The sequence below is a fragment of the Kitasatospora sp. NPDC023120 genome (assembly GCF_055560835.1).
The window spans coordinates 57,672-114,288 of sequence record NZ_JBVHHY010000017.1 but is presented as its reverse complement, the minus strand read 5'-3'; the positions used below and the strand labels follow the sequence as shown (position 1 = coordinate 114,288).

Genomic DNA, 56,617 nt, shown 5'->3' with positions numbered 1-56,617 from the left:
GGCCATGGATTGGAGGCCCGGGTGAGCGATCTTCCGCGCAAGGCAGTGACCCGCACGGCACGGCTCGCCGCCCTACCGCTGGGGATAGCCGGCCGCGCCACGCTCGGCCTGGGCAAGCGCATCGGCGGCCGCTCCGCCGAGGTGGTCACCGCCGAGCTCCAACAGGCCACCGCCGACCAGCTGTTCAAGGTCCTCGGCGAGCTCAAGGGCGGGGCGATGAAGTTCGGGCAGGTGCTGTCCGTCTTCGAGGCCGCGCTGCCCGAGGAGGTCGCCGGTCCGTACCGGGCGGCGCTCACCAAGCTGCAGGACGCCGCTCCCCCGATGCCCGCCGCCAAGGTGCACACCGCGCTCGCCCAGCGGCTCGGGAACGACTGGCGCGAGCTGTTCCTGGAGTTCGACGACCGGCCCGCGGCCGCCGCCTCGATCGGCCAGGTGCACAAGGCGGTCTGGCACGACGGCCGGCAGGTCGCGGTGAAGGTGCAGTACCCGGGCGCGGGCGACGCGCTGCTCGCGGACCTTTCCCAGCTGAGCCGGGTGGCCTGGCTGCTCGGCCCGCTGATCCCCGGGCTGGACGTCAAGCCGCTGATCGCCGAGCTGCGAGAGCGGGTCTCGGAGGAGCTGGACTACGAGCTGGAGTCGCAGGCGCAGCGCCGGCACGCCGAGGAGTTCGCGGGGGACCCGGACATCGTGGTGCCGGGCGTGGTGGCGCAGGCCGACCAGGTGCTGGTCACCGAGTGGATGGACGGCACCCCGCTGGCCGAGGTGATCGCGCGCGGCACCCAGGAGGAGCGCGACCGCGCCGGGCAGCTGCTGGCCCGGTTCCTGTTCGCCGGCCCGTCCCGGACCGGTCTGCTGCACGCGGATCCGCACCCGGGCAACTTCCGGCTGCTGAAGGACGACGGCCCGGTGTCCGGCTGGCGGCTGGGCGTGCTGGACTTCGGCACCGTCGACCGGCTGCCGGGCGGGCTGCCCGCGCCGATCGGGGCCTCGCTGCGGATGGCGCTGGACGGGGACGCGGCGGGCGTGCTGGAGATGCTGCGCGAGGAGGGCTTCGTGAAGCCCTCGATCCGGCTGGACCCGGACGCGGTGCTGGACTACCTGCTGCCGATCATCGAGCCGGCCGCGGTGGAGAACTTCCACTTCACCCGGGCCTGGATGCGCTCGCAGGCGGCCCGGATCGCCGATCCGCGCTCGCCCGCCTACAACCTGGGCAAGCAGCTGAACCTGCCGCCCGCGTACCTGCTGATCCACCGGGTGACTCTGAGCACCATCGGCGTGCTCTGCCAGCTGGGCGCCCAGGCGCCGTTCCGGGCGGAGATGCTGGAGTGGCTCCCGGAGTTCTCCGACGGGTCGCGGCGGGCCCGGCGTTCGGAGCGGCCGGCGGCCCGCAAGGGCGCCGGCTCCACCCGGACCGCGAAGAGCTGACCGAAGGCTCCGGCCCCGCCGGACCGACGACCGCAGGCCGCTCCCCACCAGGGGGAGCGGCCTGCGGCACGACGGGGGTCAAGCGGGAGGGCCCGAGGGCCCGGCACCGGCGCTACATCAGCGCCACGGCGAGGGCCTTGCGGGCCCGCAGCGAGGCCCGCTCGGCCCGCTGCTTGAGCTTGCGGGCCCGGACGACCCGGCTGACGAGCCGTTGGTTCTCGGCCTCGTGGAGCCTGTCTTGCATATGGGCCCGGGCCAGGGATTCGTGGAGGAGTTGCATTTCGAGGATCCTGTTCTGGGTCTGACGTTCGGTGGTCTGCTCGGCGCGGGCGGTGGGATCGACGGCGGCGGGGGTCATGTCGTGGTCCTGCTCGTGGTGCGTGCTCGGAAATGGGCTGCGGGCTGCGGCGTCGGCCTTGGCGGCGGCGATCCGCACGGAACGGCGGAGGGCGCTGTCCAGCGGGGGCTGCTCTCCCCGGCGGACGACCCTGGCCTGGTCGGCGGGGTTCACGCCATGACCTCGGTCTTGCGCGGGCGGCCACGCGGCCGCTTGCGGGCCACGACGACGCCCTGGACGAACAGCTCGCCACCCCAGACGCCCCACGGCTCGCGCCGCTCAAGGGCGCCGGCGAGGCAGGCGTCCTTCACCGGGCAGGTGCCGCAGAGGGACTTCGCGTACTCGACGTCGGCGGGCGTCTCGGCGAAGAAGACCTCGGGGTCGAAGGCGCGGCAGGGGATGGGGAGACCGAGAGCCTCGGCCTGCTCGATCGAGCTGATCTGCATGGAAGGAACCTCCGGGGGGTCGGCCTGGTCGGCCTTGGTGATCTGGCTTGTCGGCGGTACGGACGGGGTGGGCGGTGTGATGACCGTGGACACTGTGGGCGTCTTCCTCGTCTTCTCAGTGGTTCCGGCCCAGTGGACTGGTGGTGCTGGGCCGGAGGCCCCGGAGGGCCTGGGTGGTCTTGCGTACCGGACAAAACAGAAGGGCCGCGGATCCCGGTGGTGACGGGTTCCGCGGCCCTGGAGTGGCCGACCTGAGGCTGGCTCAGGTTCGTTCTCTCCAGGGTTCAGGCCCGCGGAAGGCCCGCATCCGGAAGGCCTCGGCGCCCTTGAAGGCGGCCATGGCCTGGTTGATCAGCTGCTCGTTCTGCTTCTGGGCGTTTCCGGCACCGATGACCTGCGCATAGCCGCCATGCATGGCGGCGGCTACGGCCGCCTTCGGTGCCTGGGTCGGTCGCTCATCGCGCAGGGAGCGCGACGTGTCGACCGACGCCCAGTCACGGGACAGACCGGTCTCGACAACGGTGCCTTCGATGCTCCTGCCGGCCGTGAGGCACAGCTCAGTGTGTCCAAGACCACTGACAACGGGGGCGACGGAGACACCGGTGGTGTCGAGACCCAGACCGGTTCCACCGAGCTCGGCGAGCGCCCGCAGACGGGCGGCACGCAGGGAGGCAGCGACAACGGTCTGGCCAGTCATTTTGGTGATCATGATGTTTCCCACTGTCTTCGCCTCCTCTCGGCGTCTCGCGGAGCCAGGTTCCCCCGGCTCCGAATGTTCGGATGTCTGTCTCGGTAAAGCTGTGGGCGCAGGGGAATCGGCACAGGTGTCACCCCGTGCGACCGCGTCCCCTTGACCGCTCCGGCAGGCTATTGCGCTCCCGGTATGCCGCGCAAACTATTTTTCGCGGCGAGTTCCACGGCGTGTTCCACGGCCGGTGTCGAAGTCCCCGAGCAGTCCCCTGGACCGCGCCCGCGCCGGCTCACGCCGGATCGACCGAACCGTCGTCCTCGACGCCGTCCGGATCCTCCTCGGGCTCCTCCCCCGCACACAACGAGAGCACGGCGGCCCCGTACTTGTCCAGCTTCATCGCACCGACCCCGGAGATCGCGGCCAGTTCGCCGCGCCCGGTGGGCACGTCCTCGGCGATCGCCATCAGCGTCGCGTCGGTGAAGACCACGTAGGCCGGGGCGCCCTGCTTCCTGGCCTGCCCGGCGCGCCACTCGCGCAGCCGCTCGTAGAGCGCCTCGTCCATCGTGGACGGGCAGCTCTCGCAGCGGCGCAGCTTGCGCTCGACGGCGTCGGTGAGCGCCCGGTCGCAGACCCGGCACTTGACCGGGCCGCGGACCCTCCGGGCGGCGGAGCGCTCGCCGGGCTCGATGCCCCCGCGCCCGCCGCGCGCACCGGTCCGCGCGCCGGGGGCGGCGGAGCCCGGGCGCAGCCCGTCGAGGAAGCGGCTGGGCTTGCGGCCGGCGCGCCCGCCCGGGGAGCGGGAGAGCGCCCAGGAGAGGGAGAGGTGCTTGCGGGCGCGGGTGACGCCGACGTAGAGCAGCCGGCGCTCCTCCTCGACCTGCTCGTCGGTCTTGGCGTAGATGATCGGCAGGGTGCCCTCGGTGAGGCCGACGAGGAAGACGGCGTCCCACTCGAGGCCCTTGGCGGCGTGCAGGGAGGCGAGGGTGACGCCTTCGACGGCGGGGGCGTGCTGGGCGGCGGCGCGGGCGTCGAGTTCGGCGACGTAGGCGGCGAGGTCGCTGCCCTGCCCCTCGGCGGCGCGGGTGCGCTCGAACTCCTCGGCCAGCCGGACGAGCGCGGCGAGGGACTCCCAGCGGTCGCGGACGGCGCCGGAGCCGGCCGGGGGCTCGGCGGTGAAGCCCCGGGTGGCGAGGACGGCGCGGACCTGGCCGGCGAGGTCGGGGGCGCCGTCGGTGAGCGGGTCGGAGGCGGCGCGGGCGGCGCCGCGCAGCAGGACGCCGGCGTCGCGGACCTCGGGGCGCTCGAAGAACCGCTCGGCGCCCTTGAGCTGGTAGGGGACGCCGAGGTCGGCGAGGGCCTGTTCGTAGACCTCGGACTGGCCGTTGGTGCGGAAGAGGACGGCGATCTCGCTGGCGCGCACGCCGGCGGCGAGGAGGTCCTTGATCCGGCGGGCGGTGGTCTCGGCCTCGGTCGGCTCGTCCTCGTACTCGGTGTAGACGGGCTCGGGGCCGGCCTCGCGCTGGGAGACGAGTTCGAGGCGGTGGCGGGCGGCCTCGCCGCGGGCCTGGGCGAGCAGTCCGTTGGCGAGGTGGACGACCTGGGGGGTGGAGCGGTAGTCGCGGACGAGCTTGACGACCGTCGCCTCGGGGTGGCGGCTGCGGAAGTTCAGCAGGTAGTCGGGGGTGGCGCCGGTGAAGGAGTAGATGGTCTGGCTGGCGTCGCCGACGACGCACAGGCTGGCGCCGCCGCCGGGGCCGGTCCACTGGTCGAGTAGCCGCTGCTGGAGCGGGGAGACGTCCTGGTACTCGTCGACGGTGAAGTGCCGGTACTGGGAGCGGACCTGGTCGGCGATGTCCGGGCGGTCCTCCAGGATGGCGGCGGTGAGCAGCAGGACGTCCTCGAAGTCCATGCTGCCGCGGCGGCTCTTGGCCTCTTCGTAGACGCGGTAGACCTGCGCCGTCTCGGCCGGGTCGCGGGGGGCCTCGCGGCCGGACTTGGCGACGGCGGCCGGGTAGTCCTCGGGGGAGATCTGGGTGACCTTGGCCCATTCGATCTCGGCGGTGAGGTCGCGCAGCTCGGTGCGCTGGACGCGCAGGCCGCAGCGGCCGGCGGCCTCGGCGACGAGCTGGACCTTGCGTTCGAGGAGCTGCGGGACGGGCCCGCCGACGGCGCGCGGCCAGAAGTACTGGAGCTGGCGCAGGGCGGCGGCGTGGAAGGTGCGGGCCTGGACGCCGTCGGCGCCGAGCTGGCGCAGTCGGCCGCGCATCTCGCCGGCGGCGCGGGCGGTGAAGGTGACGGCGAGGACCTGCTGCGGGTGGTAGACGCCGCTGCGCACGCCGTAGGCGATCCGGTGGGTGATGGCGCGGGTCTTGCCCGTGCCGGCGCCGGCGAGGACGCAGACGGGGCCCTGCAGGGCGGTGGCGACGGCGCGCTGCTCGGGGTCGAGCCCGGCGAGCACGGCGTCGGGGCCCGTGGCGGCGCCGGGATCGGCCCAGGGGGAGCCGTGGGGGCCGTCGTACGGGCTGCCGCTCAAGAGGTCTTCCTGCATGCGTTCCATCCTCTCAGCCCGGTGGGACAACCGGGGTCGGGTTGTCCACAGGCCCGGTGCGATCGCAGGATGATCGCTCCGCAGCACGGCGACGGAGGGCCGGAATGCCCGCCGTCCGGTGGACGTTCCCTCCGGAGACCGTACGCACCTCTCTTTCGAAGGAGCCCCCTCGATGTCCGGCACCGTGACGATGTACAGCACGACCTGGTGTGGGTACTGCAACCGACTCAAGAGCCAGCTGGACCGTGAAGGCATCGGCTACACCGAGATCAACATCGAGGAGGACCCGGCGTCGGCGTCCTTCGTCGAGTCCGTGAACAACGGCAACCAGACGGTGCCGACGGTGCTGGTGACGCCGGTGAACGGCGGCGAGCGGGTCGTCATGACCAACCCGAGCCTGCTGCAGGTCAAGAAGGCCCTGGCCTCCTGAGCCGACCGGTCCGCCCGGCCGGCGCGCGTCACGTCGCGTCGGCCCGGGCGGGGTCGAAGGGCGCGGCGGGCGCGGGCAGGGTGGTGCGCGCGCCGAGGTCGCCGACGCCGTAGACGAGCCGGCTGCGGTCGGCCGAGTAACGGGTCTCGATGACCCGCACGGGCCCGCGCCGGTCGTAGGTGACGCGGGTCTGCACCATGAGCGGCACGCCGGGGCCGCCCTGGAACCACTGGGCCTCCTCGGGGCCGGGCATCCGGGCGACGAGGTGGTCGACGGCGCCGATCTCGACGCGCCCGAGGGAGGCGAGCACGGCCTCGTCCCCGCCCTCGACGGGGTCGGGTTCCATCAGCGGGGTGCCGGCGGCGAGTCCGGCCCGGTAGTGGCTCTCCTCGATGGAGTACGGTTCGCGGTCGAGCAGCCGCAGCTGGCGGCGGACCACGATGGCCTCGCCGGGGCGCAGTCCGAGCCGTTCGGCGATGTCGACGCGGGCCCGGACGATCATCATCTCGAAGTCGGTGCCGAGTTCGCGCCCGGCTTCGGCGGCCTCGCCGAGGTAGACGGCGGAGGGCGCGGCCAGGCAGTCGCGCGGCGCGGGGGCCAGGGTGGGTCCGTAGGCGCGGTGGTCCAGGACGGGGTGTTCGCGCAGGTAGGTGCCCTTGCCCTGGAGGCGGACCAGGCGGCCCTCGTTGACCAGGACGTCGACGGCGAGGCGGACGGTGTTGCGGGCGACACCGTACTGGCGCTCCAGTTCGCTCTCGACCGGCAGGGCGGCGTCGGCGGTGAACTCGCCCTCGGCGATCCGACGGCGCAGGTCGGCGGCGAGGCGCTGGTATTTGGGGGATTGGGCGGTGCCCCGGGGGATTGTCACCCTGGTGAATGTAGCGATTGCGGTGACACGGTTTCAGCCGTTTCCGGCAATGTCGTCCGTGCGGGTTGACGACGGGGCTCGGGAGGTGCCTTCCGGTAGCAGAACTAGCCCGTCCGGACACGAACAGCAGGTCGTGAAGAATTCCGGAAGGGATTGGAAGGGAAAAAGGGGGCGCGCAGCATCAGCCACGCGCCCCCTTTCTATGGAAGCCTCCGTGTGTTCCGCAGAACCCTCCCCGCGTTCCGCGGAAGCCCCCGTACAGAATTACCAGCGCGCCGCCGAGGGCAGCGGCTCGCCGTACCAGAGCTCGACCAGGTGCCGCGCGATCGAGATGCCGGACGGCGGCAGGATCTCGCCCGCCTCCATCCCGGCCCGCAGCTCCTCGCGGGAGAACCAGCGCGCCTCGGCCAGCTCCTCGCCGTCCACGGTGATCTCGGTGCCGCCCGGCAGTGCCTTGCCCTCGAAGCCGAGCATCAGGCTGGACGGGAACGGCCACGGCTGGCTGGCGACGTAGCGCACCTCGCCGACCCGTACGCCCGCCTCCTCGTGCACCTCGCGGGCCACCGCCTGCTCGATGGACTCCCCCGGCTCGACGAAGCCGGCCAGGGTCGACCAGCGGCCCTCCGGCCACAGCGCCTGACGGCCCAGCAGGCAGCGGTCCTGCTCGTCGGTGATCACCATGATCACCGCCGGGTCGGTGCGCGGGTAGTGCTCGGCCGCGCAGGAGGTGCAGCGCCGCACGTGCCCGGCGCCGGCCTTCTCGGTCGGGTGCCCGCAGCGCGAGCAGAAGCTGTGCAGCCGGTGCCAGTGCTCCAGCGCGACGGCGTGCACCAGGAGCCCGGCGTCGCGGTCGGAGAGCATCGCGCCGACCTCGCGCAGCCCGGCCGGGCGGGCGTCGCCGTCCAGGCGCCCGGGCAGGCTCTCGCCGGCCAGCGCGAAGTACGAGACGCCGTCCTCGTCGGTGCCGAGGAAGTACCGGTCGCCGGTCTGCGGCGCCTCGAAGGAGGGCAGCAGCACGAGTTCGGTGCCCTGCGCGGTGTCGACCACGAACGCCTCGCCGCCGGCGATCGGCAGCACCCGGGTGGCCGGGTGGCTCCAGGCGGCCGCCAGCCAGGGCTCGTCGAACCGGTGCTCGGCCGCCCGGTCCACCCCGGCCCGGGCCAGTGCCAGGTGCAGCGGGCGGTCGGTCTCAGGCACGGTGCTCACAGGTTCCATCCCCACGTGGTGAATCATCCGGATGAGTGATCTGACTGGCCATGGTGTGCCCGGATCGGGTCACGCGCCGGGCCGGAAGTTCTCGGCCAGGTCGCCCCACAGGTACGCGGCAGTCTCCACGCCCTTGGCCAGCAGGTCGAGTTCGACCTTCTCGTTGACCGAGTGCCAGCCGTCCGAGGGCACCGAGATGCCGAGGAACAGCACCGGCGCGCCCAGCACGTCCTGGAGGTCGGCGGCGGGGCCGGAGCCGCCCTCGCGGGTGAACAGGATCCGCTGCTCGAACGCCCGCCCCATCGAGCGGACCACGGACTGCAGCGCCGGGTGGTCCAGCGGGGTCAGGCAGGGCCGGGTCGCGCCCGGGAAGACCAGCTCGTACCGGACGCCCTCGGGCACCCGCTCGGCCACCCAGGTCCGCACCGCCTCCTGGACCTTCTCCACCTCCTGCCCGGCGACCAGCCGGAAGGACAGCTTGAGGTGCGCCGACGTGGGGACGATGGTCTTGCCGCCGGGGCCGGTGTAGCCGCCCCAGATGCCGTTGACCTCGGCGGTCGGGCGGGCCCAGATCCGCTCCAGGGTGGAGTAGCCGGCCTCGCCCCGGGTGCCGTACGACTTGGCGACCTTCAGCCACTGCTCCTCGTCGAAGGGCAGCTCGGCGAACAGCTCGCGCTCGCGCTCGGTCAGCTCGATCACGCCGTCGTAGAAGCCCGGGATCGCCACCCTGCGGTCGGCGTCGTGCAGGGCGGCGGCCAGCTCGGCCGCGACCTGGGCCGGGTTGGGGACGGCGCCGCCGAAGGAGCCGGAGTGGATGTCGGTGTCCGGACCGTACAGGTCGATCTGGGCGTCGGCGAGGCCGCGCATGCCGGTGCAGACGGTCGGCGTGGACGCGGACCACATGCCGGTGTCGGAGATGACGACCACGTCGGCGGCCAGCCGCTCGGCCTCGCGGCGGACCAGGGCGGCGAAGTTCGGCGAGCCGGACTCCTCCTCGCCCTCGATCAGCAGCTTGAGGTTGACGGCCGGCGCGGTGCGGCCGGTGGTGGCCAGGTGGGCCCGCACACCCAGGGTGTGGAAGAACACCTGGCCCTTGTCGTCGGCGGCGCCGCGCGCGTACAGCCGGTCGCCGACCACGGTCGGGGTGAACGGCTCGGTGTCCCAGCCGTCCGCCTTCGCGGCGGGCTGCACGTCGTGGTGTCCGTAGACCAGGACGGTCGGCGCGGACGGGTCCTCGGAGGGCCACTCGGCGAACACCGCCGGCAGGCCGTCGCTCTCCCACACCTCGGCGACCGGGAAGCCGGTGCCGGCCAGCTTGGCGGCCAGCCACTCGGCGGAGCGCCGCACGTCGCCGGCGCGGTCCGGGTCCGCCGAGACCGAGGGGATGGCCAGCCACTCGGAGAGGTCCGCGAGGAAGGCGGCCTGGTGCTGGTCGATGTAGGAGCGGACGGCGCTGTCCGGGGTTCTCGTCATACCGACGACTGTAGTTCGCCCGTGCGGGTGCCCGCCCCGGCCGTCCGGCTGCCGGGCCCTCCCGGGGCTGTAACCTCCGTCACCCCCGCCGCGGCGGGTGCGCGGACGGGGGTGACGGGGCGAGGTCGCGGGCTCAGCCCGAGCGGCGCAGCATCGTGATCCGCGAGCGGGTCAGCACTGCCGCGAGGGCGGCCGCGAGCAGCGGCAGCACCACCACGGTGGCGGCGATGGTGGGCCAGGGGAAGACCACGAGCGCCTTGTCGGCGATCTCCTCGGGGCTCATCCCGGGGTAGCTGCTCGCCGCGCCCTCGACCTTGCGCAGCGCCACACCGGGCACGATCCCGCTGACCACGCCGAGCAGGGCGCCCATGGCGGCGATCACGCCGCACTGGAAGCCCGACAGCGAGCGCCGGATGCGGGGCTCGGCGCCGACCGCCGCGAGGGTGGTGAGGTCGCGCTGGGAGTCGGCGGCGGCCAGGCCGGTGGCGATGCCGGCCGCGCCGAGGGCGACCAGCCCGGCGAAGGCGGTCAGGCCGAGGGTGACGAGGCCGGCCTCGGACCGGTAGCCGCGCTCGATGTTGAGCAGGCTGCGGTCGGTGATCTTGGCCAGGGCGCCGTCGGCCTTCTGCTGGGCGCCGTCGGAGGGCACGGTGGCGGGCAGCCAGACCGAGCCGGCCGCCGAGGTGGTGAACCCGAGCCGGGCGGCGGTGGCCGGGCTGAACACGACCTGCCCGGGGGCGGGCAGCGCGGCGTCCGCGAGGACCGCGTCGACGGCGATCTCGTGGCGGACGGGCTTGCGGGCGGCGGCGCCGCTCGCGCCGTGGTCGACCGGCTCGCTGTACTGCAGGGCGACCTTGCCGTCCTTCAGCCACCGGGCGTCGAAGACCACGGCCTTGCCTGCGGCGAGGGCCTGCCCGGCGGCCGGATCGGTGACCCCGTAGAGGTTGTGCAGCAGGGCGGCGTCGCCGGCCGTCAGGGGGCCGTACGGGCTGCCGCGGCGGGTGCTGATCTGGCAGCGCTTGTCGGTCGACACGATCTGCTCGGCCTCGCCGGGGCCGAACTCGCGGTCGCCGTCGAGGACGGGGCAGCGGATCTCCTTGGGCAGCTCGACGCTGATGTAGCCGCACGGCCCGCCGTCGGAGCAGTTGCCCTTGTAGTGCACGTTCTGGACGTCGGCGCGCGGCCCCAGGTCGGGGATGGAGCGTTCGACGGCCTCGCGCATCTGCGGCAGCAGCCTGTCGTCGGCACCGGAGAGCCAGCCGCTGCCGAGCAGGACGGCACCTGAGGGGCCGTGGGCGAGGTACTCGCGCCGGTACTGCTCCTCGAAGCTGGCGGTGTACACGCTGACGGCGACGGAGCCGGCCACGGCGGCCATGACGGCGGCGACGGCGGGCGCGGTGCGGCCGCGGTGGCGCACCGAGTCGCGCAGGGCGAGCCGAGGGCCGAGAGAGAGCCAGCGGCCGAGCCGGCCGAAGAGGCCGACCAGGTAGGGCGTGAGGGCGACCATGCCGAGCTCGGCGACGGCGGAGCCGCCGAGGACGGCGAGGCTGCGGTTGCCGCTGGTGGCGCCGAACAGGGCGAGGGCGGCGCCGCCGCCGAGCATCACCAGTCCGAGCACGGCGAGCTTGCGGCTCGGGGGCTTGAGCGAGTCGCGGCCGGTGAGCGCGGAGACGACGTCCTGGCGGGAGGCCTGGACGGCGGGGACGACGGCGGCGAGCAGACCGGTGACCAGGCCGACCAGCAGGATGCCGAGCAGGTCGCCCGGCTGGAGGGCGAAGTGTCCGAAGCGCTTGCCGGCCCGCTCCTCGGCCTGGGTGCGCAGCAGGGCGACCAGGCCGACGCCGAGGCCGAGGCCGATCGCGGCGCCGGTGACGCCGAGGACGATGCCCCCGCCGAGGACGACGGCGCGGACGTTGGCCCGGTCACCGCCGGCGGCGGCGAGCAGGCCCAGCTGCCGCCGGGAGCGCCGGGCCCCGACGGCGAAGGCGGGGCCCGCGAGGAGGACGATCTCCAGCAGGGCCATGCCGACGACGGTGGCGAGGATGACGACGCTGGTCCTGTTGAAATAGGAGGTCTCCATGCCCGAGTGCCGGTCCTGCTCGGCGTAGTAGGGCACGTCGGCGCGGGCCGGGGGGTCGATCAGGACGGCGCGCGAGGTGACGTTGAAGCCGTACTCGTTGAGTTCGGTGACCTTGTGCCAGTCGAGTCCGGCACCGTCCGGGAGCTTGACCAGCCAGCGGGTGGGCTCGCCGGTGCCGGCGGACGGGCCGCGGGTGGCGCCGGGGGTCTGGGCGAGCCGGTCGATCACGGCGCCGGGCGGCGCGACGAGCTCGGTGGCGCCGAGGTCGCCGGGGTACTCGTAGACGCCGGTGATGGTGAACGGGGTGGCCTCCAGGCCGCGGACGGCGGTCCGGTCGCCGAGCTTGAGGCCGGAGCGCTTGAGGAAGTCCGGGGTGACGGCTGCCTCGCGCTCGTTCGCGGGGGCGCGGCCCTGGACCCTGTTCAACCGCCCGTTCCAGACCGGGTCGTTCAGGTCGGCCTCGGTGACGCGGGTGGCGAGCAGGCCCTCGGTGCTGCTCGCCGCGGTGTACGGGCCCTGGCGTTCGGGCACCAGGGCGGCCCCGGCAGGGAGCAGCTGCCGGGCCAGTTCGGTGGGTGCGGTGTCGAGGGCGCGTTGCTGCGCGGGGGTGTGCCGCGGGGCGGCGCCGTCCTGCGCGGCGTCCTCGGGGCTCTTGACGGTGAACCCCTGCTCCGGGTCGGGCGCCTGCAGGACGGAGGAGCCGCGCTCGATCATCTCCAGCTCGGCGGCGGACTGGCCCATGACGCGTACGGCGTGTTCGGCGGGCGAGAGTTCGGCGCTGCGGAAGACCACGTCGGCACCGGTGACGCCGAGGACGGGCAGGGCGACCATCGCGACGACGAGGGCGCTGCGGCCCTTGGCGCGCAGGGCGTCACGGCGGGCGATGCGCAGGGCGACCCGCCAGGCGCTGAGCTTCACTCGTCCACCTTCATGCTGTTGGTGGCGGCGCTGACGAGCAGGCTGGCGGCGTCCTGGCTGGCGGACTCGTCGACCATGCGGCCGTCGCGCAGGAAGACCACACGGTCGGCCCAGGCGGCGTGCCGGGCCTCGTGGGTGACCATCATGGCGGCGGCGCCGGCGTCGCAGCGGGCGCGCAGGACGGCGAGGACGGCCTCGCCGGTGGTGGAGTCGAGGGCGCCGGTGGGTTCGTCGGCGAGGACCAGGCGGCGGTCGCCGATCAGGGCGCGGGCGATGGCGACGCGCTGCTGCTGGCCGCCGGACATGTCGTCGGGGAAGCGGTCGGCGAGTTCGGGGATGCCGAGCTCCTCCAGGGCGGCGAGGGCCTCGCGGCGGGCGGCGCGGGCGGACAGCCCGTCGAGTTCGCGCGGCAGCGAGATGTTCTCGGCGGCGGTGAGGGCCGGTATCAGGTTGTAGTCCTGGAAGACGTAGCCCACCGAGCGGCGGCGGACCTGGGCGAGCTTCTTGCGGTTGAGCTCGCCGAGGACGACGCCCTCGACCAGGACCCGGCCGCTGCTCGGGGTGTCGAGGCCGCCGGCCAGGGTGAGCAGGGTCGACTTGCCGGAGCCGGAGGGGCCCATGACGGCGACGAACTCGCCGGGGTGGACTTTGAGGTCGACGCCGCGCAGCGCCTGGACCTCCGCCGCGCCGTGGCCGTGGACGCGGGTGACGTCCTCCAGGTGCAGCACCGGTGCCTGCCGGGGCTCTTGGGTGTGGGACACGATTCCCCCCTTGTGCTGGGTGTGGGTCCGGGTCGGAGCCCGGGCCGGTGGTTCGGGTGCCGGTGCCTCAGGCGCGCAGCCGGCGGCCGCGCTTGGCGGGCGCGGGTGCGGCGCCGCCGTCGCGGGCGGCCTCGGCGGTGCGGGCCTGCAGGAGCTCGGCCTGCTGGGCGAGCCGGGTCTCGCAGTGGTCGAGCCAGCGGATCTCGGCTTCGGTCTGGAAGATCAGCTGGTCGAGGACGAGCAGCCAGGCGAGGTCGTTGCTCGCGGAGGGCACGACGCCCGGTCTGCCCTCCCCGGCGAGGGCGCGGCCCTTGAGCCGGGTGTAGTCCTGGAGCGCCTTGATGCTGTGCCGGCGCTGGCCCTGGACGACGGCGGAGACGTCCACCCCCGGGACGGTGACCGCCATGGCGAGCTTGATCGCCAGCTCGTCGCGCGGGGGGTTGGTCCGGGGCACCGGGGTGTCGAACCAGGTCCGCAGTTCGGCCCGGCCGGCATCGGTGACGGCGTAGAACTGGTGGCCCTCGTCGTCCTCCCCCGCGGCCTCGACCAGGCCGTCGCGCTCCAGCCGGGACAGTGTGGTGTAGACCTGCCCGACATTGAGCGGCCAGGTGGCGCCGGTGCGCGCCTCGAATTCGGTGCGCAGCTGGTAGCCGTAGCGCGGGCCCTGGTCGAGCAGGGCGAGCAGACCGTGACGGATGGACATACTCAGTATGTATACCCGGTATGCCCTACCGCCTCAAGCCGCCCCCTCGAGCCGCCCCTCCCCCGGTCTCCGTCGGGGGATCCGAGGCGACCGGGTACCGTCGTGCGGTGTGAGCCAGTTGCGCATCGCCACCTTCAACCTGTTGCACGGTCAGCCCCTCGCCGCGGACGGCGCGCCGCGGCCCTATCCGGCCGACGCCGGGGAACCGCTGGCCGCGGCGGTGGCCGCCCTGGACGCCGACGTGCTGGCGCTGCAGGAGGTGGACCGGCACCAGCCGCGCTCCGGCGGCACCGACCAGGCGGCGGTCGCGGCCGCGGCGATGGGCGCCGAGGACTGGCGCTTCGCCGCCGCCCTGCACGGCCGGCCGGCACCGGTGGCGGGCTGGCTGCCCGAGCCGTCCGGCCCCGACGGCCTGCGGGTGTACGGGCCGGGCGAGGTGGGCGACGGCGCCTCCCCCTCGTACGGGACGGCGCTGCTGACCCGGCTGCCGGTGCGGCACTGGCGGGCCCGGCGCTTCGCCCCGGCGCCGTTCGGGCTGCCGCTGCGGGTGGCCGGCCGGCGCGGGCTGACGCCGGTGCCGGACGAGCCGCGGGCCGCGCTGGCGGCGGTGCTGGAGGGCGAGCGGGGGCCGTTCACCGTGGTGGCGGCGCACCTGTCCTTCGTGCCGGGCTGGAACATGGCGCAGCTGGCCGGCATCCGGCGGTGGATCGCCGACCTGCCGCAGCCGTACCTGGTGCTGGGCGACTTCAACCTCGTCGGCGCGGTGCCGCGCACGGTGCTCGGCGGGGCGACGGCGCTGGAGCGCACCGCGCCGCGGGTGCGGGTGCGGGAGCTTCGGGCGGCCCGGCGGGCCCGGCCGCAGCTGCCCGAGCCGCGCCGGCGCCGGGTGCGCGAGCCACGGCCCCGGCTGCAGGACTGGTACGACCTGGCGCGCACGCCGACCTACCCCTCGCACCGTCCGGCGGTGCAGTTCGACCACGTGCTGGCGGTCGGGGTGCCGCGCGCGGCGGTCGGCCCGGCGGCGGCGCCGCGCGCGGCGGTGTCGGACCACCGGCCGCTGCTGGTCGAGGTGTCTCTGTAACGGCCCCTAGTGCCGCGTCAGGACCCCGGCCTGCTGCGGGACGTGGATGCCGGGGGTCGGGTGCGGCTCGTACTGCAGGAGCAGCATGGCGGCGTCGTCGCCGAGCTGGCGTCCGACGTGCCGCACCACGTCCTCGTGCAGGCGCTGCAGGACGTCGGCGGGGCGGCCGTCGGCGCAGCGCGGGAACCGTTCGGCGAGCGGGTAGAAGGCGCCCGCGCGGTCGCGGGCCTCGATCACCCCGTCGGTGAACAGCAGCACCCGGTCCTCGCCCCGCAGCGGCACCCGGTGGACCGGCGGGCGGACGTCGGCCGGGTCGAGGACGCCCAGCGGCGGTACGGTCTCGGCGAGTTCGAGCGGGCGGACCTCGCCGCCGCGCAGCAGCAGCGGCGCGGGGTGCCCGCAGTTGACGATCTCGGCGGCGCCGTCGGGCCCGACGCCGATCAGCACCAGGGTGACGAACTCCTCCTCCACGCCCGGGTGGTCGTTCTCGTGCAGGGCGCGGTCGAGGCTGACGGCCAGCCAGCCCGCCACCCGGTCCAGCGCGGGCTCCTGGTGGGCGGCCTCGCGGAAGGCGCCCAGGACCGCGGCGGCCGTCTCGACCGCGCCGAGGCCCTTGCCGCGCACGTCGCCGACCACGGCCCGCACCCCGTGCCGGGTGTTGACCACCTCGTAGAGGTCGCCGCCGATGCGGGCGTGCGCGGCGGCGGCCTCGTAGTGGACGGCGGCCCGAACGGTGCCGACCCGCTCGGGGACGGGCCGCAGCAGGACCCGGCGGGCGATCGAGGCGACCAGCTGGGCGTCGGCCAGCGCCCGCTCCTGGCGCAGCCGCAGGGTGGCGCTGACCCAGCCGATCGTGGCGACGAGCAGGACGGCGATGACGCTGGCGGCGTGCACGGACGAGCCGAGCGTGTCGCTGCGGAAGGCCATCAGGAAGGCCGCCGCCTCGGTGCACAGACCGATGACGAACGGGTACCAGGTGCGTCGGCTGACCACGGCGGCCAGCGCGGGCACGGCGGTGAGGGCGGGTTCGACCGTCACGCCGGTGCCGCTGAGGTAGTCGAGGACGACGATCAGCGCCATGCCGATGAACGGCAGCGCCAGCGCCGTCCTCGGCCAGGTGCCGGTCGCGCCCGGAGCGGGCCCCGGGGTCGGCCCGGTGAACCGCTCTCTGATCCATCCGGTCGCGCTCAACTTCGGTCTCTCCAGCAGAAGGCGCCGATGCCCGGGGGCACCTGCGGTGATGACTGAGGGTTAGGGAACGCGGGCCTCGCTGGCGGCCGGAGCACGGGGGTTGACCGGTTACCGACCCCACAATAGGCGCGAAACGTGCACGACGCACAGGTTTCGGGCGTCGGCGTGACGAGTTGGATGCTCTGCGTGACTCATTAGTCACTGTTCCCGATCAGGAGCCGTTCCAACTCTTTTCGGTCGGGAAGTCCTGCCGGACGGACGATCCGTCCGCTGCGGACGTACAGGAACGAAGCCGTGACCAGCTCGGGATCGACGCCCATCTGCTCGGCCCAGGCCAGCCGGTAGACCGCGAGCTGCAACGGGTCGGCGGTCTCCTCGCGGTGGGTCTTCCAGTCCACCACTTCGTAGCGTGACACACCACCGGATCCTGACAACACGTCACCGTCCCGGTAGACCGCGTCGATCCGGCCGCGCACCACCCGCCCCGCCAGCACCAGCTGGAAGGGCGCCTCGACCCGGAAGGGCTTGCGCTGCGCGTACGGGGTGCGCAGGAACGCCTCCTTGAGCCGCTCCAGGTCCTGCTCGTCCTCGATGCCGTCGTCGTCGGCGCCGGGCAGCGCGCCGGGCTCGATCAGCAGCAGCGGCTCGATCCGGGACTGCACCCAGGCGTGGAAGCGGGTGCCGCGCCGGGCGGCGGGCTGCGGGGGGCGCGGCATCGGACGGGCCAGGTCGCGGGCGAAGCCGTCCGGGTCGGCGGCCAGCCGCAGCAGCTGGGTGGCGGACAGCGCGGCGGGCAGCGGCACCTCGCGCGCGGTGCGCCGGGAGCGCTCCAACTCCCCCAGCAGCGCGGTCAGATCGCGGTCCCAGGAGGCAACCTGCCGCTGGTCCTCCGGGGCCATCTCCTCGGGCTCGGGAGCCCCGGCGCCGGCGAGCCGGCGACGCACCACCTCGGCGACCCGGCGGCGGGCGTGCTGCGCGTCCGGGTCCAGCGGCAGCGGCCAGGGGCGCTCGACGGGGGCGGCCAGCACCGGGTTCTCGGCACCCTTCTCCGGCTGCTCGGCCCAGTGCTCGACCTCGCCCGCACCGGGCTGCTCGCAGTGCTCGCGCAGCCCCTCCAGGAAGGCGGACGGGCCCCGGACGGTCTTCTGGCTCGGCCCCCACCAGTGCCCGGAGGCCAGCAGCAGCGAGCGCGGGCGGGTGAACGCGACATAGCCGAGGCGCAGTTCCTCGGTGCCGGAGTGCTCGGCCAGCTCCTTCTTGAACGCGGTCATCGACTTGCTCGTCCAGCCGCCGCGCACATCGGGCAGGGTGGCCGCGTCGCCGCGCAGGGCGTGCGGGAGCACCCGCTTGGCGCTGGTCCAGCGCTCGCGCGGGGTCGAGGAGGGGAATGCGCCCCGCACCAGGCCGGGGACGGCGACCACGTCCCACTCCAGACCCTTGGACTTGTGCGCGGTGAGCACCTTCACGGTGTCCTCGCCGCCGGGCAGACTGCTGTCCAGGCCGCGCTCGTACTCCTGGGCAGCGCGCAGGAAGCCGAGGAAGGCGGCGAGGCCCGGGTCGCCGTCGAGGTCGGCGAAGGAGGCGGCGACGTCCAGGAAGGCGTGCAGGGTCTCCCGCCGCCGGGCGGCCAGCGCCTGCGGGGAGGCGGCGAGCTCGACCTCCAGGCCGGTGACCGTCAGCACCCGGTGCAGCACGTCCATCAGCGGGTCGGCCAGCGAGCGGCGCAGTTCGCGCAGCTCCTGGGCGAGGCGGGCGAAACGCACCCGCGCCTCGGCGGAGAACGGCAGCTCGTCCGGCTTCCCCTCCCCACCGGGCTGGGCGTCGAGGAAGGTCTCCAGCGCGTCGGCCAGCGACACCACCTCGGTCGGGTCGGCCTCGGCGACCGCGGCGGCCAGCGCCTCGACGCCCTCGGGCCGGTCGGTGCGGACCAGCTCGGCGGCCCGGCGGCCGAGCAGCGCGAGGTCGCGCGGACCGATCCGCCAGCGCGGGCCGACCAGCAGCCGCACCAGCGCGGCGTTGGCGGTCGGGTCCTGCAGCACCTCGCAGACCGCCACCAGGTCGGCCACCTCGGGCAGTTGCAGCAGCCCGCCGAGGCCCACCACCTCGACCGGCACCTCGCGGGCGACCAGCGCCGCGTGGATGTCCGGGAACGCGCCGCCGCCCCGGCACAGCACGGCGATCCGGCCGGGCGCGGTACCAGTGCGCACCAGGTGGGCGATCGAGTCGGCGAGCCAGTCGACCTCCTCGGCGTGGGTGGGCAGCAGCGCCGTCCGTACGAAGCCGTCCTGCTCGGCGCCGGGGGCCGGGCGCAGCGCCTCGACGCCCTCGTGCATCTCCCGCAGCGGCGCGGCGAGCGCGTTGGCGAAGGCGAGCAGGCGGCCGCCGCTGCGGCGGTTCTCGCTGAGCGCGTAGCGGTCGGCGGGGCGGCCGTCGGCCTTGGGGAAGTGCCGGGGGAACTCGTCGAGGTTGGCGACGGAGGCACCGCGCCAGCCGTAGATCGCCTGGCAGGGGTCGCCGACGGCGGTCACCGGGTGGCCGCTGCCCGCGCCGTCGGGGCCGGCTCCGAACAGCCCGGCGAGCATCAGGCGCTGGGCGACCGAGGTGTCCTGGTACTCGTCCAGCAGCACGACCCGGAACTGTCCGCGCAGCAGCTCGCCGACCTCGGGGCGCTGCTGGGCGAGGCGGGCGGCGGCGGCTATCTGGTCGCCGAAGTCCATCAGCCCGGCGGAGCGCTTGCGGCGCCGGTACTCCTCGACCAGGCGCAGCAGCTCCTGCCGGGCCCGGGCGGTGGCCGGGACGGCCCGCAGGTCGTCGTTGGTCAGCTTGACGCCGGCGAGGGTGTCCAGCAGCTCCTCGTCGAAGTCGCGCAGGGCCTGTGGCTCGACCAGGTGCTCGGCGAGTTCGCCGTCCAGCGCGGTGAGGTCGGCGACCAGGTTGGCGAAGGTGCCGGTGAGCGCCGGGAACGGGCCGCGGGCGGTGCGCAGCACCTTGGCGGCGAGCTGGAAGCGGGTGGCGTCGGCGAGCAGCCGCACGTCCGGCTCGATGCCGATCCGCAGGCCGTGCTCCTTGAGCAGGCGGCCGGCGAAGGCGTGGTAGGTGGAGATCTCCGGGTCGCCGAGCGGTTCGGCGGCGTCCCGGTCCGCGACGCCCGCGCGCAGCAAGGCGGTGCGGACGCGTTCGGCGAGCTCGCCGGCGGCCTTGTTGGTGAAGGTGAGGCCGAGCACCTCCTCGGGCCGTACGGCACCGGAGCCGACCAGCCAGACGACCCGGGCGGCCATCACCGTGGTCTTGCCGGAGCCGGCGCCGGCCACGATCACGGCCGGGTCCAGCGGTGCGCCGATGGCCGCCATCTGCTCCCGGTTGAACGGGATCCCGAGCAGTTCCTTGAGCTGGTCGGGATGGCTGAGCACGGCGGTCACCCCGCAACCGTAACGGGCGGAACCGACACCCCGGACTCCCGGCCGGGGTGACCCTGGCTACTCGGCGAGCCCGGCTGCTCGGCGAGCCCGGCTACTCGACCAGCTGCGCCCCGTCCCGCTGGGCGGAGCAGCTGCGGCGGAAGGTGCAGCGGTCGCAGCCGCCGCCGGTCTGCGGGACGAAGCGCTCGGCGAGGACCTTCCCGGCGGCCTCGGCGAGCAGGTTCTCGATCCACGGCTCGCCCTCGGGCGGCTCCTGGTGCTGCACCTTGGGAGTGTCCTGGGCGGCCTTGGCGGAGGGTTCGCGCAGGTGGACCAGCTCGGCACCGCCGGTGGCCGGGGGGCGCTCGGCGAAGCCGGGCAGCTCGTTGAGGGCGCCAGCCCGGACGGCGAGCTGGTAGACGGCTAGCTGCTTGTGGTCGGGCAGCGACTTGTCGGTGGGGATCTGCTTGCCGGTCTTGAAGTCGACCACGTAGGCGCGCCCGGCCGCGTCCTTCTCCACCCGGTCCATCGAGCCGCGGATGCGCACCGAGACGCCGCCGACGTCGAGGGTGACGTCGAAGCCGTGCTCGGTCGCGACGAGGTCCCGGCCGCGTTCCAGGACGTGCCAGTTGAGGAAGCGCTCCAGGGCGGCGCGGGCCTCGGTCTTCTCCTGCTGGGACTTCCAGGGCGCGTCGAAGGCCAGCGCGTCCCACACGGTGTCCAGCCGTTCCATGAGGACGGCGAGGTCGGCGGGGGTGCGGCCGGAGCCGACCTCGTCGGCGAGCGCGTGCACCACGTTGCCGAAGCCCTGTGCGGCCGAGCCGGCGCTGCGGGCCTTGACCTCCTTGTCCAGGAACCACTGCAGCGAGCAGCTCTCCAGTTGCTCGAGGCCGCTGCCGGACAGCCGCACCGGCAGGTCCGCGCTGCGCAGCGGCTCGGGGGCGGCGGTCGGGTCGTCCAGGCCCCACCAGCGCTCGGGGTGGGCGGCGGGCACCAGCGGCAGCCCGTCCTCGTCGGTGGCGGCGGCGAGGGTGGCGAGGCGTTCGGCGGCGGCGCGGCGCAGCTCGGGCGAGCGGGTGCGGTCGACGGTGACCGCGCGCAGCTCGGCGACCAGCGCGGCGACGGACAGCGGCCGGCGCGGGCGGTGGGTGACGTCCTCGACGGTGACCGGCGGGGTGCGGCGCACCACCTTGCCGGTCCTGGGGTCGACGTCCTCGCGGTAGAGCTCGCGCAGGAAGCGGGAGGGTTCGTCGCCGTCGTCGGCGGGGGCCTTGACGGCGGTGACGATCAGTCGCTCCTTGGCGCGGGTCGCGGCCACGTAGAAGAGGCGGCGCTCCTCGCCGAGCAGGGCGGCCGGGGAGAGCGGTTCGGCGAGGCCGTCGCGGCCGATCCGGTCGGCTTCCAGCAGGGAGCCGCGGCGGCGCAGGTCGGGCCAGAGGCCGTCCTGGACGCCGGCCACGACGACCAGGCGCCACTCCAGACCCTTGGAGCGGTGGGCGGTCATCAGCCGGACGGCTTCGGGGCGGACGGCGCGGACGGTGAGGGTGTCGGCGGCGATGTCCTGGGCTTCGAGCTCGGCGAGCAGGTCGAGGGCGCTGCGGTGGCCGGTGACCTGTTCCTCGGCGCGGGCGGCGGTCTCGAACAGGGCGCACAGCGCGTCCAGGTCGCGGTCGGCGTTGCGGCCGGCGGCGCCGCCGCGCAGGGCGGCCCGCTCCAGGCGCTCGCGCCAGCGGCGGCTGCCGTCCCACAGCTCCCAGAGCGCCTCCTCGGCGGTGCAGCCGCCGGCCAGCAGCTCGCGGACCTTGCGCAGCAGGGTGCCGAGGTCGCGGGCGCGGCGGGCGTGCGCGGGGTCGAGGGCGACCAGCCGCTCGGGTTCGGCGAGGGCCTCGCGGATCAGCTCCCCGGCCGGGCGCGATGCGGCGGCGGGACGGCCTTCGGCGCGCAGCGCGGCACGTTCCTCCTCGCGCAAGGCGCGGCCCAGGCGCCGCAGGTCGGAGCCGTCCAGGCCGCCGAGCGGGCCGGTGAGCAGGGCGTGGGCCAGGTCGGTGGTGAGCGGGTCGGGGGCGTCCGGGTCGCCCTGCTTGTCGCGGGCGGCGAGTTCGGCGCAGACCCGCAGCGCGAGCAGCAGCTGGGCGACGGCGGGTTCCTCGCGCAGCGGCAGGTCGTCGCCGTCGATCTCCAGCGGGACGCCGGCCGCGCCGAGCGCCCGCCGCACGCCCGGTATCGAGCGGGCGCCGGCCCGGACGAGCACGGCCATCTCGCCCCAGGGCACCCCGTCCTCCAGGTGGGCGCGGCGCAGCAGGTCGGCGATCGAGTCGAGCTCGGCGCCGGGGGTCGGGTAGGTGTAGACCTCGACCCGGCCGCCCTCGCGGGAGGGCAGCAGGGCGCGGTGCTGGGCGAGCTTGTCGGCGGGCAGTCGGCCCATCGGCATCCGCCGGGCGACTTCCCGGGAGGCGGCGAGCAGGAGGGCGCCGGAGCGCCGGGAGACCCGCAGCACCTTGACCTCGGCGGGTTCGCCGTCGGCGCGGCGGAAGGTCTGCGGGAAGTCGAGGATGCCGTTGATGTCGGCGCCGCGGAAGGCGTAGATCGACTGGTCGGGGTCGCCGACCGCGACCAGGTCGCGTCCGCCGCCCGCGAGCCGGCGCAGCAGCCGGACCTGGGAGGGGTCGGTGTCCTGGTACTCGTCGACGAAGACGACGTCATAGCGCTGCCGCAGCTCCTCCCCGACCTCGGGGCGCTCGGCGAGCAGCACGGCGCGGTGGACGAGTTCGGCGTAGTCGAGGACGCCGCGCAGGTCGAGCACGTCGAGGTAGTCGGCCAGGAAGTGCGCGGCGGCGGCCCAGTCGGGGCGCTGGACGCCCTGGGCGAAGCGCTCCAGCTCGGCCTCGCCGAGGCCGAGCTCGCGGCTGCGGGCGAGGACGGCCCGGACCTCGTCGGCGAAGCCGCGGGTGGTCAGGCAGGCCCGCAGGTCCAGCGGCCAGGCGATCCGGGAGCTGCCGAGGCGGGCGTCCTCGGCGCCGCCGGCCAGCAGTTCGCGGACCATGACGTCCTGCTCGGGGCCGGAGAGCAGCCGCAGCGGCTCGGCGTAGTCCTGCGGGTCCTGGTGGGCGCGCAGCAGCGCGTAGCAGAAGGAGTGGAAGGTGGTGGCCTGCGGGGCGGCGGCGGAGCTGCCGAGGCGGCCGGACATCCGGTCGCGCAGTTCCATCGCGGCCTTGCGGCTGAAGGTGAGGACGAGGATCCGCTCGGGGTCGGTGCCGTCCGCGATCCGCCGGGCGACCGCCTCGACCAGGGTGGTGGTCTTGCCCGTGCCCGGGCCCGCCAGCACCAGCAGCGGCCCGTCGGCGTGCTCGACCACGGCGCGCTGGTAGGCGTCCAGCACGGGCGGGTCGGGCTGGACGAGCGGGCTGCGCACGAGCCGGTAGGGGGAGGTCACGAAGCTGGTCCTGGGGGTCGAACAGGGCATGGCGGGGCAGGCATGGCGGGGCGGGCCCGCCGGGGCCCGCCCGCATCGAGCCTACGATCCTCCCCCATCAATCCCGTCCGTGCGGGGAGTTCGGGGAAATCTCCCGCCCGTCCCAGCGGGCCCGCCGGAGGTCGACCCGGGGCGGGTCGGCGAGCTCGCGCAGCGGGGTGCCCTCCTCGCCGTAGTGGGCGAGGGCGCGCTGCTCGTGCCCGGGCAGGAAGCGGCCGTCCGCGCGGATCACCCGCCACCAGGGCACCGAGCCGCCGTACAGGGCCATCACCCGGCCGACCTGCCGGGGCCCGCCCTGGCCGAGGTACTCGGCGACGTCGCCGTAGGTCATCACCCTGCCGGGTGGAATCCGCTCGGTCAGGTCGAGCACCAGTTCGGCGAAGGGCGGCAGGGAGTCCGGGAGGCCGTCGTCTGTTACGTCCGTCACCTGCGGCATTCTTCCTCATAGGGGCGCAGCCGAAGTTTGGTACGAACGGAACGCCGCGCCCGATCCGCCCCCTGTCCAGCACGGGGGGTCGGGGCATGCCACCATCTTCGGGGCGGTGAGTGGTGATACGAGGACAAGACCAGATGACCGGGACGGCTGACGTGGGCGTGGACAAGGACTCCGACGAGTCCGCTGCCGCCGTGCCCCCGCCGCCCGGCGGGGGGACCGAAGGCCGCCCCCAGCAGGGGCCGACGCCGGAAGTCTCCCTGATCAAGGACCGGACGATCAAGACCCCCGCACCCGAACAGTCCACCCCGCCGGAATCCCCGCCTCCGGCCCCGAAGCCCGTGGTCCCCGCACCGGCGGCCCCGGAGCCAGCGGCCCCGGAGCCGTCGGACCCGGAGCCGTCGGACCCGGAGCCGCTGCCCGACGACCAGGACCAGCCGGACGACGCCCCGCACCTGGACGTCGACGAACCGCTGCTCGCCGCCCGCGCGCACCGACCGTCCGACCTGATCCGCTTCCTGGTGGGCGTCTTCGGGATAGTCGCCGTCTTCGTGCTGGCCGGCATCGCCACCTCGACCACCACCGGCATCGAGCAGGACATCGCCACCAACGCGCCGCACTTCTCCGCGGTGCTCTCCACCATCACCGGCCTGGTCTCCAGCGTCGCGGTGCTCGCCGTGCCGCTGGCCTTCGCGGTCGAGCGGCTGATCAAACGCGACGGCCTGCGGGTCGCCGACGGCGTGCTCGCCTCGGTGCTCGCGTACGGCGTCTCGCTCGGCATCGACTGGTGGGTCGCCGAGGGCGCCTCCGAGCACATCCGCGACGCGCTGACCCGGCTGCCGCTGGACAGCAACGGCACCCTCACCGACCCGGTGCACGGCTACCTCGCCCCGGTCATCGCCTACATGACCGCCGTCGGCATGTCGAGCAGACCGCGCTGGCGGGTCGCCCTGTGGGTGGTGGTGGTCTTCAGCGGGGTCACCGAGCTCCTCGGCGGCTACACCACCCCGCTGTCGCTGATGCTCACCGTGCTGATCGGCTGGTCCGTCGCCTACGGCACGCTGTACGCGATCGGCTCCCCCAACATCCGGCCCACCGGCCAGCACCTGATGATCGGCCTGCGCAAGGTCGGCTTCACCCCGGACGGCGCCCACCGGGCCCCCGACGCCCCCGGCGGCACCCGCCGCTACTTCGTCACCCAGCAGGGCGGCCCGCCCCTGGACGTCCACATCATCGACCGCGAGCAGCAGGCCTCCGGCTTCTTCTACCGGGCCTGGCGGCGGCTGCGACTGCGCTCGGTCGCGGTGCGCCGCAGCCCGCAGTCGCTGCGCCAGGCGCTGGAGCAGGAAGCCCTGATCGCGTACGCGGCGGCCGCCTCGGGCGCCCGCGCGCCGCAGCTGGTCGCCACCTCCGAGCTCGGACCGGACGCCGCGATCCTGGTGTACGAAAACGTCGAGGGCCGCACCCTGGACGAGCTGGCCGACGACGAGGTCACCGACCCGGTGATGGCCTCCATCTGGCAGTCGGTGGCCGCCCTGCACGAGCGCCGGATCGCCCACCGCCGGCTGACCGGCGAGTCGCTGCTGGTGGTGGACGAGCGGACCGGCTGCCTGGTCAACCTCTCCGGCGGCGACATCGCCGCCACCGACCTGACCCTGCGCATCGACGTCGCCCAGCTGCTCACCACCTTCGCGCTGCGGATCGGCCCGGAGCGGGCCGTCGCCACCGCCAACGCGGTGGTCGGCGCCGACCGGGTCGCCCAGGCACTGCCACTGCTCCAGCCGGTCGGGATGAGCCGCTCCACCAGGATCGACCTCGCGAAGCTCAGCAAGGAGCGCAAGGCCACCGCCCGGGCCCGGGCGCTGGAGCAGGTCGCGGCCGGGGAGCGCACCCAGCAGCAGGCCGAGGAGGACATCGCGGCGGCCGGCGAGGACCTGCTGAGCCGCATCCGCGGCCAGATCCTGCAGATCGCCCCCGAGGCGCCGATGGAGCCGGCCAAGCTGGAACGGCTGAAGCCGAAGAGCCTGATCATGGTGATCGCGCTCACCTTCGCCGCCTACCTGGCGCTGACCACCATCAAGCCGGCCCAGCTCAAGCTCTCCCAGATGGACTGGGCCTGGGCCGCGGCCGCGCTGCTCGCGGCCGCCTTCAGCTACGTCGCCGCGGCGATGAGCCTGACCGGCTTCGTCCCCGAGCGCCTGCCGTTCCGGCGCACCGTCGCCGCCCAGCTGGCCGGATCCTTCGTCAAGCTGGTCGCCCCCGCCGCGATCGGCGGCATCGCGCTCAACACCCGCTACCTGCAGAAGGCCGGCATCCGCTCCGGCCAGGCGGTCGCCTCGGTCGGCGCCTCCCAGCTGGCGGGCCTGGCCGGACACCTGCTGCTGCTGTTCAGCTTCGGCCTGATCACCGGCAGCCAGACCAACGGCGACCTCTCCGCCTCCCGCGCGGTGATCATCGGCGTGCTGACCGCCGCCGTGCTGGCGCTGGTGGTGGCCGCCGTCGCACCGCTGCGCCGGTTCGTGCTGGGCCGGCTGCGCTCGCTGTTCTTCGGCGTGGTGCCGCGGATGCTCGACCTGATGCAGACGCCCAGCAAGCTGGTCACCGGCTTCGGCGGCATCCTGCTGCTGACCCTCTCCTTCACCGCCTGCCTGGACTTCTCGGTGCAGGCCTTCGGCGGCAACGTCAGCTTCTCGGCGGTCGCGGTGGTCTTCCTGACCGCCAACGCGGCGGGCTCGGCGATCCCCACCCCGGGCGGCATCGGCCCGGTCGAGGTCGCCCTGATCGGTGCCCTGACCGTCGCGGACGTCTCCCCCGCGGTCGCCACCCCGGCGGTCTTCCTCTACCGGGCGCTCACCTTCTGGCTGCCCGTCCTGCCGGGCTGGATCGCCTACAACGTGCTGCAGCGCAGGAACGCGCTCTGAGCCGACGCCCCGGAACACGACGGAGGGCCCCGCCGGTCGGCGGGGCCCTCCGTCGTGAAGCGGCTCTAGTAGACCGGCTTGTGCGGCTCGATCTGGTTCACCCAGCCGAGCACGCCGCCGCCCAGGTGGACGGCGTTGCCGAAGCCCGCGGCCTTCACCACGGCCAGCACCTCGGCCGAGCGCACGCCGGACTTGCAGTGCAGCACGATCTTCTTGTCCTGCGGCAGCTTCTCCAGCGCGTCGCCCATCAGGAACTCGTTCTTCGGGATCAGCACCGCGCCGGGGATGCTGACGATCTCGTACTCGCCGGGCTCGCGGACGTCGATGAGGTAGATGTCCTCCTTCTCGTCCTGCCACTGCTTGAGCTGAGCCGAGGTGATGGTCGAACCGGCGGCGGCGGCCTGCGCCTCCTCCGACACGACGCCGCAGAAGGCCTCGTAGTCGATCAGCTCGGTGACCGTCGGGTTCTCACCGCAGACGGCGCAGTTCGGGTCCTTGCGGACCTTCACCTGGCGGTAGTTCATCTCCAGGGCGTCGTAGATCATCAACCGGCCGAGCAGCGGCTCACCGATGCCGGCCAGCAGCTTGATCGCCTCGTTGACCTGGATCGAGCCGATGGAGGCGCACAGCACGCCCAGCACACCGCCCTCGGCGCAGGAGGGGACCATGCCCGGCGGCGGGGCCTCCGGGTACAGGCAGCGGTAGCAGGGGCCGTGCTCGGCCCAGAACACGCTGGCCTGGCCGTCGAAGCGGTAGATCGAGCCCCACACGTACGGCTTGCCGAGCAGCACCGCGGCGTCGTTCACCAGGTAGCGGGTGGCGAAGTTGTCGGTGCCGTCCACGATCAGGTCGTAGCCGGAGAAGATCTCCATCACGTTGGAGTTGTCGAGGCGCTCCTCGTGCAGCACCACGTCGACGTAGGGGTTGATCTCCTTGACCGAGTCCCGCGCCGACTCCGCCTTGGAGCGGCCGACGTCGGACTGACCGTGGATGACCTGGCGCTGCAGGTTCGACTCGTCGACCACGTCGAACTCGACGATGCCCAGCGTGCCGACACCGGCCGCGGCCAGGTACAGCAGGGCGGGCGAGCCGAGGCCGCCGGCGCCGACGCACAGCACCTTGGCGTTCTTCAGCCGCTTCTGCCCGGCCATGCCCACGTCGGGGATGATCAGGTGGCGGGAGTACCGGCGGACCTCATCGACGGTGAGCTCGTCGGCCGGCTCGACCAGGGGTGGCAACGACACGGGGACTCCGATGGGTGTCTTGTCCGAGGTGGCCGGGGCCAGCCGCGGTGTGGGTTGTTGCTGGTTGTTGCGCCGCCACTCGGGTGGCTGTCTAGGCCAACAGTGTCACGCGCCTCCGGTATTCCGAGACAGCCCGTCCGATGGGCGAGACGGGCGGCGCCGGATCGTGGAACCACCGCGCGGGCCCCCGCAGGTGCCCCCGAACCCATGTGCCACGGGCCCCGGGCACCCCGGGGGCGGACTCAGACCCGGCAGGCCGTCTCCAGCCAGATGTCCCCCAGCGACTCCTCCAGCGGCACCTGCGTCCGCCATCCGAGACGGTCCCGGGCGGTGCGCACGTCCGCCTGCCGCCACGGCACCGGCTCGCCCGGCACCGCCCGGCCCTCCGGCCGCTGGCCCTCCGCCCGGTGGCCCGGCAGGTACGGGCCGGACTGGTGGTGGCCCGGCGGGTGGTGGCCCGGAAGGTGGTCGCCGCCCGCCCCGCCGGCCTGCGCGGGCAGCAGGACCTGCCGGTTCTCCTCCACGATCGACCCCTCGAAGCCCGAGGCCCGCACCAGCAGCTGCGCGGCGTCCCTGGCCCGGACGGCGTGTCCGCTGCCGATGTTGATCACCCCGGTGGCGGCCGACACCGCGGCCGCCTGGATCGCCCGCGCGACGTCCCGGACGTCGACGAAATCCCGGTATCCGGACAGGTCCGGCATCCGCACCTGGTTCTCGTCGCGCTCCAGCGCCCGCCGCAGCCCCTCCGCCAGCCGCCCGAACAGCGAGGCGGTCGGCGCCCCCGGCCCCACCACGTCGAACACCCGCAGCACCGCCGCGTCCAGCCCGGAGGCCAGCACCAGCTCCGTCCCGGCCAGCTTGGACACCCCGTACGGGCCGACCGGGCGCGGCTCGGCCTGCTCGGACACCGGCACCCCGCCGGGCACCGGCCCGTACTCGGCGGCCGAGCCGACGTGCACCAGCCGGGCCGGCTCCCGGCTACGCCGGATCGCCTCGCAGACCGTCGCGACGGCCAGCGTGTTCGACCGGATCAGGGTGCGCGAGCTGCCGTAGGTGGCGCCCGCGCAGTTGATCACCACCTGCGGCGCGACCGCGTCCAGGAAGCGGGCCAGCGCGCCCGGGCTCCCGGTGGTCAGGTCGAAGCGGATGTCGGCCGAGTCGCGCCGGCCGAGCACCGTCACCTGCAACTCCTGGTCCATCAGCAGACGATCGGTGACCCGGCGGCCGATGAAGCCGTCGGCGCCCAGCAGCAGCACCCTCATCGGGGGTGTCCTTCCACGAAGCGAGGTCGGGGACGACCTGGCGGACTGAAATCAACGAACGGAACGCGGAACGGGGGATCACGCGACGGCGGGCACGAAGTGGGGCCCTCCGAAGCGGATCAGCGGTACGAGTCGACCCGGCCGAGCACCGCCCCGGCGTACGCCAGCAGCGCCGCCGCGACGGCGCCACCGCCGAGCAGGAGGGCCGAGGGCAGGGAGCGGCCGAGGGCGAGCAGCCCGAGTGTCGCGGCGGCTCCGGCCGGTGCGCCCAGCGCGGCGGCCGTCGTCCGACTGCAGCGCGCCAGCAGCGCGGGAAGCACCAGCAGCAGGCCCAGCACGCCCTGCGCCGCCCACCACGCCGGTCCGGCCCGCTCTGCCGCCAGGTGCAGCAGCCCGCCGCCGTGGCCCGGACCGGAGCGCGGCGCGACGACCGCCACGACGGCCAGCACGGCGAAGCTCAGCACCCCGAGCACCGCCAGGTGCAGGGCGATCGCGACCGGCAGCACCGGCCGCATCCGGGACCGGAACTCGGCCAGGGTGGCCGCCGCGCCGAGGTGCCCGCGGCCGACCCGCCGGCACCAGCGCGCCGCCCGCTCGGCCGACCCGGTCGACACCGCCGCCGCCAGCACCAGCGCGGCAGCCGCCGGCCGGTCCCCGCCCGGCACGGCCGCCGGGAGCAGCAGCAGCGCCGCCAGCCCCAGTCCGTACCCCAACCCGTGTCCCAGCCCGGCCGGGCGGCGCCCGGGCCCGGCGGGCCACCGCACCACTGGCGCCGGCCCGAGCGCGTCCGCCGGGCGGGCGGCCCCGGCAAACGGAGGTCCGGACCCGTCCGGCGGCGGCGCGGTCAGCACGGGCAGCAGCACCAGCGGTACGGCGGCGGGCAGCAGCACCGGCCAGCGGGCGCCGAGCGCGGCCACCGCCGCGCAGGGCGGCGCGGCCAGCGCGGCGGCGGCCAGCGCGGCCCGGGTATCGGCCCCCCGCCGACGCGGGGCGACCGGCGCGGGCGACGGCGGGCGGCGGGGCACCCGGGCGTACAGCTCCTCGGCGAGCGAGAACAGGTCGGCGTGCCGGCAGCGGGCGGCGGCGTCCGGACCGAGCCCGGCCTCCTCCAGCCCGGCGGCGATCTCCAGCGGGTCGACGGCGCGCTCACACAGCTCCCGGTGCTCCGCCATCACCTCGCGCACCGGGTCCGCACTGCCGGCCGGCGCATGCCCGGACGCCGCGCGGCCGGACATCAGACCGCCTCCGCGAGCGCGGCGGGCTCCTGGTCGCCGACGGTGTCCGCGCCGCCGTCCTCCGCAGCGACCGCCCGGCCGTCCGGGGCACCGGCCCGGCCGTCCGCGAGCCAGTACTCGGCGGGCCGGGCGAAGGGGCGCGGCGCCGGGCCGCCCTCGCCGCCGCTCCCGCCGCTCGGGAAGGCCGGATACTGCGAGACCAGCTCCAGGTAGATCTCCCGGAAGGCGCCGATCACCGGCTCGACGGCGAAGCGTTCCTGCACCCGCAGCCGTCCGGCCAGGCCGAGCCGGGCCCGCCGCTCCTCGTCGCGCAGCAGCGCCAGGCAGGCGCCGGCCAGGGCGCGCGGGTCGCGGGCGGGCACCAGCAGCCCAGTCGGCCCGACCACCTCCCGGGCCACCCCGACGTCGGTGGACACCACGGCCCGGCCGCTGAGCATCGCGTCCACGAGCAGCCGCGGGCGGCGCTGGGAGAGCGCCGAGAAGACCGCCACCGAGCCGGCCTCCCAGATCTCGGCGAGGGACTCCGGCCGCCCGGCGAAGTCCACCGCCGCGGCCACCCCCAGCCGCTCGGCCACCGCCGCGCAGTGCGCCCGGTAGCCGGGCGCGGCCTCCTCGCCGTACAGCACCAGCCGGGTGTCGGGCAGCTCGGCATGGATCCGGGCGAAGGCGTGCAGGGCCAGCTCCGGGTCCCGGCCGGGCTCCAGCGCGCCCGCCCACACCAGGGTCGGCGCCTGCGGTTCCGGTCCGGCGGCCGGACGGTCCACCGCCGGCGTGCCCTCGTACACCACGCGGGTGCGCGCCGGGTCGGCCCCGCAGCGGCGCTGCCACTGCTGGTCGTGGGCGCTGCCGGGGGTCAGGACGGCGGCCTGCCGGTAGGTCTCCCCGGTGAGCGCGCGGAAGAAGGACAGCAGCAGCGCCCGCACCGGCCACCGGTACGGCGCCGCGTGACTCGCCCACTCGCCTCCGGGCGCTCGAACCCGATGCCGACGTTCTCCCCCAGCCTGGCGGCCGGGAGGTGCCCCCAGGCTCCGGCGCTCGTCCCTCGCTTGTCGATCCTCACGTTCGGCACCGGCGCGCCCTTCGGCTCGGGGCGGGTGGCCGAGGTACTGCTCGCGCAGGTGCAGGCCGTGCTCCGTGACCACGAACGGCACCCCGTGCAGCTGCCGGGCCACCAGGGCGGGCAGCGCGGCGAGCCCGCCGCCGACCACGTGGCACAGGTCGGCGGCGCCGAGGCCGCCCGGGCCGGTGCCGTACCAGGGCGCGGACAGCGGTCTGAGGCACTGCTCCAGCAGGTCGGCGGCGACCAGCACGTCGCGCACCAGCGGCTGCCCGGCCGAGGTGTCCGCGCCGGGCAGCCGCCAGGTCCGCTCCAGGATCCGGCGGGCGTGCGCGGAGGCCAGGTAGGCGGGCAGCGCGCCGTCCTCCCGGGCCAGCGCCGCCAGCCGGTACAGCCCGGGCCCGAAGCCGGCCCGCTCCCCCGGCAGCACCAGCGCCCGCACCAGCTCCTCGTACGCCCCGGCGTACCGGCGTCTGCGCAGCGCGCCCGGCGCCCGACCACCCGGCCGGCGCCCCCACAGCACCAGGGCCCGGGCATCGCGCCAGACCGGCGACAACCGCTCGACGGCTCCCGGGCCCTGCGGTCCGGTCAGCAGGTACAGCTCGAAATCGTGCTCCGGCAGGCCCTCGGCCAGCCGGTCGCACCAGCCTCCGGCACCACGCCGGGGATGCGGACGGGCACCCTCGGTGAGCAGGGCAACGCGCACGGGAGACCTCCTGGACAGAGCGGATTCGCGGGCGGATCACGGACGGATCGACGGACAACCGAGCGGCCCGAGGACTGGCCGGGGGCGCCCCCGCTCGACGCCCGGGGAACGGAACGCGGCGCGGTCGGCCGGGCCGGCGCCGCGGCGCCCCCGTGCGGCGGTCGGGCCGGACCCGCCGGGACCCCTCGGCCGCGGCCGCCCTCCGGCTTCTCCGGCGGCCGCGACTCCCCCACACCTGTTCGGTCCGACAGCAGAAAGGTAGGACCGGCCCCGGGCAATCCATCGGTCACATGCCTGGCTGCCACCTGAACGAGTGAAACGCCGTGACCTCGACCCGAACCGGGCGTTACCGGGCGGTACGCGCGGCCGCCCGTGATGTCCGCGCTCGGCGGGCCCGCCGAGGGTCCGCCGGTTCAGCCCGAGGTGGGCGCGATCAGCTCCCCTACGGCGCGGGCGACCTCGTCGGGGTGCTCCATCATCGCCACGTGCCCCGAGTCCGGCAGCACCAGCAGCCGGGCGTCCGCGAAGACGGCGCAGGCGCGACGGGCCGAGCGGTAGGAGACCAGCTTGTCGCGCAGCCCGTACACCAGCAGCACCGGCGCCTCGACCTGCTCGGCCTGCCGCCACAGCGCCTGGTCGCCGCGCTCGGTGTACGCCGAGACGATGCCGCGGGCCGAGCCGATCAGCGCCTGCATCGCGTGCGGCACCTCCAGCCGGCGCCGGTACTCGGCGACCGCCTCGGCCCGGACGGTCGGGCTCAGGCTGCCCGGGTCGCCGTAGACCAGCCGCAGCAGGTCGTCGGCGGCGGCCTCGACGTCGCGCCCGTTCGCGGCGATCCGGCGCAGCAGCGCGGGCACCCCGGGCACCGCGAGCAGGCCGGTCGGCCAGGCGGAGCGCTGCGGGGGCAGCTCGGGCAGGGCGGGCGAGACCAGGGTGAGGGTGCGCACGAGGTCCGGGCGGAGCGCGGCGAGCCGGACGGCGACCGCGCCGCCGAGGGAGTTGCCGAACAGGTGGACCGGGCCGCGCCCGGAGGCCTCCAGGTAGCCGATCACCGCGCGGACGTGGCCGGAGACGGTGAGGTTGCCGTCGGTCGGCGGGTTGGAGCGGCCGAAGCCGGGCAGGTCCACGGCCTCGCCGTCGACCAGGCCGGAGAGCCGGTCCATCAGGGACATCCAGTTGGCGGCCGAGCCGCCGAGCCCGTGCACGAAGAGGCCGGGTTCGCGCCCGGCGGCGACGCCGTCGTCGGCGGGCCGGTGCACCGCGAGCACCGCGCCGGGGACCTCCACCGTACGTACCTGCTGCTCAGCGCTGCTCATGGTGGACGATGGTAGTGAGCCCTGGGCATGGGCCTGTCTTCGGACTCCCGTCGTCCGCCCGGAGGGCGGGCGGGGCGGCGTCGGGGTGCGTGCATCGCAAGGCGGAGGATGGGGGCACCTCCCGGCCGAAGGCTGGGGGAGCGTCGCCCGGCAGACGGGAGTCCGAAGACGGGCCCGGAAAGTCACCCGGGGTGGTCCGGCCGTTCCTCCCCCGTCACACCACTGCCGAGGCCGAGGTCAGCGCCGTATTGTGGGCTCCTGACAACCAGGACGACCTCTTTTCTCGCCTTCGCCAGACGCGGGCGTGGTTACCGAAAAGTAGAATCGGCCATCTTGCCAGCCCCGAACAGACCCGAAGTGAGGAGCGCCGTGACGGCCATCCAGGAGGCGCAGGAGCGCCCGCGCGGTGCCCGCCTGCCGCGAAGCGCCCGCCGTGAACAACTGCTCGGTGCCGCCCAGGAGGTGTTCGTCGCGCAGGGCTACCACGCGGCCGCCATGGACGACATCGCCGACCGCGCCGGGGTGAGCAAGCCGGTGCTCTACCAGCACTTCCCCGGGAAGCTGGAGCTCTACTTGGCGCTGCTGGACAAGCACTGCGACGCCCTGGTCGAGTCGACCCGCGAGGCGCTGTCGACGACCACCGACAACAAGCAGCGCGTGGCCAACACCATGGAGGCGTACTTCAACTACGTCTCCAGCGAGTCGGGCGCCTTCCGGCTGGTCTTCGAGTCGGACCTGACCAACGAGCCGGCCGTGCGCGAGCGGGTGGAGCGGGCCTCCGAGGCGAGCGCGACGCTGGTCAGCAAGGTGATCCAGGAGGACACCGACCTGCCCGAGGCGGAGTCCAAGCTGCTCGCCGCCGGCGTCTGCGGCCTGGCCCAGATCACCGCCCGCTACTGGCTCTCGCAGGGCCTGGAGATCCCGCGCGACGAGGCGGTCCGGCTGGTCGCCAGCCTGTCCTGGCGCGGCCTCAAGGGCTTCCCGATGCACCCGGGCGAGCAGCCCGGCGAGGGTGCCCACCAGGGGTGATCCGCCGACAATCGCCTGGCCGCTGATCCCGTGCTCTATGGTGAAGCCGTACGGCGCGGTCGTCGCGAACGCTTGTCCCAGGCGGTCCGGTGCCCGCGCGTGGAGGCTGCAACCCCGGAGGGACGGAAGCCGTGGAGGTCAAGATCGGCGTGCAGAACGCGCCGCGCGAGATCGTGATCGAGAGCTCGCAGACTGCCGATGAGGTCCAGAGCGCGGTCGCGAAGGCGCTGGAGGGCACGGAGAAGCTCCTCACGCTGACCGACGAGCACGGCCGTCGCGTCATCGTCCCGGCCGAGCGCCTGGCGTACGTGGAGATCGGCGAGCAGGCCGTCCGCAAGGTCGGCTTCGGCACGCTCTGAGGCGCCGCCCGAGCAGTGCTCCGGTGCCCCGTTCCCGCGAGGGAGCGGGGCACCGCTGCGTGTACGGCCGGGTGGGGCGGGGTACGGCGACAGGTGCGGCGCGCCGGTGCCGCTAGCCCGTCCCCCGGGAGGCAGTGTTGCTGGTCGAGTCGATCGCCTTCGCCCTCGTCGGCCTGGTCACGGGCGGCGCCGCGCTGCTGGCCCTGCCCGCGTACTTCCGGGCGGCCCGCGCGCTGACCCTCGGCACCGCGCTGGCGGCGGCCCTGGTCGGCGGGGTGATCGCGCACTTCTGCCTGGACGGCCACTACCCGGGGGTGTCGGTCGCCGCCTCGGCGCTGGCCTCGGGCGTGCTCACCTCGCTGCTGGCCCGGCCCGACCTGGCGGCCGGGCGGGCCCCGGCGCACCGGCACCACCCGCACCGCGGCGGCGCCCACCGCGCACCGCGGCAGCACCGGGCGGCGTAGGACGGGCCCCGGCGGCGTCGGTCAGCTGGCCAGGCCCAGGGCGGCCATCCGCTTGGTGTGCGCCTCGGTGATCCGGTTGAACATCTTGCCGACCTCGACCAGGTCGAAGCCCTGTACCCGGACGCCGCCGACCAGCAGGTTGGACAGCGCGTCACGCTCGGCGACCACCCGCTGGGCCTGGCTGAGCGCCTCGCCCATCAGCCGCCGGCCCCACAGCGCGAGCCGGCCGCCGGCCCGCGGGTCGGCCTCGATCGCCTCGCGCACCTTGTCGACGGCGAAGCGGGCGTGGCCGGTGTCGGACATGACGCCGAGCACCAGCTCGCGGGTGTCGTCGTCCAGCCGGACGGCCACCTCGCGGTAGAAGTCGGTCGCGATGGCGTCGCCGACATAGGCCTTGACCAGGCCCTCCAGCCAGTCCGAGGGCGCCGTCATCCGGTGGAACAGCTCCAGCGGCTCGACGAACGGCCGCATCGCCTCCTGCGGGTCGGCGCCGACCTCGGCGAGCCGGTCGTGCAGCCGCTGGTAGTGCTGGAACTCGGCGGAGGCCATCCGGGCCAGCGCCGCCTTGTCTGCGAGGTTCGGCGCCAGCTTGGCGTCCTCGGCGAGCCGCTCGAAGGCGCTCAGCTCGCCGTACGCGAGCGCGCCGAGCAGATCCAGCACCGCCGCCCGGTAGCCGGGGTCGGCCGAGCACGCGGCCCAGTCGCCGATCGAGCCGGCCGCGGCGTCCTGCGTCTCACCATGGGTCTCCATGACCTGCCAGCTTAGTCCCGCGCACCCGGCTCCCCCACCACCGGCCGCACCCGGACGGGCGGCCGGATCGCCTGGTCACGCGGTGCTTGCCGGGTGCATTGTCAGACGCGTCACGTGTTCGAGTCGTCGCCTGACTGTATGGTGGTACGGAGCCCCGTCGTGCTCGCACGGAGTCACCGCCTCTCGGTGCCCCGCGCAAGCCCGCTCCGTAGCGTCACCGTCCAGTCGGACGTGTCCGCGCCGGAGGCACGGGTACTCACGTACGCGGATGCCCGGTCGGAGAGCCGATCGGCTCCGACCATGGCTTGGACTTCAAGCCTTGGCACCGCATCAGTGGCCGAGCGAGGGCCGCCGAGACCACGCCCCCTGGCGGAGGTCCCGCGCAGGTCCCTCACGGGAATCCTCCCCGACGCCGCCGGCGACGCGCCCCGTACCGGGGCAGCGCGCACCGGCCGGCCGCAGGGACCGGCGCGGTTGTGCGTCCGCGCAGCTGTATTCGGGGCCGCCCAGGCCCGTACGCAGCCGCGCGGCTGCCCGCCCGCCGCTCGCTCTCGGCCCCTCCCACACGGAAGAGGCAGCACCCTGTCCACCACCGCTGAACCCATCAAGACGACCTTCCGGGACCTGGGGATCCTCCCGGAGACCGCCGAGGCACTCGAGTCCGTCGGCATCGTCCACCCCTTTCCCATCCAGGAGATGACCCTCCCGGTCGCACTGACCGGCCACGACGTCATCGGCCAGGCCAAGACCGGCACCGGCAAGACCCTCGGCTTCGGCCTCCCGCTGATCGAGCGGGTCGTCGTGCGCGCCGACGTGGACGCCGGCCGGGCCACCGAGGAGCAGTTCTCCGACTTCCCGCAGGCGCTGATCGTCGTTCCGACCCGCGAGCTCTGCACCCAGGTCACCAACGACCTGCAGACCGCCGGCAAGGTCCGCAACGTTCGCGTCCTCGCCGTCTACGGCGGCCGGGCGTACGAGCCGCAGGTCGAGGCGCTCACCAAGGGCGTCGACATCGTGGTCGGCACCCCGGGCCGACTGCTCGACCTGGCCGGGCAGAAGAAGCTGAACCTGTCCAAGGTCCGCTCGCTGGTCCTGGACGAGGCCGACGAGATGCTCGACCTCGGCTTCCTGCCGGACGTCGAGAAGATCATCACCATGCTGCCGGCCAAGCGGCAGACCCTGCTGTTCTCGGCGACCATGCCGGGCCAGGTCATCAGCCTCGCCCGCCGGTACATGAGCCAGCCGACCCACATCCGGGCCACCGCCCCGGACGACACCGGCACCACCGTCGCCAACATCGAGCAGCACATCTTCCGTGCCCACTCGCTGGACAAGGTCGAGATGGTCTCGCGCATCCTGCAGGCCGAGGGCCGCGGGCTGGCGATGATCTTCTGCCGCACCAAGCGCACCGCCGCCGACGTCTCCGACCAGCTGACCCAGCGCGGCTTCGCGGCCGGCGCGGTCCACGGCGACCTCGGCCAGGGCGCCCGCGAGCAGGCCCTGCGGGCCTTCCGCAACGGCAAGGTCGACGTGCTGGTCTGCACCGATGTCGCCGCTCGCGGCATCGACGTCGAGGGCGTCACGCACGTCATCAACTACCAGTGCCCCGAGGACGAGAAGACCTACCTGCACCGGATCGGCCGCACCGGCCGGGCCGGCGCCTCCGGCACCGCCGTCACCCTGGTCGACTGGGACGACATCCCGCGCTGGCAGCTGATCAACAAGGCGCTGGACCTGTCGTTCAACGACCCGGAGGAGACCTACTCCACCTCGCCGCACCTGTACGAGCTGCTGAAGATCGCGCCGGGCACCAAGGGTGTCCTGCCGCGCTCGGAGCGGACCCGGGCGGGGCTCAACGCGGAGGAGGTCGAGGACCTCGGCGAGACCGGCGGACGCGGCAGCCGCTCCGGCCGTTCCGGCCGCGGTCGCGGCGGGCAGGGCGGCTCGGACCGTCCGGCCGCCGCCGCGCCGGTCGAGACCGAGGAGAAGCCGCGCCGCACCCGTGAGCGCCGCCGCACCCGTCGGGGCTCGGCGGTCGGCACCGAGGGCGAGGCCGCTGCCGCCGTGACCGAGGCCGCCGTGGCGGCTCCGGCCGTCGAGGGCACCGAGGGCGAGGCCGCGCCGCGCCGTCGCCGCCGCCGCTCGCGCGGTGGCGCCGGCGAGGCCGTCGCCGCGGCTGCGGTCGTCGAGACCGCCGAGGTCGTCGAGGTCGTCGAGACGGTCAAGGCCGCCGAGACCGTCGTCGCCGAGGCGCCGGTGGCCGAGAAGCCGGCTGCCCGGACCCGTACCCGGACGCGCAAGCCGAAGGCGGAGGCCGTCGAGGCCGCTGCCGAGGCCGTCGTCGCCGAGGCCGCCGCGGTGGTCGAGGCCGCGGTCGAGGCGGTCGTCGCCGAGGCTCCGGCCGAGGAGAAGCCCGCCCCGCGCAGGCGCACCCGCAAGGCGGCGGCCACCGCCGAGACCGCTGCCGAGGCGCCGGCAGCGGAGAAGCCCGCCACCCGGACCCGCACCCGCAAGCCGAAGGCCGAGGCCGTCGAGGCCGCGGTCGAGGCGGTCGCCACCGAGGCCCCGGCCGAGGAGAAGCCCGCCCCGCGCAAGCGCACCCGCAAGGCCGCGGCCACCGCCGCGACCGCTCCGGAGGCCCCGGAAGCCCCGGCCACCGAGGCCGGCGCCGAGGTCCCGGCCCCGCGCAAGCGCACCCGCACCCGCAAGGCCGCCGCGACCGTCGAGGCGACCCCGGAGAGCTGACCGGCAACGCACTCCCCCGAGGGGGCGAGCCCGGCCACCCGGCCCGGCCCGCCCCCTCGGGCGTTCCCGCCCCCAGGGTCCGTCTGCAAGTCCCCGCAGGCGGGGCTTCGACGACGGACCCTAGGCTTGGGGACACCGGGAGTCGCCGGCAGGAGAGCAGGGAGCAGCCCATGAGCACGCCGCCGTTTCTGAGCCTGCCCGGGTGTGCGCGGGCCGAGCGGGTGGTCACCGGGCGCGGGGAGTTCGCGGCGTTGCGGGCGGAGCCCTCGGGAGCCGTGCGGGGGTCGGCGCTGCTGGTGCCCGGGTTCACCGGCAGCAAGGAGGACTTCATCGGGCTGCTGGAGCCGCTGGCGGCGGCCGGATACCGGGTGACCGCGGTGGACCAGCGCGGGCAGTACGAGACCGGCGGGACGGACGACCCGGCCGCGTACGCCGTCGCCGAGCTGGGCGCGGACGTACGGGCGCTCACCGAGGCGCTGGCGGCGCAGGGCGGGCCGCTGCACCTGCTGGGGCACTCCTTCGGCGGCCAGGTGGTCCGGGAGGCGGTGCTCGCCGCCGCCGCGCACGGCCCCCTGCCCTGGCGGTCGCTGACCCTGATGTCGACCGGTCCGGGCGCGATCTACCCGGCCGAGGCGGCCCGTACCAAGCTGCTGCTGGACGCGCTGCAGGTGATGGACCTGGAGGCGATCTGGCAGGTCATGCGGCAGCTGGACGCCGACAGCGGGCAGCCGCGCCCGGAGCCGGCCGTCGCGGAGTTCCTGCACCGCCGCTGGCTGGCCAGTGTGCCGCGGGCGCTGTCCGTCACCGGCGGGCACCTGGTCGCCGCACCGGACCGGGTGGCCGAGCTGGCCGCCGCCACCGCCGGGCTGCCGGTGCTGGTGCTGTCCGGCGTGCGGGACTACGCCTGGCCGGTCCCGGAGCAGACCGGGATGGCCGAGCGCCTGGGCGCCCGCCGGGTGGTCATCGCGGACGCGGGCCACTCCCCCAACGCCGAACAGCCGGCCGCGACCGCCGAGGCGCTCGCCGCGTTCTGGGCCTGACCGGCACCCCGCCCCGGGCCTGACCGGCCCGTCACGCCGCACCCACCCGGAAGTGGTCTGTACCACTTCTGGACGTCGACCGGTCTCAACGCAGGACAAAAGTCGTTAGTTACGGTAATCTTTGATTCTGTCCGGGAATCATCGCCGGCCTCTGCGTCGACGCGCACCACCGGAAACCTGGACTTCACGGACAGGCAACGGCCCGGTAGCACCACCACGACACCGTGGTTCACGAGGCAATGGACGCACCAGGCAAGCAGGGGGAGCCCTTGCCGCAGCAGACCGCCGCACGCACGACCCGCCCGGTCCGGCCGCTTCGCCGGAACCGCACGATCCCGAAAGGGCTGATACCCACTCAGCCGCGACCGCCCCGCCCCGCGGGGCCAGGAAAGGAGACGCCCATGACGAAGACCATGCGCTTCGAGATCGTCCGACTGGACGACACCAACGGCTCCGCCACCGACCGCCTGATCGTCGACGCCGCGACCGTGCGCGAGCACGTCCAGGCCGCCGCCCGCACCGGCGAACGCCTGCTCATCCGGCCGTGCCCGACCGTCTGACCCCGCGCGGCGCCTCCGACCCGGAGCCCTCACCCGCCGCAGACGAGCCGGGAACGTCCGATCCGGATGTTCCGATACCCGACTGACGCCCCGTCACCGCAACCGCCGATGACGGGGCGTCAGCGCGTCCGGGGTCGGCGCCCGGACGTTTGCCGCCGCCCCTCACGGGACATCCCCCAACGGGAACCGTCCGCGCCCACCCGGCGCCGGCCGGGCGTCCGCCATCGACAGGTGCCGCCGAGCCCTCCGTACGGGTGATCGTCCTTGACGCGGCGGTCCGGAGGGAGGAGCGTTGTCGGCTATGAGGGGCGAGCCAAGCTGCCCGAGGTGCGCCGGTCGGGTCCGCGCCCCCGGTCTGTTCTCAGACACCTGGCAGTGCGACCGGCACGGAGCGGTGCACCCGATGCAGCCGGTGCTGCCCCCGAGTGTCGAGGCCCTCGGCGTCGCCGTCGCCCGTTCCCAGGTCCCCGTCTGGCTGCCCTGGCCGCTCCCGGTCGGCTGGCTCTACACCGGCATCGCCCACGTCGGCGACGACGTCTCGGGTGCCCGCGCCACCGCCGTCGCCTGCTCCGGCCCGGCGCCGCTCGGCGGCTTCGGCGAGCTGGTGCTGGTCGCCGAGGAGCTGGGGGTCGGGCTCGGCGCCCGCTACGCCGGGCTCCCGGGGCCGGACCCGGGTGATTCCGTCGGCCTCTACAAGCCCGCCGACGCCAAGCTGATGGCCGCCGGGCGGCCCACCCCGATGTTCCACGTCCCGGACGCCCCGGCCGACCGCGCGGTGTTCGTCGGCGAGGCCCGCGGGCTCTGGCTGTGGGCGATCGCCTGGCCCGAGCAGTCCGCGCTGGTGATGTACGACGAGCTGGTGCTCACCGACCTGCGGGAGGCCGGCGCCGAGCTGGACCTGCTGCCCTGCGGGGCGCTCTCCCCCCGGCTGCTCGGCTGAGCCCTGCGCCAGGGGCCTCCCCGCCCCCGACGGCCTATCCTGGGCGGCACCCAAGAGCCCCCAGGAGCCGACCCGTGCGCATCGACCTGCACGCCCACAGCAACGCCTCCGACGGCACCGACAGCCCGACCGAACTGGTCGCGGCGGCGGTCGCCGCGGGCCTCGACGTCGTGGCGCTCACCGACCACGACACCGTGGCCGGGCACGCCGAGGCCGCCGAGGCGGTGCACGCACTGCCCGGCGGCGCCCGGCTGACCGTCGTCCCGGGCGCGGAGCTGTCCTGCGTCGTGGACGGCGTAAGCATGCACCTGCTGGCGTACCTGTTCGACCCCGAGGAGCCGCGGTTCGCGGCCGAGCGGGAGCTGGTGCGCACCGACCGGTTCCGGCGCGGGCGGGCGATCGTCGAGCGCTGCCGGGAGCTCGGCGCGGACATCGACTGGGAGCAGGTGCAGCGGATCGCGGGCGCCGGCTCGGTCGGCCGGCCGCACATCGCCAGCGCGCTGGTCGAGGCGGGCGTGGTCGCCACCGTCTCGGACGCCTTCACCCCCGAGTGGCTGGCCAACGGCGGCCGGGCGGACGTCCGCAAGCACGAGACCGACCCGATCGAGGCGGTCCGGCTGGTCCGGGCGGCCGGCGGGGTGCCGGTCTTCGCCCACCCGGGCGCGGTCAAGCGCGGTCGGACCGTCCCGGACGGGGTGATCGCCGACCTCGCGGCGGCCGGGCTGGCCGCGCTGGAGGTCGACCACACCGACCACGACGAGGAGACCCGGGCCCGGCTGCGCGGGCTGGCCGGCGAGCTCGGCCTGCTGGTCACCGGCTCCAGCGACTACCACGGCACCCGCAAGACCGTCCGGCTCGGCGAGCACACCACCGACCCGGCGGTGTACCAGGCGCTGCTGGCGCAGGCCACCGGCGCGAAGCCGATCGAGCGCTGAGGACGCCGGCCGCCGCGCTCCGGCGTACCGGAGTGAGGGCGGGCGTGCGGACATTGCCACGCGCCGGCCCGACTGAGCGACCGTCAGTCCAGCTTGACGCCGCGGCGGTCCGGGTCGCGCAGATCGGTGCCCTGGTTCAGCCAGCGCTCCTGGAGTGCGGCCGCGCCGTGCACCCGCTTCCAGCCCGCCTCGTTGGGCGTCATCGGCAGCAGCGGCAGGAAGCGGACCGGCTCGGCCGGCTCGGCCAGCTCCAGGTCCTCGACCAGGCCGCCGGGCTCGGCGGCCAGCACCGAGGTGAAGGGCGCGCCGTCCCAGAGCGGGGCGCCGAGGTCCAGCGAACCGCCCGGGGCCACCACCAGGCCCTCGACCTGCGGGGTCGCGGCGAAGGTGGCCAGGCTGCGCAGCACGCTGTCGCGCCCGCCGCGGACGGTCAGCACCAGTTCGACGCGCGGGCCGCGCAGTTGGTCGGCGACCATCGCGGTCGGGTCGGCCATCGGCGCGGCGGCCATCCCGAGCGTCGCGTACCGCACCAGGCCCTCGGCGTCCGGGCCGAAGCGCAGCACCTCGATCCGGTCGGTGCCGAGGAAGGTGACCGCGGCACGGCCGCTCGGCTCGCCGAAGGCGGAGATCAGCCGGGCCTCGACGGCGGCCAGCACCGCCTCCCGGGTGAGCTCCGGGGAGCTGCCGCCGTGGGGGTCGCCGAAGAGCGGGAAGTCGTGGGCCATGCCGGTGAGCGTAACCCGCTGGGGCGGGCGGGCCACGGGCGGGCGGCTCGGAGGGGCGGCACGTCAAGGGCCCGTAAAGGCTCGGAAACCCGTCGGCACCGATGGCCGGTCAGATGTTAGGGTGAGCGACTGGCCACCGGGATCCTTCCATCCCGGGGCGGCGGCGCGAAGGAGGTGGTTGCGGTGGATACCGGCCGACCATGCAGTACCGGCAGCTCTGCCCGGCCCCGCCTTCCCCGTACCCCGCGCCCCGCAGGCCCAATCGGCTGAATCAGCCGCGATAGCCCCGGGCGCCGGCCCCACGGAGACGGACCGGCCGGGAGAGCACTTTCATCCCCCTGTCACCGGTGTTCTTCGCCGTCGTACCGCGGCCGAACGTTTCTTCTTCCGCGCTGCCGTGCGACGGCTCCCTGCCCCTGGGAGCCTGCCATGTCGATGATCAACAGCCTGCGTGCCGCCGTTCGCACCAACCGCCGCCGGGTCGCGGCCGGGGTGTACGACGTCCTGACCGAGGACGCCGCCTCGGCGGTCGTGGACTGCGCGGTCTACCAGCACGGCAAGCGCAAGGGCGAGGCCTGCAGCCCGCGCGAGGCCGCCCGCCGGGTCAGGGCCGAGCAGCAACTCCCGGACGGCGCGGGCTCGTTCAGCTGGATCGGGCTGCACGAGCCGACCGAGGAGGAGTTCGAGGGGATCGCCCAGCGCTTCGGCCTGCACCCGCTCGCGGTCGAGGACGCGGTGCACGCGCACCAGCGGCCCAAGGTCGAGCGCTACGACGACGTGCTGTTCGCCGTCTTCAAGACCATCCGCTACGTGGAGCACGACCAGCTCACGCCCACCAGCGAGGTGGTCGACACCGGCGAGCTGATGGTGTTCGCCGGGCGGGACTTCGTGATCACCGTCCGGCACGGCGGCCACGGCTCGCTGCAGGAGCTGCGCCACCGCCTGGAGGCCGACGCGGACCAGGCCGGACTGCTCGCCAAGGGCCCGTCGGCGGTGCTGCACGCGATCGCCGACCACGTCGTGGACAACTACCTGCTGGTCGCCGAGCGGCTGCAGAACGACGTGGACGAGATCGAGTACGGCGTCTTCTCGGCCAAGGGCGGACGCAGCGCCGACGTCGGCCGGGTCTACCAACTCAAGCGCGAGGTCCTGGAGTTCAAGCGCGCCGTGGTGCCGCTGCTGCGCCCGATGCAGCAGCTGTCCGAGCCGCTGCAGCGGCTGGTGGACCCGGACATCCAGAAGTACTTCCGGGACGTCGCCGACCACCTGGCCCGGGTCGCCGAGCAGGTGCACGGCTTCGACGAGCTGCTGAACTCGCTGCTCCAGGCCAACCTGGCGCAGGTCTCCGTGGCGCAGAACGAGGACATGCGCAAGATCACCGCCTGGGCGGCGATCTTCGCGGTGCCCACCATGATCACCGGCGTCTACGGCATGAACTTCGACTACATGCCCGAGCTGCACCAGCCGTGGGGCTACCCCGCGGTGCTCGGCGGGGTCGTGGTGATCTGCATCGGGATGTACCGGGGCTTCCGCCGCAACGGCTGGCTCTGACCGCGCGGCGGACCGCTCCGGACATCAGCGCCGGCCGGCGCCGCCCGCCGGGAGCCTCAGCGCCGCCCGCCGCGGGCGACCAGGACCAGTCCGAGCAGGATCAGCACCACCGCCGGGTAGGCGGCCGCCGGGGGCCACTGGCCCAGCCAGAGGGCGGCGATCAGCGCCGCTCCCGGGGTCTCCAGCAGAATGGCCGTGGAGGTCAGCGACGGGCCGAGGCTGCGCACCACGCGGTTGCTCAGCGAGTGGCCGAGCAGCTGGGCGGTGACCATCAGCAGCACGATCTGCCACCACACCCCGGTCGGCCACCCGGCCATCGGGGTCCCGGCCACCAGGCAGATCCCGAGCAGGACCACCGCCGTGGTGGCGTAGCAGACCAGGGTGTACGCGGTGGTGCTGACGGTCTTGCGGACCTCGGCGCCCAGCAGCATGTACCCGGCCGCGGCCAGTCCGGCGGCGAGGGCGAGCGAGTCGCCGAGCAGCGCGCGCGGGGAGAGCGAGAGGTCGACCCCGGTCAGCACCAGCACGCCGGCGAAGGCCACGGTCGTGCCCAGCCAGACCATCCGGGGCGCCCGGACACCCATCAGCCGCATCAGCAGGATGGTCCACAGCGGGGTGGTGGTGACCAGGGCGGTGGCGGAGGCCACCGAGGTCATCCGCAGGCTGGGCATCCACAGCGCGAAGTGGACGGCGAGCAGCGCCCCGGCCGCGATCGCCAGCAGCAGCGCCCGCCGCCCGATCCCGCGCAGCTCGGCGCGGTGGCGCAGCAGCGCGTACGGGCCGAGGACGCCGACCGACATGACGTTGCGCCAGAAGGCGATCGCCAGCGCGGGCGCGGCGGTGGCGCTGATCAGCGGGCCGGACAGCGAGATGCCGCCGATCGAGACGGCGAGCAGCAGCAGGTCGAGGGTGGGGAGCGGGTGCGCCGGCCTCGGATCGACGGCGGACCCGGTGGCCGGGGTGGGGGCGGGGGCGGTCGCGGGCCGGGCGGCGGGCACGGCGCTCCTCTGCTGGTCGCGATGGGTGGGGCGGCTCATACGGTAAGGCCCGTGACGCAGTAATGGAACTGTCGCCCGGGGGCTGAGACATCGGACGCGTGGAGGCTGGGACGTCGGAGGCGCGGAGCCGGGACGCCGGGCGGGCCGGACCGGGACATCCGGCGGACGGGAAAGGGCGGGAAACCCGTACGCTGTCGGCCATGGACCGTACGCCCGCTGCCGCGACCGCCGACGCCTTCCTCGACCAGGCCCTGCTGGAGGAGGCCGCGAAGAAGTCCGGCCTCCTCTGGGTGTGCGCGGACGGGCAGGAGCAGCCCCGGCCGCTGTGGCACGCCTGGCACGACGGCGCGGTCGTGGTGGTCGGCGAGGGCGGCGAGCAGCCGCTGCACGGCCTGACCCCCGGCGCCGGAGCCGCGGTCACCGTCCGCAGCAAGGACAAGGGCGGCCGGCTGACCGGCTGGAGCGCCCGGGTGGTCGAACTCACCCCGGGCAGCGAAGCCTGGCAGGGCGCGGTCGAGGAGCTCAAGGGCAAGCGGCTGAACGCCCCGGACACCGACGCGATCACCGAGCGCTGGGCCCGCGAGTGCCGGGTGCTGCGGCTGGAGCCCGCCGGCCCGCTCACCGAGCGCCCGGGCGCGATGCCGGACGGCTCGCTCGCCGCCCAGCCGATGCCCACCCCGGCCACCACCCGCCGCCCGATCCCGGCCGGCCTGCCCAAACTGCTGTTCAAGCGCCGCTAAAGCGTCATGCCGAGGACTCCTCCGGCCGCTAGTGTTCCTCGTCGGGCCGGGCCCGGCACTCGCGGGTAGATTTGGCCCCGGGTGCGCCCCGGTGCACCGCGCACGGCGTCGAGCGAGTCGAGGGAGTCCATGGCAGGGCCAGGCACCCGGGTCTTCATCTCCCATCTGTCCGCCATCGCGGTCTTCGACCCGAACGGCGACCAGGTCGGTCGGGTCCGGGACGTGGTCGTCTCGTTGCGGCTCGGCGGGCGCCCGCCGCGCGTGCTGGGCCTGGTGGTCGAAGTGGTCGGCCGACGCCGGATCTTCCTCCCGATGACCCGGGTGACCAGCCTGGAGTCCGGCCAGGTGCTCACCACCGGCGTGATCAACCTGCGCCGCTTCGAGCAGCGCCCGTCCGAGACCCTGGTGCTCGCCGAGCTGCTGGACCGCACCGTCACCTGGTCCAAGACCGGCGAGGACGTCACCGTGCTGGACGTCGGCATGGTGCAGACCCGGCTGCGCGAGTGGGAGATCAGCAAGGTCTTCGTCCAGGTCGGCCGGGCTGGGCGGCTGCGCAAGGCCAAGGGCGAGCGGCTCACCCTGGACTGGCAGGACGTCACCGGCTTCTCCCTGCCCGAGCAGGACCAGGGCGCCGCCAACCTGCTCGCCACCTTCGAGCAGCTGCGCCCCGCCGACCTCGCCAGCGTGATGCACCACCTGTCCGCCAAGCGCCGCGCCGAGGTGGCCGCCGCGCTGGACGACGAGCGGCTGGCCGACGTCCTGGAGGAGCTGCCGGAGGACGACCAGGTCGAGATCATCGGCAAGCTCCAGGAGGAGCGCGCCGCCGACGTCCTCGAGGCGATGGACCCGGACGACGCCGCCGACCTGCTCTCCGAGCTGCCCGGCGACGAGGCCGAGCGGCTGCTCCAACTGATGGAGCCGGACGAGGCCGCGCCGGTGCGCCGCCTGCTGACGTACGAGGAGGACACCGCCGGCGGTCTGATGACCACCGAGCCGATCGTGCTGGAACCGGACGCGACGGTCGCCGAGGCGCTGGCCCGGGTCCGGATCAGCGACCACAAGCCCGCGCTCGCCGCGCAGGTCTTCGTCTGCCGCCCGCCGAACGAGACCCCGACCGGCCGCTACCTGGGCACCGTGCACTTCCAGCGGCTGCTGCGCGAACCCCCGTACGTGCTGGTCGGCTCGCTGGTGGACGACGACCTGGACCCGCTGCCGCCGGACACCCCGCTGTCGCTGATCACCAGCTACCTGGCGACGTACAACCTGGTCGCCGCGCCGGTCGTGGACGAGATGGACCACCTGCTGGGCGCGGTCACCGTCGACGACGTGCTCGACCACCTGCTGCCGGAGGACTGGCGCGACGCCGCGCTGCACGCCGACGACACCCACCACGACGAGAGGGAAGGGGTGACCGGTGGACGGTGACCGCAACGGCCGGCCGGACGACTCCGCGCGCCGGCGCCTGCAGGGCGAACTGCGCCAGCTTCGCCGGTTGCGCGAGCTGCGCACCCGCGAGGGCGCCCGTGAGCGGCGGGTGGAGACCATCCCGATCACCGGTACCGGCCGCGCCCGGCTCGACCAGCCGCGCACCGCCCGCCCCGGCCTGCTCTCGCTGCCCTCCTACGACCCGGAGGCGTTCGGCGTCCTCTCCGAGCGGATCGCCCGCTTCCTCGGCACCGGGCGGTTCATCGTCTGGATGACGGTGGTGGTCGTCGTCTGGATAGCGTGGAACAGCCTGCTGCCCGCGACCGTGCGCTTCGACGAGTACCCGTTCATCTTCCTGACCCTGGCGCTCTCGCTCCAGGCCTCGTACGCGGCCCCGCTGATCCTGCTGGCGCAGAACCGCCAGGACAACCGGGACCGGGTCAACATGGAGCAGGACCGGGCCCGCAGCGACCGCAACATCGCGGACACCGAGTACCTGACCCGCGAGGTCGCCGCCCTGCGGCACGGGCTCGGCGAGGTCGCCACCCGTGACTTCATCCGCAGCGAACTGCAGTCACTGCTCAGGGAGATCGAGGAGCGCCGGGAAGCCCCCGAGCCGCTGTGACGGCGACGCGGCGCGGGGGGTGGCGCCGGCGTGGCGCCGCTGTGACCGGCGGCACGCTACCGGCGGGTTAAGCGGTTCGCCCGGCGCCGTACCATCAAGGCATGGCCAACGAGACAGAGGTCGCGGCCGGCGTCACGGAGGAGTCCGTACGCCAGGCGCTGGCGACCGTCAACGACCCGGAGATCAACCGTCCGATCACCGAGATCGGCATGGTGAAATCGGTCGAGATCGCCGAGGGCGGCGCGGTGCGCGTCGCGGTCTACCTGACGGTCTCCGGCTGCCCGATGCGCGACACCATCGTCACCCGGGTCCGCGAGGCGGTCGGGAAGGTCCCCGGCGTGACCGGCGTCGAGGTCGAGCTCGACGTGATGAGCGACGAGCAGCGCAAGGAGCTCTCCCAGCTGCTGCGCGGCGGCGCCCCCGAGCGGGAGATCCCGTTCGCCAAGCCGGGCACGCTGACCCGCGTCTACGCCGTCGCCTCCGGCAAGGGCGGCGTCGGCAAGTCCTCGGTGACGGTCAACCTGGCGGCCGCGATGGCCGCCGACGGCCTGAAGGTCGCCGTCGTGGACGCCGACATCTACGGCCACAGCGTGCCGCGCATGCTGGGCGTCGAGGGCCGGCCCACCCAGGTCCAGGACATGATCATGCCGCCGCAGGCGAACGGCGTGAAGGTCATCTCGATCGGCATGTTCACCCCCGGCAACACCCCGGTGGTCTGGCGCGGGCCGATGCTGCACCGCGCGCTCCAGCAGTTCCTCGCCGACGTCTGGTGGGGCGATCTGGACGTGCTGCTGCTGGACCTGCCGCCCGGCACCGGCGACATCGCGATCTCGGTGGCCCAGCTGGTCCCCAATGCCGAGATCCTCATCGTCACCACCCCGCAGATGGCCGCGGCCGAGGTGGCCGAGCGGGCCGGCACCATCGCGGTGCAGACCCACCAGAAGATCGTCGGCGTGATCGAGAACATGTCCGGCATGCCGTGCCCGCACTGCGACGAGATGATCGACGTCTTCGGCACCGGCGGCGGTCAGACCGTCGCGGACGCGCTCACCCGTACGGTCGGCGCGACCGTCCCGGTGCTGGGCTCGATCCCGATCGACGTGCGGCTGCGCGAGGGCGGCGACGACGGCCGCCCGGTCGTGCTCGCCGCGCCCGACTCCCCGGCCGGCGCGGCCCTGCGCGCGGTGGCCGGCAAGCTCGGCGGCCGCCAGCGCGGCCTGTCCGGGATGTCGCTCGGGCTGACGCCCAAGAACAAGTTCTGAGGCGGTAACCGCCCCGCCCCGAGCCGAAGGGGCCGGTGATTCTCCATGAATCACCGGCCCCTTCGTCGTGTTCCGGCCCCTACGGGCGGGTGTAGCCGGCCAGGTCCGGCAGGGTGGAGAAGCCGACGCCGTAGGCGCTGACGCCGCGGCCGTAGGCGCCGAGCAGGACGCCGGGGGCCTCGCCGGCCAGCACCCAGCCGTACTCGGACTCGCGGTAGCGGAAGGGCTGCGGCAGACCGTTGACCGGCAGGCTCAGGGTGGACCAGCCGGGGCCGGCCAGGTCGTCGGCGAGGTCCCAGGCGAGGCTGCTCTGCTGGTCCAGCCAGTCCTGGCGCAGCGCGCGGTCCAGCTGGCCGGGCCAGGTCGCGGCGAGCAGGCCGGAGCCGGCCAGCCAGGCGGCGGAGGAGGCGCTGGTCGCCTCCAGGATGCCGGTGTTGTCGGCGCTGCGGCGGCTGTCGCGGCGGGCGACGGTGACCACGGCCGCGAACTTCCGCATGTCGCGCGGCTCGTACTGCTTGGCGGGCTCGTCGCCGTGGCCGAGCGAGCCGTAGTCGACGCTGCCCGCGGCGCGGGTGCCGGCGCCGGCCTGCATCAGGTAGCGGCGGCCGGTCCAGCCCTCGTCCAGCCCGTACCAGGGGAAGTCTGCGGACAGGTAGGGCACCAGCGGGTCCGCCGGGCCGGCCTGTCCGCCGACCACCGGGCCGCCGGCCGTGGCCGTCACCCCTCCCGCCTGACTCGTCGCGTCCATCCCCGGGCCTCCTCAAACGCACGTTGCCTGCCGTGGCGCGCTCCCATGGTGGCGTACCGCGGCGTTCCCGGGGGCGGTTCCTGGTCCGCGACGGCGCGGAATGTGACGGACGGCTCAGGACGGCCCGGTGGGAACAATCAGCACAATAGCGGCGCACACGCCACCGCCCCGCTCAGCCGGGCGACCGGGCGGGGCGGTGGCGTGCTGCCGGAGCGTCGTACCGGAGCGCGGGTCAGGTGGCGTCGGGGTCGAACGGGGGCCGCTCGCCGGGCGCCAGCGGGGCGCCGGCGGAGGCGGGCGCCGGGGCCGCGGCCTTGTCGAAGCTGACGCTGCCGCTGCGGCCGTTCACCGGCGTCGCGGGCTTGTCGTCCAGGACGGAGCGGATGTCCAGCGAGTCCTTCATCTCCTTGAGGCCCAGCGGGTCCTCCTGGCCGCCCATGAGCTGCTTGCGGACGAAGGTCTTGGGGTTGAGGTCCTCGAACTCGAAGTCCTTGAACTCGGGGCCGAGCTCGCTGCGGATGTCCTCCTTCGCGTTGTCGGCGAAGGAGCGGACCTTCTTGATGAAGCCCATGGTGTCCTGGATCAGCTTCGGGAGCTTGTCCGGGCCGAAGATGATGATCGCCATCACGATCAGGGTCAGGATCTCCAGCCCGCCTACGTCGCTGAACACCTTTGCTCCCTAGCTCGTCGGACGACGGTTCCTACAGGGTAATGGCCACCGGCGAGTCCCTGGCCCACGCTGCGATGAAGCCGTGGTAAAGACCTGCCGGTGGCCGGGTCCGTCGAAACCGGACGCGAGGGAGGTGCTAGCGGGTCTGCTGGCGCAGGGCGGCGATGCCGCCGGGGTAGCGCTCCGGGGTGGCCGGCGGGGACGCGTCGCGGGTCGCGGCGACCGCGCGGGCCGGGAAGTCCACCGGGACCTGCGCGTTCATCGGGACGAGGCCGCCGCCGCGGCCGGTGCCGGCGTTGCCGCCGGCCGGGCTGACGGTCGTGCCGTGGCGGTCCTCGCCCTGCGGGGAGAGCCCGCCGACGCCGCCGAGGGTGACCGCGGCGACGGAGAAGGCGCCCGCGGCGGCGAAGACCAGGCGGCGTCCGCGCGCGGAGGAGCGGAGGGCGGCCGCGGTCGGCTGCGGCCGGGCGTCGCGGTCCGGTCCGGCGGCGGGCTCGGGACGCGCGGAGCGTCGGCCCATCAGCGGCCGCAGCACCGTGCCGCGCCCGAAGGCGCGCGGGTCGACCCCGGGGACCGGGGTGTCGGCGCCGAGCGCGCCCGCGCCGAAGGAGGCCCCGGCGCCGCGGCCGAAGGAGCCGCCGGTGAGCCGGCTGCCGCCGAGCGTGCCGGTAGCTGCGACCCCGCCGCCGGGCAGGTCGTCGTCATCGCGGTGCCCGCGCCCGGGGGGCCAGTCGCCGGCCGCCGGGCCGTCCTCGGGGAGGTTGCCGACGGCCATCAGCCGGGCCATCAGCCCGGCGGACGGGCCGGGCGTGCCGGTGCGGGCCAGCAGGTGCTTGACGGCGCGGCCCTCGTCGGCCTCGGCGAGGCACTGCGGGCAGGTCGCCAGGTGCGCCTGGACCCGCTCGCGCGAGTCGTGGCCGAGTTCGCCGTCCAGGAAGGCGGAGAGGCGGTCGCCGAGGTGGTGCTCCTCGACGGCGGGCTCCACGGGCCGTACCGGCAGCGCGTGCAGGGCGGTGTCGGCGGGCAGCGCCAGTGCGGGCAGCACGGGCTCACCGGGTTCGTCGGTACCGCGACGACCCGGCAGGGCCCAGCTCCGCCGGGTCAGGGACCGGCCGGACGCGTCCGACCGGTCCGAGCCGGACCGGCTGGTTCCGCTCACGATCGCCTCCGTCCGCGCCCACCGGGCGCGACCGCGGCTTCGACCGCCCCGACGCCGACCGGCACCGGCTCCTCCGAGCCGCCGCGGCGCTCACGGCCGGGGGCCGAGCCGGGGGCGCGGTGCTTCAGCGCGGCGCGCAGGTGCGAGCGGCCGCGGTGGATGCGGCTGCGGACGGTGCCGAGCTTGACGCCCAGCGTGGCGGCGATCTCCTCGTACGAGAGGCCCTCGATGTCGCAGAGCACCACGGCCGCGCGGAACTCCGGGGCGAGCGTGTCCAGGGCCTGCTGCACGTCGGCGTCGAAGTGGGTGTCGCTGAAGTGCTGGGCCGGGCTGGGCTCGCGGGAGGCGAGCCGCTCCGCCGCGTCCTCGCCGAGCGCGTCGAAGCGGATGCGCTGGCGGCGGCGGACCATGTCCAGGAAGAGGTTGGTGGTGATCCGGTGCAGCCAGCCCTCGAACGTGCCGGGGGTGTAGGTGGACAGCGAACGGAACACCCGGACGAAGACCTCCTGGGTGAGGTCCTCGGCGTCGTGCTGGTTACCCGTCAGACGGTAGGCGAGCCGGTAGACGCGGGCGCTGTGCGCCTCGACGATCTCCTCCCAGGAGGGCGGAGTCCAGGTCTGCGCGTCGGGGCCCTCGGCGAAGGTCGCGAGAGCGGGGGCCTCGGCGGTACCGGCGACCGGCGTGGCGGCGGCGGGCTGGTCCAGGTCGGAGTGCGCAGGCTGGTTCATCACGGGCTTCGGCGTACGGGCCGACGCGGTGCCGCGGAAGTGCCGCCGCACGGGGACGTCGCCCTCGGCCACACCTCCTCGGTCGGCTCTTCTGCCCAGCAGGGCCACCACCATATCCACCTCACCCGTCAAGCCCGGATAAAAGTGCCCGGGAGGTCTCCCGCACCCGGTCCGTCATGACAACGGCCCGCCGCAGTACGCGGTTCCCGGTCGGCCAGTAATCTGTGGCAGGAAATATCGACATCCCCCGGCACCGGGCCGCCACCCGGGGCTCCGAGAGAGGCAGCCATCAGCGACTTCGGGCCCGCGCGTACGGCCCTCGCCGACACCTACGTGGGCGAGGACGCGGTGCTGACCTACGCCCGGGCGCAGTCCGCGCGGACCGGCATACGCGCGATCGGGCCGAGCGGCGGGGCCTGCCTGCGGCTGCTGGCGGCCGCGCTGGACGCCAAGGCGGTGGCCGAGATCGGCACCGGCACCGGGGTGTCCGGGGTCTACCTGCTCCGCGGGATGCGGCCGGACGGCGTGCTCACCACCGTCGACTCGGAGCCGGTGCACCAGCAGCTGGCCCGCGAGGCGTACCAGGCGGCCGGTTTCGCGGCCAACCGCTCCCGGTTCATACCGGGGCGGGCGCTGGAGGTGCTGCCCAGGCTCGCCGACGGCCAGTACGACCTGGTGTTCTGCGACGGCGATCCGGCCGAGTCGCGCGAGTACCTGCTGGAGTCGCTGCGGCTGCTGCGACCGGGCGGGATGGTCTGCTTCGAGGGGGTCTTCCAGGAGGGCCGGCTGGCCGAGCCGGAGCTGCAGGACCCGCAGACCGGCGCGGTGCGGGACCTGGTCCGGGACGTCCGGGAGAGCGAGGCCCTGCTGCCGGCGCTGCTGCCGGTCTCGGACGGGCTGCTCTGCGCCGTCAAACGGTAGTCACCGCCGAGGCGGGCGGGAACGGGCGGGAAAACGCGCGGACCCGGGCCGACATGACGTCGCACCCGGGCCCGGCGGCACATCTCCAGGAGACGGCGAGCACCCGCTGGGTCAGCCGGTGACCTTCATCAGGGCATCGCCCAGGGCTTCGGCCTCGTCAGGCGTGAGCTCCACCACAAGGCGTCCGCCGCCTTCGAGCGGAACGCGCATGATGATGCCCCGCCCTTCCTTGGTGACTTCGAGCGGGCCGTCACCCGTCCGCGGCTTCATGGCCGCCATGCTCGTTCCCCTTCCTGCAACCGCTCAGCTACGCACCGGCAGTCCGTCCACCGCCGGTATCGAACGCATTGATCGGAAGCCATTATCCCGCATGCCACGGGCTGATGACCAACATCACTCTCGGTGCAACCTCGGCCGGACCGCCCCCAACCGCCGCAATTCCCGTCATAAGCCCCGGCGTGGCGGCAGTGCGGACGCGACCGGAAGGTGCGATACCTCACACTCCCCAGGCCGCCGCGTGCTCCGGCATCCTGGCACACGACACCGACACCACGACGATCACCCGGGAGCCCTCACCCATGTCCGATTCCGTGCTGTACGAGCTCGACGGCGGGCTGGCCGTCATCACCATCAACCGTCCGGAGGCGATGAACGCCCTCGACGTCGCCACCAAGGTGGCGCTGCGCGACACCGTCGTCGCCGCCGCCGAGGACCCGGCGGTGCGGGCGGTGCTGCTGACCGGTGCGGGCGAGCGGGCGTTCTGCGTCGGGCAGGACCTGAACGAGCACCTGACGCTGTTGAAGCGGGCCGAGGAGACCGGCGAGGGCGCACTGCGGACCGTCGCCGAGCACTACAACCCGCTGACCCGGGCGCTGGCCGGGATGCGCAAGCCGACCGTCGCCGCGGTCGGCGGGGTGGCGGCCGGCGCGGGCGCCTCGCTCGCCTTCGCCTGCGACTTCCGGATCCTGTCCGACCGGGCCGGCTTCAACACCGCCTTCGCCGGGATCGGCCTGACCGCCGACTCGGGCGCCTCCTGGACGCTGCCGCGCCTGGTCGGGCACGCCAAGGCCACCGAGCTGCTGATGCTGCCCCGGACGGTCAAGGCCGCCGAGGCGATGGAGCTGGGCCTGGCCACCAAGGTGGTGCCGGCCGCGGAACTCGCCGCCACCGCACGGGTCTTCGCCCGCGAGCTCGCCGAGGGCCCGACGGTCGCGTACGGCGCCATCAAGGAGTCGCTGGCGTACGGCGCTTCGCACTCGCTGTCCGAACTCCTCGACAAGGAGGACGAGCTGCAGACCCTGGCCGGGGAGAGCGAGGACCACCGGATCGCGGTGCGCGCCTTCATCGCCAAGGAGAAGCCCGAGTACGTGGGCCGCTGAGGCGCTAAGCCTTCGCGCCGGTGCGAACGTGGCAGTCCGCCAGGTGGTCGTCCACCAGGCCGCAGGCCTGCATCAGGGCGTAGGCGGTGGTCGGGCCGACGAAGCGGAAGCCCGCCTTCTTCAGTGCCTTCGCCAGCGCCGTCGACTCGGGCGTGACGGCCGGCACCTCGCTCATCCGGCGGGGGGCCGGCCGGTCCGGCTCGGGGGCGAACCCCCAGATCAGCCCGTCCAGACCGCCGTCCAGGTCGCGGGCGACCCTCGCGTTGGCGATCGCCGCCTCGATCTTGGCCCGGTTGCGGATGATGCCGGCGTCGGCGAGCAGCCGCTCCTTGTCGGCCTCGCCGAACTCGGCGACCCTGGCGATCTCGAAACCGGCGAACGCGGCCCGGAAGCCCTCGCGGCGGCGCAGGATGGTCAGCCAGGACAGGCCTGACTGGAAGGCCTCCAGGCAGACCCGCTCGAACAGCGCGTCGTCGCCGTGCACCGGGCGGCCCCACTCGGTGTCGTGGTAGACGCGGTAGTCGTCGGTGGAGTCGCCCCAGGCGCAGCGGAACAGCCCGTCCGCGCCGAGCACCGCGCCGCCTTCCGGCACCGTCACTTCTCGTCCACCGGCTTCGCGTCCTCGGGGGCCCGGGCCGGCCCCTCCGCCGACGGCTGGGCCGACGGCTTGGTGAGGGCGACGGCGGGCTCGACGACCTTGGCGAACTGCTCCAGGCCGGGCAGCGGTTCGGCCGCCGGGTCGGGGGCGGTGGTCGCCTCGACCGCGTCGCGCAGGTGGGCGGCGGCCTCCAGCTCGGCGATCCGGGCATCGCGGTAGGCGAGTTCGGCGCCGAGACGGTCCAGGACGTCGTCCACCTCGTCCATCCGGTAGCCGCGCAGCGCCATCGGCAGGCGCAGCTCGTCCACGTCCGCCTTGCCCAGCGGGCGGTCCTGCGGGAGCCGTGCGGCGATGCGGTCCGGCACCGCCTCCGGCATCGAGCCGCCGCCGCCGAGCGCCACCAGGGCGGCGCCGCCGACCACCACGGCCATGGCGACCACGATCACCCAGAACACGAGCTGTCCTCCCGAACTCCCGGTCGGCCTTCGTCGAGGTGCCAGGGAACCAGACTGATCATGACAGCATGGTCCCTTAGTGAGGCCGGGGGCCATCATCGCACCCGCAGGAGCTCTGGAGGAGACATCGGTGGCACTGCGCCTGGGACCGCGGGAATTCGGTGACGACGAGCTGGTGATCATGGCGATCGTCAACCGGACGCCGGACTCGTTCTTCGACAAGGGCGCGACCTTCGCCGACGAGGCCGCGTTCGCCGCCGCCGACCGCGCGATGGCCGAGGGCGCGGCGATCCTGGACATCGGCGGGGTGAAGGCCGGGCCGGGCGACGAGGTCACGGTCGAGGAGGAGCTGCGGCGCACCGTGCCCTTCGTCGCCGAGCTGCGCAAGCGCCACCCCGACGCGGTGATCAGCGTGGACACCTGGCGGCACGAGGTCGGCGAGGCGGTCTGCGAGGCGGGCGCCGACCTGCTGAACGACGCCTGGGGCGGGGTGGACCCGAAGCTCGCCGAGGTGGCCGCCCGGCACGACGTCGGGCTGGTCTGCACCCACGCGGGCGGCGCCGAGCCGCGCACCCGTCCGCACCGGATCGGGTACGAGGACGTGATGGC

At 74.5% G+C, this 56,617-nt stretch carries 49 protein-coding genes (1 of these 49 running past the window's edge); 20 read left to right on the top strand and 29 right to left on the bottom strand.

Going from position 1 to position 56,617, the window contains the following annotated elements; genetic code table 11:
- The first annotated feature begins 21 nt into the window (after window positions 1-21).
- Window positions 22-1,425, top strand: coding sequence for an ABC1 kinase family protein (locus ACZ3TI_RS24810; RefSeq protein ID WP_465729673.1), 1,404 nt, complete (start codon window positions 22-24; stop codon window positions 1,423-1,425).
- A gap of 112 nt (window positions 1,426-1,537) precedes the next feature.
- Here ACZ3TI_RS24810 and ACZ3TI_RS24805 read toward each other — a convergent pair whose 3' ends face one another.
- From ACZ3TI_RS24805 to ACZ3TI_RS24790, 4 genes are all read right to left on the bottom strand, one after another.
- Window positions 1,538-1,936 carry a hypothetical protein gene (locus tag ACZ3TI_RS24805; RefSeq protein WP_465729671.1) on the bottom strand — a complete coding sequence of 133 codons (399 nt, stop codon included), beginning with the start codon at window positions 1,934-1,936 and terminating at the stop codon, window positions 1,538-1,540.
- Window positions 1,933-2,301, bottom strand: a complete 369-nt coding sequence (locus ACZ3TI_RS24800) for a WhiB family transcriptional regulator (protein WP_402219043.1) — start codon at window positions 2,299-2,301, stop codon at window positions 1,933-1,935. Before ACZ3TI_RS24800 ends, ACZ3TI_RS24805 begins: the two co-directional genes overlap by 4 nt.
- A 169-nt stretch (window positions 2,302-2,470) precedes the next feature.
- On the bottom strand, window positions 2,471-2,929 hold the full coding sequence (locus ACZ3TI_RS24795) for a hypothetical protein (protein WP_465729668.1): 459 nt from the start codon (window positions 2,927-2,929) through the stop codon (window positions 2,471-2,473).
- A gap of 259 nt (window positions 2,930-3,188) precedes the next feature.
- Window positions 3,189-5,456, bottom strand: a complete 2,268-nt coding sequence (locus ACZ3TI_RS24790; protein WP_465729666.1) for an ATP-dependent DNA helicase UvrD2 — start codon at window positions 5,454-5,456, stop codon at window positions 3,189-3,191.
- Window positions 5,457-5,619: 163 nt separating this feature from the next.
- Here ACZ3TI_RS24790 and ACZ3TI_RS24785 point away from each other — a divergent pair, with 163 nt between their 5' ends.
- Window positions 5,620-5,877, top strand: coding sequence for a mycoredoxin (locus ACZ3TI_RS24785; protein WP_465729664.1), 258 nt, complete (start codon window positions 5,620-5,622; stop codon window positions 5,875-5,877).
- Between the two features lie 28 nt (window positions 5,878-5,905).
- On the opposite strand, the gene ACZ3TI_RS24780 is transcribed toward ACZ3TI_RS24785, so the two are convergent.
- The 6 genes from ACZ3TI_RS24780 to ACZ3TI_RS24755 all read right to left on the bottom strand — a co-directional run bounded on the left by ACZ3TI_RS24780 (window position 5,906) and on the right by ACZ3TI_RS24755 (window position 13,886).
- Window positions 5,906-6,745 (bottom strand): GntR family transcriptional regulator, encoded by an 840-nt coding sequence (locus ACZ3TI_RS24780; RefSeq protein WP_465729662.1) that lies wholly within the window; start codon window positions 6,743-6,745, stop codon window positions 5,906-5,908.
- A 264-nt stretch (window positions 6,746-7,009) separates the two neighbouring features.
- Window positions 7,010-7,960 carry an NAD(+) diphosphatase gene (gene nudC, locus ACZ3TI_RS24775; RefSeq protein WP_465729660.1) on the bottom strand — a complete coding sequence of 317 codons (951 nt, stop codon included), beginning with the start codon at window positions 7,958-7,960 and terminating at the stop codon, window positions 7,010-7,012.
- A gap of 60 nt (window positions 7,961-8,020) precedes the next feature.
- On the bottom strand, window positions 8,021-9,424 hold the full coding sequence (locus ACZ3TI_RS24770; RefSeq protein WP_465729658.1) for a dipeptidase: 1,404 nt from the start codon (window positions 9,422-9,424) through the stop codon (window positions 8,021-8,023).
- Window positions 9,425-9,557: 133 nt separating this feature from the next.
- Window positions 9,558-12,422: an FtsX-like permease family protein gene (locus ACZ3TI_RS24765; protein WP_465729656.1), complete on the bottom strand. Its 2,865-nt coding sequence runs from the start codon at window positions 12,420-12,422 to the stop codon at window positions 9,558-9,560.
- Window positions 12,419-13,186, bottom strand: a complete 768-nt coding sequence (locus ACZ3TI_RS24760) for an ABC transporter ATP-binding protein (protein ID WP_465729835.1) — start codon at window positions 13,184-13,186, stop codon at window positions 12,419-12,421. The genes ACZ3TI_RS24765 and ACZ3TI_RS24760 overlap by 4 nt, the downstream gene beginning before the upstream one ends.
- Before the next feature lie 64 nt (window positions 13,187-13,250).
- The gene (locus tag ACZ3TI_RS24755) at window positions 13,251-13,886 is read right to left on the bottom strand and encodes a PadR family transcriptional regulator (RefSeq protein ID WP_465729654.1); all 636 of its coding nucleotides are present in this window, start codon (window positions 13,884-13,886) and stop codon (window positions 13,251-13,253) included.
- 109 nt (window positions 13,887-13,995) lie between these two features.
- On the opposite strand from ACZ3TI_RS24755, the gene ACZ3TI_RS24750 reads away from it, so the two are divergent.
- A complete protein-coding gene (locus ACZ3TI_RS24750) occupies window positions 13,996-14,967 on the top strand; it encodes an endonuclease/exonuclease/phosphatase family protein (protein ID WP_465729652.1) in 972 nt (323 codons plus the stop codon).
- A 6-nt stretch (window positions 14,968-14,973) separates the two neighbouring features.
- Here the strand turns inward: ACZ3TI_RS24750 and ACZ3TI_RS24745 are convergent, their stop codons facing one another.
- From ACZ3TI_RS24745 to ACZ3TI_RS24730, 4 genes are all read right to left on the bottom strand, one after another.
- Window positions 14,974-16,158, bottom strand: a complete 1,185-nt coding sequence (locus tag ACZ3TI_RS24745; RefSeq protein ID WP_465729650.1) for a PP2C family protein-serine/threonine phosphatase — start codon at window positions 16,156-16,158, stop codon at window positions 14,974-14,976.
- A gap of 194 nt (window positions 16,159-16,352) precedes the next feature.
- Window positions 16,353-19,577, bottom strand: a complete 3,225-nt coding sequence (locus tag ACZ3TI_RS24740; RefSeq protein ID WP_465729648.1) for a UvrD-helicase domain-containing protein — start codon at window positions 19,575-19,577, stop codon at window positions 16,353-16,355.
- Window positions 19,578-19,668: 91 nt separating this feature from the next.
- Window positions 19,669-23,019 (bottom strand): ATP-dependent helicase, encoded by a 3,351-nt coding sequence (locus ACZ3TI_RS24735; protein WP_465729646.1) that lies wholly within the window; start codon window positions 23,017-23,019, stop codon window positions 19,669-19,671.
- 67 nt (window positions 23,020-23,086) lie between these two features.
- A complete protein-coding gene (locus ACZ3TI_RS24730; protein ID WP_465729644.1) occupies window positions 23,087-23,464 on the bottom strand; it encodes an MGMT family protein in 378 nt (125 codons plus the stop codon).
- 134 nt (window positions 23,465-23,598) lie between these two features.
- Between ACZ3TI_RS24730 and ACZ3TI_RS24725 the strand changes: the two genes are divergently transcribed.
- Entirely contained in the window at window positions 23,599-26,382 is a 2,784-nt protein-coding gene (locus tag ACZ3TI_RS24725) for a flippase-like domain-containing protein (RefSeq protein WP_465729642.1), read from the top strand.
- Between the two features lie 65 nt (window positions 26,383-26,447).
- On the opposite strand, the gene moeZ is transcribed toward ACZ3TI_RS24725, so the two are convergent.
- The 5 genes from moeZ to ACZ3TI_RS24700 form a co-directional block, all read right to left on the bottom strand.
- Window positions 26,448-27,626: an adenylyltransferase/sulfurtransferase MoeZ gene (moeZ, locus tag ACZ3TI_RS24720; protein WP_465729640.1), complete on the bottom strand. Its 1,179-nt coding sequence runs from the start codon at window positions 27,624-27,626 to the stop codon at window positions 26,448-26,450.
- A 242-nt stretch (window positions 27,627-27,868) separates the two neighbouring features.
- The gene (locus ACZ3TI_RS24715) at window positions 27,869-28,888 is read right to left on the bottom strand and encodes an NAD-dependent epimerase/dehydratase family protein (RefSeq protein ID WP_465729638.1); all 1,020 of its coding nucleotides are present in this window, start codon (window positions 28,886-28,888) and stop codon (window positions 27,869-27,871) included.
- 119 nt (window positions 28,889-29,007) lie between these two features.
- Window positions 29,008-30,123 (bottom strand): hypothetical protein, encoded by a 1,116-nt coding sequence (locus tag ACZ3TI_RS24710; RefSeq protein WP_465729636.1) that lies wholly within the window; start codon window positions 30,121-30,123, stop codon window positions 29,008-29,010.
- Window positions 30,123-31,886: a DUF3492 domain-containing protein gene (locus ACZ3TI_RS24705; protein ID WP_465729634.1), complete on the bottom strand. Its 1,764-nt coding sequence runs from the start codon at window positions 31,884-31,886 to the stop codon at window positions 30,123-30,125. Before ACZ3TI_RS24705 ends, ACZ3TI_RS24710 begins: the two co-directional genes overlap by 1 nt.
- 413 nt (window positions 31,887-32,299) lie before the next feature.
- The gene (locus ACZ3TI_RS24700) at window positions 32,300-33,202 is read right to left on the bottom strand and encodes an alpha/beta fold hydrolase (protein WP_465729632.1); all 903 of its coding nucleotides are present in this window, start codon (window positions 33,200-33,202) and stop codon (window positions 32,300-32,302) included.
- A 369-nt stretch (window positions 33,203-33,571) separates the two neighbouring features.
- Between ACZ3TI_RS24700 and ACZ3TI_RS24695 the strand changes: the two genes are divergently transcribed.
- From ACZ3TI_RS24695 to ACZ3TI_RS24685, 3 genes are all read left to right on the top strand, one after another.
- Window positions 33,572-34,231: a TetR/AcrR family transcriptional regulator gene (locus ACZ3TI_RS24695; RefSeq protein ID WP_465729630.1), complete on the top strand. Its 660-nt coding sequence runs from the start codon at window positions 33,572-33,574 to the stop codon at window positions 34,229-34,231.
- A gap of 131 nt (window positions 34,232-34,362) precedes the next feature.
- Window positions 34,363-34,590 (top strand): DUF3107 domain-containing protein, encoded by a 228-nt coding sequence (locus tag ACZ3TI_RS24690; RefSeq protein WP_380329095.1) that lies wholly within the window; start codon window positions 34,363-34,365, stop codon window positions 34,588-34,590.
- A gap of 137 nt (window positions 34,591-34,727) precedes the next feature.
- Entirely contained in the window at window positions 34,728-35,054 is a 327-nt protein-coding gene (locus ACZ3TI_RS24685; RefSeq protein WP_465729628.1) for a hypothetical protein, read from the top strand.
- Between the two features lie 21 nt (window positions 35,055-35,075).
- Here ACZ3TI_RS24685 and ACZ3TI_RS24680 read toward each other — a convergent pair whose 3' ends face one another.
- A complete protein-coding gene (locus tag ACZ3TI_RS24680) occupies window positions 35,076-35,804 on the bottom strand; it encodes a ferritin-like fold-containing protein (RefSeq protein WP_465729626.1) in 729 nt (242 codons plus the stop codon).
- A 696-nt stretch (window positions 35,805-36,500) separates the two neighbouring features.
- Here ACZ3TI_RS24680 and ACZ3TI_RS24675 point away from each other — a divergent pair.
- The 5 genes from ACZ3TI_RS24675 to ACZ3TI_RS24655 all read left to right on the top strand — a co-directional run bounded on the left by ACZ3TI_RS24675 (window position 36,501) and on the right by ACZ3TI_RS24655 (window position 42,024).
- Window positions 36,501-38,549 carry a DEAD/DEAH box helicase gene (locus tag ACZ3TI_RS24675; RefSeq protein ID WP_465729624.1) on the top strand — a complete coding sequence of 683 codons (2,049 nt, stop codon included), beginning with the start codon at window positions 36,501-36,503 and terminating at the stop codon, window positions 38,547-38,549.
- A 170-nt stretch (window positions 38,550-38,719) separates the two neighbouring features.
- Complete coding sequence (locus tag ACZ3TI_RS24670) at window positions 38,720-39,589, top strand: alpha/beta fold hydrolase (RefSeq protein WP_465729622.1); 870 nt, start codon at window positions 38,720-38,722, stop codon at window positions 39,587-39,589.
- A 401-nt stretch (window positions 39,590-39,990) separates the two neighbouring features.
- Window positions 39,991-40,149 (top strand): hypothetical protein, encoded by a 159-nt coding sequence (locus ACZ3TI_RS24665; RefSeq protein WP_465729845.1) that lies wholly within the window; start codon window positions 39,991-39,993, stop codon window positions 40,147-40,149.
- Between the two features lie 301 nt (window positions 40,150-40,450).
- Window positions 40,451-41,089, top strand: a complete 639-nt coding sequence (locus ACZ3TI_RS24660) for a DUF6758 family protein (RefSeq protein ID WP_391553644.1) — start codon at window positions 40,451-40,453, stop codon at window positions 41,087-41,089.
- 74 nt (window positions 41,090-41,163) lie between these two features.
- Complete coding sequence (locus tag ACZ3TI_RS24655; protein WP_465729619.1) at window positions 41,164-42,024, top strand: PHP domain-containing protein; 861 nt, start codon at window positions 41,164-41,166, stop codon at window positions 42,022-42,024.
- 83 nt (window positions 42,025-42,107) lie between these two features.
- Here ACZ3TI_RS24655 and ACZ3TI_RS24650 read toward each other — a convergent pair whose 3' ends face one another.
- Complete coding sequence (locus tag ACZ3TI_RS24650) at window positions 42,108-42,749, bottom strand: suppressor of fused domain protein (protein ID WP_465729617.1); 642 nt, start codon at window positions 42,747-42,749, stop codon at window positions 42,108-42,110.
- Between the two features lie 429 nt (window positions 42,750-43,178).
- Between ACZ3TI_RS24650 and corA the strand changes: the two genes are divergently transcribed.
- On the top strand, window positions 43,179-44,300 hold the full coding sequence (corA, locus tag ACZ3TI_RS24645; RefSeq protein ID WP_465729615.1) for a magnesium/cobalt transporter CorA: 1,122 nt from the start codon (window positions 43,179-43,181) through the stop codon (window positions 44,298-44,300).
- Window positions 44,301-44,356: 56 nt separating this feature from the next.
- Here the strand turns inward: corA and ACZ3TI_RS24640 are convergent, their stop codons facing one another.
- Complete coding sequence (locus ACZ3TI_RS24640; protein ID WP_465729613.1) at window positions 44,357-45,337, bottom strand: DMT family transporter; 981 nt, start codon at window positions 45,335-45,337, stop codon at window positions 44,357-44,359.
- Window positions 45,338-45,498: 161 nt separating this feature from the next.
- On the opposite strand from ACZ3TI_RS24640, the gene ACZ3TI_RS24635 reads away from it, so the two are divergent.
- The 4 genes from ACZ3TI_RS24635 to ACZ3TI_RS24620 all read left to right on the top strand — a co-directional run bounded on the left by ACZ3TI_RS24635 (window position 45,499) and on the right by ACZ3TI_RS24620 (window position 49,350).
- Entirely contained in the window at window positions 45,499-46,038 is a 540-nt protein-coding gene (locus ACZ3TI_RS24635; protein ID WP_465729611.1) for a hypothetical protein, read from the top strand.
- A 129-nt stretch (window positions 46,039-46,167) separates the two neighbouring features.
- On the top strand, window positions 46,168-47,463 hold the full coding sequence (locus ACZ3TI_RS24630) for a magnesium transporter MgtE N-terminal domain-containing protein (RefSeq protein ID WP_465729609.1): 1,296 nt from the start codon (window positions 46,168-46,170) through the stop codon (window positions 47,461-47,463).
- A 76-nt stretch (window positions 47,464-47,539) separates the two neighbouring features.
- Entirely contained in the window at window positions 47,540-48,088 is a 549-nt protein-coding gene (locus tag ACZ3TI_RS24625) for a DUF1003 domain-containing protein (protein WP_465729833.1), read from the top strand.
- 101 nt (window positions 48,089-48,189) lie between these two features.
- Window positions 48,190-49,350, top strand: coding sequence for an Mrp/NBP35 family ATP-binding protein (locus ACZ3TI_RS24620; protein WP_465729607.1), 1,161 nt, complete (start codon window positions 48,190-48,192; stop codon window positions 49,348-49,350).
- Between the two features lie 79 nt (window positions 49,351-49,429).
- Here the strand turns inward: ACZ3TI_RS24620 and ACZ3TI_RS24615 are convergent, their stop codons facing one another.
- The 4 genes from ACZ3TI_RS24615 to sigE all read right to left on the bottom strand — a co-directional run bounded on the left by ACZ3TI_RS24615 (window position 49,430) and on the right by sigE (window position 52,655).
- A complete protein-coding gene (locus ACZ3TI_RS24615; protein ID WP_465729605.1) occupies window positions 49,430-50,098 on the bottom strand; it encodes a hypothetical protein in 669 nt (222 codons plus the stop codon).
- Between the two features lie 232 nt (window positions 50,099-50,330).
- Complete coding sequence (locus tag ACZ3TI_RS24610) at window positions 50,331-50,768, bottom strand: sec-independent translocase (protein WP_465729603.1); 438 nt, start codon at window positions 50,766-50,768, stop codon at window positions 50,331-50,333.
- A gap of 136 nt (window positions 50,769-50,904) precedes the next feature.
- A complete protein-coding gene (locus ACZ3TI_RS24605) occupies window positions 50,905-51,813 on the bottom strand; it encodes a zf-HC2 domain-containing protein (protein WP_465729601.1) in 909 nt (302 codons plus the stop codon).
- A gap of 110 nt (window positions 51,814-51,923) precedes the next feature.
- On the bottom strand, window positions 51,924-52,655 hold the full coding sequence (gene sigE / locus ACZ3TI_RS24600) for an RNA polymerase sigma factor SigE (RefSeq protein ID WP_465729831.1): 732 nt from the start codon (window positions 52,653-52,655) through the stop codon (window positions 51,924-51,926).
- A 288-nt stretch (window positions 52,656-52,943) separates the two neighbouring features.
- Here sigE and ACZ3TI_RS24595 point away from each other — a divergent pair, with 288 nt between their 5' ends.
- Window positions 52,944-53,576 carry an O-methyltransferase gene (locus ACZ3TI_RS24595; RefSeq protein ID WP_465729830.1) on the top strand — a complete coding sequence of 211 codons (633 nt, stop codon included), beginning with the start codon at window positions 52,944-52,946 and terminating at the stop codon, window positions 53,574-53,576.
- Window positions 53,577-53,687: 111 nt separating this feature from the next.
- On the opposite strand, the gene ACZ3TI_RS24590 is transcribed toward ACZ3TI_RS24595, so the two are convergent.
- Window positions 53,688-53,855: a DUF3117 domain-containing protein gene (locus ACZ3TI_RS24590; protein ID WP_270144370.1), complete on the bottom strand. Its 168-nt coding sequence runs from the start codon at window positions 53,853-53,855 to the stop codon at window positions 53,688-53,690.
- A 299-nt stretch (window positions 53,856-54,154) separates the two neighbouring features.
- On the opposite strand from ACZ3TI_RS24590, the gene ACZ3TI_RS24585 reads away from it, so the two are divergent.
- A complete protein-coding gene (locus tag ACZ3TI_RS24585; RefSeq protein WP_465729599.1) occupies window positions 54,155-54,955 on the top strand; it encodes an enoyl-CoA hydratase-related protein in 801 nt (266 codons plus the stop codon).
- A gap of 4 nt (window positions 54,956-54,959) precedes the next feature.
- On the opposite strand, the gene ACZ3TI_RS24580 is transcribed toward ACZ3TI_RS24585, so the two are convergent.
- Window positions 54,960-55,553 carry a DNA-3-methyladenine glycosylase I gene (locus ACZ3TI_RS24580; protein ID WP_465729597.1) on the bottom strand — a complete coding sequence of 198 codons (594 nt, stop codon included), beginning with the start codon at window positions 55,551-55,553 and terminating at the stop codon, window positions 54,960-54,962.
- Window positions 55,550-56,008, bottom strand: a complete 459-nt coding sequence (locus ACZ3TI_RS24575; protein ID WP_465729595.1) for a DivIVA domain-containing protein — start codon at window positions 56,006-56,008, stop codon at window positions 55,550-55,552. Before ACZ3TI_RS24575 ends, ACZ3TI_RS24580 begins: the two co-directional genes overlap by 4 nt.
- A gap of 181 nt (window positions 56,009-56,189) precedes the next feature.
- Between ACZ3TI_RS24575 and folP the strand changes: the two genes are divergently transcribed.
- On the top strand, window positions 56,190-56,617 hold the 5' portion of the coding sequence (folP, locus tag ACZ3TI_RS24570) for a dihydropteroate synthase (protein ID WP_465729829.1). Its footprint extends 385 nt past the window's final position; only the first 428 of its 813 coding nucleotides appear in the window; the start codon lies at window positions 56,190-56,192; the stop codon falls past the right edge of the window.

Excerpts from the sequence above, each read along its gene's own strand:
- ACZ3TI_RS24615 (WP_465729605.1), bottom strand. The coding sequence starts at position 50,098 with ATGGACGCGACGAGTCAGGCGGGAGGGGTGACGGCCACGGCCGGCGGC.
- ACZ3TI_RS24660 (WP_391553644.1), top strand. The coding sequence starts at position 40,451 with ATGAGGGGCGAGCCAAGCTGCCCGAGGTGCGCCGGTCGGGTCCGCGCC.
- ACZ3TI_RS24715 (WP_465729638.1), bottom strand. The coding sequence starts at position 28,888 with ATGAGGGTGCTGCTGCTGGGCGCCGACGGCTTCATCGGCCGCCGGGTC.
- ACZ3TI_RS24630 (WP_465729609.1), top strand. The coding sequence starts at position 46,168 with ATGGCAGGGCCAGGCACCCGGGTCTTCATCTCCCATCTGTCCGCCATC.
- ACZ3TI_RS24770 (WP_465729658.1), bottom strand. The coding sequence starts at position 9,424 with ATGACGAGAACCCCGGACAGCGCCGTCCGCTCCTACATCGACCAGCAC.
- sigE (WP_465729831.1), bottom strand. The coding sequence starts at position 52,655 with ATGAACCAGCCTGCGCACTCCGACCTGGACCAGCCCGCCGCCGCCACG.
- nudC (WP_465729660.1), bottom strand. The coding sequence starts at position 7,960 with ATGGAACCTGTGAGCACCGTGCCTGAGACCGACCGCCCGCTGCACCTG.
- ACZ3TI_RS24670 (WP_465729622.1), top strand. The coding sequence starts at position 38,720 with ATGAGCACGCCGCCGTTTCTGAGCCTGCCCGGGTGTGCGCGGGCCGAG.
- ACZ3TI_RS24585 (WP_465729599.1), top strand. The coding sequence starts at position 54,155 with ATGTCCGATTCCGTGCTGTACGAGCTCGACGGCGGGCTGGCCGTCATC.
- ACZ3TI_RS24590 (WP_270144370.1), bottom strand. The coding sequence starts at position 53,855 with ATGGCGGCCATGAAGCCGCGGACGGGTGACGGCCCGCTCGAAGTCACC.
- ACZ3TI_RS24680 (WP_465729626.1), bottom strand. The coding sequence starts at position 35,804 with ATGGAGACCCATGGTGAGACGCAGGACGCCGCGGCCGGCTCGATCGGC.
- ACZ3TI_RS24700 (WP_465729632.1), bottom strand. The coding sequence starts at position 33,202 with ATGAGCAGCGCTGAGCAGCAGGTACGTACGGTGGAGGTCCCCGGCGCG.
- ACZ3TI_RS24785 (WP_465729664.1), top strand. The coding sequence starts at position 5,620 with ATGTCCGGCACCGTGACGATGTACAGCACGACCTGGTGTGGGTACTGC.
- ACZ3TI_RS24730 (WP_465729644.1), bottom strand. The coding sequence starts at position 23,464 with ATGCCGCAGGTGACGGACGTAACAGACGACGGCCTCCCGGACTCCCTG.
- ACZ3TI_RS24650 (WP_465729617.1), bottom strand. The coding sequence starts at position 42,749 with ATGGCCCACGACTTCCCGCTCTTCGGCGACCCCCACGGCGGCAGCTCC.
- ACZ3TI_RS24725 (WP_465729642.1), top strand. The coding sequence starts at position 23,599 with ATGACCGGGACGGCTGACGTGGGCGTGGACAAGGACTCCGACGAGTCC.
- ACZ3TI_RS24635 (WP_465729611.1), top strand. The coding sequence starts at position 45,499 with ATGGACCGTACGCCCGCTGCCGCGACCGCCGACGCCTTCCTCGACCAG.
- ACZ3TI_RS24755 (WP_465729654.1), bottom strand. The coding sequence starts at position 13,886 with ATGTCCATCCGTCACGGTCTGCTCGCCCTGCTCGACCAGGGCCCGCGC.
- ACZ3TI_RS24620 (WP_465729607.1), top strand. The coding sequence starts at position 48,190 with ATGGCCAACGAGACAGAGGTCGCGGCCGGCGTCACGGAGGAGTCCGTA.
- ACZ3TI_RS24710 (WP_465729636.1), bottom strand. The coding sequence starts at position 30,123 with ATGTCCGGCCGCGCGGCGTCCGGGCATGCGCCGGCCGGCAGTGCGGAC.
- ACZ3TI_RS24790 (WP_465729666.1), bottom strand. The coding sequence starts at position 5,456 with ATGGAACGCATGCAGGAAGACCTCTTGAGCGGCAGCCCGTACGACGGC.
- ACZ3TI_RS24735 (WP_465729646.1), bottom strand. The coding sequence starts at position 23,019 with ATGCCCTGTTCGACCCCCAGGACCAGCTTCGTGACCTCCCCCTACCGG.
- ACZ3TI_RS24675 (WP_465729624.1), top strand. The coding sequence starts at position 36,501 with ATGACCCTCCCGGTCGCACTGACCGGCCACGACGTCATCGGCCAGGCC.
- ACZ3TI_RS24640 (WP_465729613.1), bottom strand. The coding sequence starts at position 45,337 with ATGAGCCGCCCCACCCATCGCGACCAGCAGAGGAGCGCCGTGCCCGCC.
- ACZ3TI_RS24665 (WP_465729845.1), top strand. The coding sequence starts at position 39,991 with ATGACGAAGACCATGCGCTTCGAGATCGTCCGACTGGACGACACCAAC.
- corA (WP_465729615.1), top strand. The coding sequence starts at position 43,179 with ATGTCGATGATCAACAGCCTGCGTGCCGCCGTTCGCACCAACCGCCGC.